This is a genomic window from Flavobacterium sp. HJSW_4 (assembly GCF_042436695.1).
Taxonomy (GTDB): Bacteria; Bacteroidota; Bacteroidia; order Flavobacteriales; family Flavobacteriaceae; genus Flavobacterium.
In genome coordinates, this window is sequence record NZ_JBHNPP010000028.1 from 1 (window position 1) to 57,671 (window position 57,671).

Consider the following 57,671-nt stretch of genomic DNA (forward strand, 5'->3'; position numbering starts at 1 on the left):
CCTTTCTTTTGAAAACCCCATCCAATACGGATGGGGTTTTCTGTTTTAAGGATGTTTTGGGAAATCAATGGATAAGATATCTAAAAACTCTTTTGCAATGAAAAGAAATAAAGAAAAATTATATCTCAAGTAATGAAAAAGGCTGTCTATAGACAGCCTTTGATAAGAATAAGAAATATTTGCTTGTACTTGTGAATGATGTTTTTAAAAGTTCTTATTTTGTAATAGCATTTTTATCTTATGATAAAAAATCTTTAAACCACAATCCAGAATTTTTGATGGTTCTTTTTTGTGTTTCAAAATCGACATGTATTAAGCCGAAGCGAGCATTGTAGCCTTCTGCCCATTCAAAATTATCTGTTAATGTCCAGACAAAATAGCCATGGACATTTAAACCGTCTTTTTTGGCTTTTAAAATCTGTTCTAAATGATCCTGAATGTAATGTGTGCGTTTTATGTCATGAACTTTTCCGTTTTTTATAGTATCAGGGAAAGCAGCGCCATTTTCAGTAATAATTATCTTTCGAATTCCATCGTATTGATTAAATTTTTTAAGAACATGATACAATGCTGGCGGGTAAACTTCCCATCCCATATCAGTTGAAATTACATTCCTTTTTTCAGCGCTCATCAATTCAGCGCCAATGTAAGGAGTAAGTATGGAGGATTTTACAACTTCTCTTGTATAGCATTGCAAGCCAATAAAATCGAAATCGAAATCAAGATTATTTAAATCGTCTTCTAAAATGTAATTGTTAAGTTTTTTAAGAACAGGAAGATCTTTTTGTGGATAACCCAATCCTAAAATTGGTTCTATAAAAGTTCTATTTAAAAGAGTATCAACACGTTTTGCAGCTTCGATATCTTTTGCGTTTTCTGTTGCAGGTTCAATATGCGTACATGAAAATGTTGTTCCGATATTGGCATTAGGAATCTGTTCTCTAATTATTTTGGCTCCAGCAGCAGTTGCGAGCGTAACATGATGCATCGCTTTTAGATAATTGGTGATTCCTTTTTTGCCTGGTGCGTGAATTCCTAAAAAATAACCTGCTCCAGTAAAAACAGAAGGCTCGTTGATTACCATCCAGTTCTTGACACGATCACCAAAGTACTTTATGCAGACTTCAACATAATCTTTGAACCAAGAAACAGATTCTCTGTTTGTCCAACCTCCTTTTACTTCGAGATCGTGCGGTAAATCCCAGTGATAAATTGTTATCCAAGGTTCTATTCCAGAAGCAAGTAGCGAGTCTATGATTTTATTGTAATAATCAATTCCTGCTTGGTTGATAGGATGAACTCCAGTTGGCATAATTCGTGGCCAGCTGATGGAAAATCTAAAATTAGGAATATTTAGCTCTTTAATTAAGTTAATATCGTCCTGATAGTAGTTGTAGAAATCGCAGGCAGTTATGGCATGATGGCCGTTTTTTATTTTTCCTTTTTGAGAAGTAAAAACATCCCATATAGAAGAACCTTTTCCATCAGAATCATGTGCGCCTTCAATTTGGAAAGCGGCGGTTGAAACACCCCACAAGAAATCTTCACCAAATTGGTTTTTATTCAGAAATGAGCTTTCGACTTTATTCATTCAATCGTATTTTCCTTTGTAATTAAGCTATTTATTAATGTAAAAAGGACGATTGCATTGCTCTTAAGAAAAGCCATTCTTTGAAAGATACTAGAAAATTTAGATTAAAGAATTTCATAACTATTAGTTTTATATCAAATTAAGAAAACTAATGTGAATTTATTGTAAAGTGATTATTATCAAATGTTTAAAAATTAAAATGGAAGGATTTTAGTCTTCCCATCCGCATAAAGTTAAACCATAACTTTGAGCTTCTTTGAGAGTTGTTTTTGTGATTCCATGACTGCATGAGCTTAAGCCTCGACAATTTTCATTATAATGATATTTCTTTGCTCCTCTTGGTCCGCAAATAAAAATGTTATTTTCTGGTGAACTAAAAGATGTACAGAAAACGAATACTACGAGTAAAGTATATTTCATTAGTTTATTTTTATTTGACAATTAGACTGTATTCGTTTCCTATTTTATCGGTAGCTTTTAGTTTTCCATAAGAAACCCATTCTGTATTGATTTCTAGTTCTGGAATACTATCTGTTATTAAAATTCCAGCACCATATTTTCCTTCTGTATTTATGTTTCCAAAAACAGAATCGCCTTTTATATTTACTCCTTTAACATGATAGTTGTACTTATAATGTCCGGGATGTCCTGTTCTGTATTCGTACTTATATGTTGAATTTACATGATATGTTTTAGCTTCTTCTGCCGTAATAGTTTTACGATCGTCTGGTGTGACGACACTTTTGTAAAACGAATTTACTTGTGATAGTGGCGGTGGAGCATCGGTTTTTTTGCAAGAAAATATAAAAAGTAATAAAAATAGAAGAGAGTAATTTTTTTGCATAGGCGTTTCGGTTTAGAGTTAAAAACTTTTAGAGTTTAATTGCGATAAATCTAATTAGAATTAAATTCTTTTGAATAAGTACTTATACTGGATTTAGTTCTGTTTAGTAAGGAGCTACGGTTTCTAATCGTTCTTTTTAAGATTGATAAATGCCATTAATACGAGTAATGGTAATTTTAACTTCGGTTTTATTGAAAATTCATAATGTTGGAGAATTTTAAAAAGAAGTTTTCTTAGAATTGGACTTTAATGGAAAAAAGAGGACAATGAAGTTCCTCTTTAATATGTAATATTTTTTAAATAAAGTCTTTAATGATTTTATCCATGTTAGAAGGGAGGTCAGCATTTTTAATTTCGAAATGTTTTACTTTCATTTCAGAAAGCCATTTAGTCCAATAAGCTTTTATAATTTTTTCTTCAAATGGATTGTTCTTGCTTGGATTTATTCCTAAAACTAAGACTTCAAGATTAGATAAATTGGCGTCAATTTTAATGAAACCAAAATTTTCTTTGTCAAATTTTTTCTGCCAATCATTCTTATTTAGGCCATTTTGTTTAATTAACTGTGGCGTTAAGTAACTGGATAAATTTCCATCTTTAATTTGTGTTCCATCATAAAACATATATCCATCAGTTAAAATAATTAAGATGTTTCTAAAACCCTTTTCAATACATTGATCTTGTACTTTACTGTCAAAGAAATTCCAAATATCTGAACCAATGTATTTATCATCTCTGATTGCAGACTCATAAATTGTTGCTGTATTTGAAGAATAAGTATTATTAATAGAATTAAGGAATTTTTTTGAAGCGTTGTTTTTATCTACAGAAATTTTCAATTGCTTTGAAATAGAATTAATTTCAGGATTTTCAGGTTCGGGATTAAAGAATAATTGCATTCTGTCATCAATTTGCCTCAGTCTTTTTGATTTTAAATGCTCTGTAAAAGCTTCAGAAACCGATTTTATATATCCTAAATCTCTTTGGTATATTTCCATAGTAGGATTTGGATTTTTTTGGAGGCTTATTCTATCTGATAAATCAACAAGAATGCTGATGTTATAATTTTCTGAAACCGAATTTTTAACAGCCGTTTCTTTTTCTTCATTCTTAGTTTCCTCTTTACAAGAAAAAAATAAAATTAGTAATAAAGAAAGTGAAATTTTGAGTAAAGTATTTTTCATAATGTTAGTTTTTAAAATACACTAGATGTTGAAAATCAGGATCAATTAAATTTAATCTTCCGAGATGTTCTTCAGATAAATTTTCGCAGTTTTCCAATAGTTCCACTTTCTCTTTATGAGGTAAGGCAATTTCTGTATTGATTGCCTGAAACCATCCTTCTTTGTATTGATGATGATAATGCAGATATTCTTTTACAGGAAAAACAAAGCCATCGATTTTCAGCTGAAGTTCAGATATTTTGCCATTTACAGTGACAATCTGCTCTTTAAAACCATTAATCTTGTTTATGTAATCAGCTTTAAGTTTTTCTAGGTTTAATAAATTTTCTTTCTTGCCTCTTATAAAAGCTCTGATTTTATCAATGTTTTCAAATTCTTTCATTACAAAATCAAATACAAGCCCCCATATAATATAAACAACAAAGCCTGCAAAAATAATCATCCAGAATTCTGGCTCCCCCAAAGCAATGTTTAGATTGTACGGAGATGATTCTGTTGTTTTATTAAACTCGTATATTTTTTTCTCAATGATATAAGCCAAAAGAGAATCAAATAAGAAAGTTATAGCAAAAAGAGCTGCGAGTCTGAAAATGTTTTTTATTCCTTTTCCTTTTTGAACCATGTGAATTACATAACCTAATCCCATAAAAACAAACGGAATCGTTACAACCAAAACTCCTTCAAGCCAACTTGCTTTAAAAGCATTTGTAAATGCGTCGGCATCGAAAATTGCTGCTGTTAAACTGTCATTTGAAAATTCCTTGAAAAAAGCAGAATAAGAAGCCGAAATGTAGAAAACCAAAACATATAATGTAATTGGAAGCAAAAGAATCAAACCAATGTAAAATTGAGCTTTAAGGCCTTTTCCTTCTTCAATTCCGTATTTATCAGGATTCCGTTTTACCTCGATAATTTCGTTTTTAATCTGATCGATATTTTCATTGATATCCTGCTCTTTTTTCTCAAAAATGCCAATTGCGGCTTCAGATTTTTTGAGCTCGGTTCTATTTTTTTCCTGTTCTTCGCGATACGGTTGTTTTAGCCTATCTTGTTCCATTTTTTGTTTTCGGCATTGATCTTCAAAACTCATATATAAATTTTGGAGACATGCTTTTAAAACAATCGGTTTTCCAGTAGCTTTAACCGATGCGGCAAAACCGCTTTGATAATACGTTATTCTAATTTGTTCTCTATCTTCTTCATTTTCTTCTAAAATTTTAAAAGAAGAATCTTCAGATTTTTTTAAACTAAATAATTGTGTTAGTGGTTTCATAACTTAAGCGTTTAGTTGACTAATAATTTCTTCTTTTCCAATGTTTTTCTTTACACAATCAATAAGATAGTCAGATAAATCATTGATATTTTCTTCGATAAAATCAAATTTTCTACAATACTTTCGTAGCATATTTAATTCGTCATCAGTAATTTTTCCATCTGCCCAAATAATTCTGGTAAGATCATACAGATATTCAATTTTTGTATTTAAGGCTTCTGGGGCTATAAATTCGGTATTGACAGGGTTTAGAAAAAGTTTATCAAGTTCTTCTTTTGGAATCCCTCTTTCATCTGCAAAATGATATAGCATTTGAAGCTCTAATACATTAAATTGATCATCAGATAATGCCATTTGATATAATCTCAAAAAGTGACTTTTTAGTTCTAGTGTTATCATGTTTAAAGGGTTATTTATTTTAAAGATTCACACGCTTTTCCATCTCCATCTGCATCTAGATTTTTGTAACAGCTTTTGTTGCTGTCAAAAGTTTTTTGAGCATCAGCTTGACTTTTAAAATCGGCGCAAGTTTTGGTAGGACAATTTGAGCTTGATCCTGAATTAGAACTAGAAGTTATTTCAGTTGAATCTCCTGAATCTGAACAAGAAATTATAATGCCTGTGAATGTTAATAATGAAATAGAAATTGCTATGATTTTTTTATGTTTCATGATTAGATTATTTTAAATGATAAATTAAAAATGCGAGAAGTCCTGTGAAGGCAAATAGAACAAGGCATCCGCTGTTTTGGTATCGCACTCCTGGAATACCTGTTTTAGTAGAATATCCATTTTTACTAAAAGTTCCTATTTTGGTTCTTAAACTTGGAGAAATTCCAGATTTGCTTACGTTTAATCCGAGTCCGCCTCCAAGTTTTATTCTTTTTTGAAATCGAAAGCCCATAATTTTTTAGGATTAGTTAATTAAAGATTTTCTTATTGTTGAAACTTCTATAGACATATCCTTAATTCTCACGTCAATCGAAGTTGAAAACAATTATTTTCTTTTTTTGTAGTGATTATTAGTGCTTGAGTTTTTGTATTTCCCACCTTTATGAGAACTACCTTTTCCACCTTTGTAATGACCACTTTGAGCTTCGATACTTCCTCCTAATACTAAGAAGAATAAGCTAAATAAAACAGCTAATTTTTTCATGTTTTTAATTTTAATTGATTAATAATCCAAAAGTAAAACCAATCAAAATCAATATTTTACGGAAATCCATAATCGCTAAGATTTAGATTTTAGAAATAAAAAAAGCTCCCGAAGGAGCTTTAAAAATGAAGTAATAAGAATTTAAATAATCCCCATATCTTTTGTTATAGAAACGAGATGAATCGTATTATTAGCCTTGAAAAAATCTTTTAGTTTTGCTAATCTTTTTTCCATGGCACTTTTACTATTTGGTTTTGTATCGCTGTTTTTAAAAATTTCAATAATTTCATCTTGAGATGTACCAGCAGACAAATATTTTAGAATTTTAATGTCAACATCATCTATTTCATAATTGCCTTTTTCCTGAAGTGCAGAAGCTACTTCTGGAGAAATAAAATTTTTATCAGAAGTCGAAATTAATGTAATGGCTTTTTTGAGGTCTTCTATACTGTTTCTGCCTTTTAAAACAAAAGCATTAATTTCAGAATTGTCAAAAAGTGATTTTATGCGAACATTTTTATCTTCAATAGAATAAGCAATAATTTTAATATCAGGCTGAAGTTCACGAACTTTCTGAATTAGCTCATCTCCACTGCCAATTTTTACTTCACGATGGTCTTTTTTAAAGGAAAGATCACTAATCAATAGATCATAAGGTTCATTATCCTGAATGGCTTTTCTTATTTTTAGAAAGGCATCATCACAATATTTTGCGTGTTGAAAATTGACAATGTCAAAATCATTTAAAGTTTGTTTTACGGCTAAATTGAATTCTTCGAAATCCTCGGCAATAATTACTTTTTTAAACATAGGCTTTTATTTAGGCATTGTTATTTTTACTTTAAAACCTTTATCAGGTTCAGTATCAAAAGTAATAGTTCCTTTTAAGGACAAAATACGGTTTTCCATATTTTGCAAACCATTTTTTATAATTTTTGATTTTTCACAGCCTTTACCAATATCGCTGTAATCAATAAATAGAAAATTTGAGTTTGAATTAAATTTTATTGATACTACAGAAGCGTCACTATGTTTTTTCATATTAACCATTAATTCATGTAAAACTCTTTGAATGGCAATTTTTTTCAAATCCTCAACTGAATCCCAATTTACTTTATCAACGCCATTAATGATAATGTTTGTTTGACTGCTATTATAAGTTGAAAGCATTTCTTTTAAATTACTCGGATAATTTACGCCAGTATCGATATCATTATTTTCTCGAGAAATTCCTCGAACTCGCGAATAAATATTATCTAATTTTTGAATTAAATTTTCTTTCGTGCTTTCATTTTCTAATGACTGAGTTTGTGTAAAAGTAATGGTATTGAAAACGTCATTTGCCAACTCATCATGAATGTCTTTGGCAATTCTGGTTTCAGTGTCATAAGCTGTTTTTAGTTTTTCAATTCGATTTCGGTTTTGATAGAACTTTCTCAAATAAAGCAATAATAGAAAAAGAGATACAAAACCAATTAGAAAAAAGATTTTTTGATATTGTGCTTTTTGAAGTGCAAGTAAATTTTCAGCTTTCTCTAAGCGAAGTTTCTGGTTTTCGTCTTTTTCTTTTTTAGAATCATATTTTATTTTGGCAAATTTATTTTTAAAATTGTTTCTAACTTTTATAATGCTGTCATTTAAAGAAACATACCTTTTTCCATATTTGACATCAGATCCATTAGAAATAAGAAACGATAATGCTCTCAAACGTTCATCAATACTATTAAGCTGGGTAGCAATTTCGTAAGCTTTTTTTGCTTTTTCATTTGATTTTTGAATATCAGTTTGAGAATAAAATTCTGCGAGATGAAGATAGCTTTCTATACTTCCATACACATCTTCATTTTTTTTTCTTAATTCCAGGCTCTCATTCATTAGTTGAAGCCCTTTTTCATTTGAGCCTTTTTTATAATAAGCAAATCCAAGATTGTCAATTACTCTTGCTTTACTTTTTATAAAATTATCGAATGCTTCTGTTTCTAAAATTCCTTCTAGAATTATAATAGCTTTATCATATTTTTTCTGTTTAATATAGACAACAGCAATATTATTGAGAGGAGATTGTTTATCGATCTTATTTGGTGTAACTTTTATAGCCTGATTGTAGTAAAAAATGGCATCATCATAAATGGAAAGTTCTTTATCGGCAATTCCAAAGGAATTGTCTATTGCAGACTTATAGCTATTGTTAATTTTTGAATAAGGGAGAGCTTCTGTTAAGGTTTCTTTACTCCCATAATAATCACCATTTATTTGTTGGATGTTTGCCATCCGAATTAAATTGTAGACAATATTTGTGCTGTCTTTAGAAAATTCAAAAGCAATTTTTGATTTATTAAAAAGGTAAAAAGCATTGTTGTAGTTGCTCTTCAAGAATTGATCTGTCGCTTTTTCTTGTAGAAGTTTTGCTTCTTTTTTTGTTTCATCACCTTTGATTAATACGTTTGTTTTCTCCTCACAGGAAATGAAAAGAAGAAAGATAAGAATATAAAAAAACGGGGATCGTAGCATAAATCGTACTTTCCCCGAATTTAGTAATTTATTGAAAGCAACAAATTTTATTTGTTACTTTTTTGGTGGAGTAATATTAGTTTGATCATCCCCAGGACCAGGATCAGGCTCGCTTGCTTGTCCTTCTGTAGGAACTTCTTTTTTTACTTCAGATTTTTGTTCCGCAGATTCTAATTCGTCAGCTGAGCAAGAGAATAAACTAATTGATAACAGCGCGCACGCTCCCCATAAATATAATGTTTTCATTTTTTTAAAATTTAAAAGTTAAACAGAGGGGTATTGCTGACTGGATTCTTTCCAGGTTGGTTAATGAATGGCAATACCAAATTTTGTTTGGGAAGTGAAGTGCGTAGAACAGTAAGATTTTCATCTATACTTCCCGGAATAAAATCCGTCTTACGGTTTTCCGCACTTGGTACATGAACTAGTTTTGTACATTTGCTTTTGACCTGCAGATCAAAGCGATAACTAATTTTGTTGAGGCAAAGTAACAACCGTTTTGAGCCTGTATTGACCAGAAAGTCAGGAAAGTCGAATGTTTTTTTTGAAAGTCAGAAGAAGTTTCAGAAAGTCACAAAAAGTTGAATAAAGTACTTTATAAAAAGTTTTAAAAAGTCAAAAGCCTATGCCAAACTATACTTTTGAAGATTATAAAAAAGCGATTAAAGCTAAATATGAAGAGGAGAAGAATGGGGAATATTCTAATAATTTGAATTCTCCAACATCCGCAAATCTTAGAAATTTGTGTATGAAAAGATTTGAAACAAATAATAGTAAAGATGACTTAATTACTTTTAAATCATTTTTTGATTTTCCATTTGATAGGGATAATAGAAATCTTTATGGAGAAATTGAGTTAAATAAATTAACAGCAGTTCGAAGATTTCTTTTGAATGTAACTGAAAGTCCTGCGGAAGATACTGTTCAATTAGCAGCAATATTAGTAGATCTTCAGCCTAGACCTTTTAAAGAGTTTCAAAAACAACTTGATCCAGAAGAAGTAAAATTAATAGATGAGTTAAGAGATACTGAACATCATAAGAGTGATTTTTTTTCTGATGCTTTAATTGACGAGGCAGTAAATGAAAACTTTCCTGATTTAAAAAATGAAGAATCTGAGAAAGATAAAAATGAGGAAGTAGATCAAGATGAAGCTGAAGAAATAGAACAAGATGAAAATCAGAGTTGGGAAACAATTCCGACAGGTATAGTAGATGTTTCACCTCCTGCTAAGGGAGGAGGAAATAATGTGGTAAAATCTGGATTTAAAAGATATTTAGTAATTGCGGCTTTTCTTGCAGCATTAAGTTTTATCATTTATTCAAACATTTCAAAAAAAGATTGCATGCAATGGACGAATGATCATTATGAAAAAATAAATAAATCTGATGAAGGCTATTGTGATACCTATTATGATGCTAGATATTTCAATTTGAAAAAGATCACAGTATGCGATACAACCAAATTTTTTGATGATAAAGGTGCAGCAAAAGTGTTCTATATTAAAATTGGAGATTCGATACAGTGTTATAATCAATTTGCTCCTTATCCAGAAAATACACAAAGATTCTTAAAGCCAATTACAAAATATATGATTGATACTTACTTATCAGATCTACCAAAATGTAAATAGTTATTAAAAACCAAAACGGGCTTAAAATGCGATTTATGTAAGATTATCCTAAAATCATGGAATTATTTGTAAGTATATACTTTTAATTTAGCATTATTAAATTAAATTAATAAAAAACAAATCAACATGAAAAATAAAAGCATATTATTCGTATTAGCCTTAAGCGCGGGAATGTTCGTAACCTCTTGTAGTAACGACGATAATGAAGGAGAAACAATAGTTCCAATCCAAGGGAAGTATAACTTAAGCCAAACTGGAACAATTGTTAATGGGCAGGAAGTATTAATTGATGCACCAGAAAATGCCGCAGGATGTAACAGAGACTATTTAGATTTAAGATTAAGTAATGCAGCAGTTATTGGTGACTACAGTGGTTCTGACTGTTCTTTGACAGAAACTACAGGTACTTACGTAAGATCTCATAACGATTTGACTATCACTGTTGGAAATATTAGTTCAACAAGTGACATCATGAACCTTACTAATAAAGAACTAAAAATTAAAGACAAAACAACTGGTGTAATTACTGTTTATACTAGATAAAAAAAATGTTTTGAGATAATTTCAAATTCGTTTTGAAATGGAAAACGGAAACTCCAATTAAGAAGTTTCCGTTTTTTTATTATTTCAAATTTGAAAATTTTTAATTTACAGGAATATAAATATCAAAAGAAGCTCCTTCGTTGTGAATGCCAGAAGCTGTAATGATTCCGTTATGATTTTCTACAATTTTCTTTACAATTGCCAATCCGATTCCGGTGCCGTTGTAGCGATCTCTGCCGTGGAGACGCTGAAAGACTTCAAATATTTTTTTGTTGTATTGTGCCTCAAAACCAATTCCGTTGTCTGAAACTTTGATGTGGCAATATTTTTTAGCTGGAATCAGTTTTTCTTCTGCTAAATTTTCGCCTAAAGCAATTTCGCTAGCAATTTTAATTACAATAGGAATTTCAGGATTTGAAAATTTTAATGAATTACTGATCAAATTGTATAGCAATTGCTTGAACTGAAACGGAATAATATCAACTTCAGAAGTCTGTCCGATTTCAATTACAGCACTTTTTTGTTCTAATTCTTCGGTTAAATCTTCTTTTACTTCTTTAATAATTTGGCTAAGATCTGTTTTTATAAAAATTCGTTCTTGACTATTCGTTCTCGAATACGCCAATAAATCATTTATTAAAGTCTGCATTCGCTGTGCAGCATTCTGCATTCGTTTAAATTTATCTTTTCCGTTTTCTGATAAACTTTCCGATTCTTTTTCGATAATCTGCGAAGCAAAAGTTTGTATTTTTCGAAGTGGTTCCTGCAAATCATGACTCGAAATATAAGCAAATGACTGAAGTTCCTTGTTCATTTCTTCGAGTTCATTATTTTTCTGCTCTAGTTCGAGTGCATTCATTTTTAATTTATCATCGGCTTTTTTTCTTTCAGTTAAATCGTGCGTTACTTTAGAAAAACCAATAATATCACCTTTTTTATTATGAACGGCCGTAATAACAACGCTTGCCCAAAACAAACTTCCGTTTTTACGCGAACGCCAACCTTCATGAATAACTTTTCCTTTTTCTCTTGCAAGCTCCAAAAGTTTTTCAGGCAATTTTGCTTTTTGATCTTCTTCGGTATAAAAAATAGCAAAATATTTTCCGATGATTTCTTCTGCTTTGTAACCTTTGATTTTTTCAGCTCCAACATTCCAATTCTCTACAATACCTTTTGAATTTAAGTAAAGAATGGAATATTCTTGAACTTCTTCGACCATTAAATGATAACGTTCTTCACTTTTTCGAAGCGATTCATTAATCTGAATTAATTCTCTAGTTCTGGCTGTAACTTGTTGTTCTAGTTCGTGCGTAAAGGCTTTTTCTGTATGAATATCGGTAAAGGCGCCAACCCATTTTATAATTTTATTGTCAAGTCCAAAAACAGGTTCGCCAATAACCGTGTGCCATCTATAAGAACCGTCTTTCCTATGCATTCTCACATCACAACGATACATTTCTCCTGTTTTAAGTGCGTGTTGCCAGACTTTTACATTTTCTTCAAAATCATCTGGATGAATCATTTTTTGCCATGAACCTTCAATTCCTGGTTCAACGCCAGTATATTCGAGCCATTTTCCTGAGGTGAAAAGTGAATTTCCTTCTGCATCAGTTTCCCAAATTAATTGCGGAATACTTTCTGTAAGTGAACGGAATCTTTTCTCGCTTTCTTCGATTTTTTTTCTCGCTTCGACTTTTTCTGTAACATCAATAAGCGTCATTCTGATTCCAGAAATCGAATTATCGCTTTCGCGGAGCGGTGCAAATTCAAAATCTACATAAAATTGATTGCCTAACTTTTCATTTTTAATGTAAAGCAAAGACTCAGATTCAGCATAGACATTTCCAGATTCGTAAACTTGTTTTAGCAAATGTCCATATTTCTGACTTTTGAGTTCTGGGAATATTTCTAATATTTTTTTTCCTTGAACTTCACTTTCTTCTTTTTTCCAAATATTACTTAAGAGCACAAAATTGGCCATTTCGATCACAAAATCATTTCCGCGCAAAATGGCTTTTGGAACAGGCGACTGCATGATAAGATTTCGCAGTTTCTTTTCGCTTTCTTCTATTTTTTGCTGATATTCTTTTTCTTCGGTAATGTCGCGAATCGTTCCAATTAGTTTTTCAGGTTGATTATTTTCATCATAGAAAACTTTTCCTTTTGCTTCAACCCAATGAATCGATTGGTCTTTCCAAATTACACGAACTTCATAATTTAGTAAGCCTGATTTTAGAGCTTCTTTAAAACCTTTATCTCTAGCATTTGCATCATCGGGATGAAGATGTGTTAATAATTCCTGATGAGTTAATGATTTATCATTGGTGTAACCGCGAATGATTTCCAAATATCTATCAGAATAGGTAAAATCTTTATTTTTAACATTCAATTCCCAAGTTCCTAATTCGCTGGCCTCGACCACAATTTTAAGACGATCTTCGTTGAGTTCGACTTTTTTTCTGGCTTCCACTTTTTCGCTTACTTCGGTAACTGTAACCAAAATTCCTGAGATTGTTCCATCTTCTTCTTTTAGAGGATGATAAAGAAAGTCGAAATAAGAAGTTTCGATTTTTCCATATCGATTTAAAGGAACAGGAACTTCAATTCCGTGAAAGGGAATTCCAGTATTTAAAACACTATCTAATAAAGCGCTAACGGTTTCTTTTACTTCCGGAAGAGAATCATACAATGGTCTTCCAACAAAATTTTCTTCTGTTCGGTCAACAAGTTTAAGATAAGCTTCATTGGCCATTTCTGCCACATATTCTGGACCGCGCAAAATTGTAATACCAACAGGGGCTTGCCTTACGGTATTACGGAAACGTTTATCGCTTTCTTCAATTTTTTGTTTGGCTAAATATAAATCGGTAATATCTACAGCTGTATTCATTACGCCGTAAATTTTGCCATTTAAATCAAACAAAGGCGTAAAACTGTAATTGAAATAAGATGTTTTTAAAACATTGTCTACAATAATATCGATTCTGGTATTTTTTGAATGGAAAGATTGTCCTGTTTCATAAACGGTTTCGACTTGTTTGAAAATAGGTTCGTTTTTTAATTCGGGAAGAATTTCTGTGTATGTTTTTCCAATTACATTGGGACCTTTTCCCCAAACTTTAATTATAGATTCATTTGCCAGTTCAATACGCATTTCTTTCCCCACATAAACCGCAATCGGAAAAGGAGCATTTTCAACCAGTTGTCTTATTTTTTGTTCACTTTCTTCGACTTTTGAACGAGCCAAAACTTGAGCGGTAACTTCTGTCGCGATTGCTGCAACGCCAGAAATAGTGCCGTCTTTTTCGCGTAAAGCTTCGTAAACAAAATTGATATAAGTATTTTCAGTTTGTCCATTTCGATTTAATTGGACAAAATGTTCATCTGTAGTAATTTTTTTTCCGTCTCTAAAAACGCTATTAAGAATTTCATCAAAACCTTGTTTTTTAAATCCTGGCAGAACTTCAAAAATAGGTTTGTTAATTATATTTTCGGCTTTTGTTTCCCAAAGTTGAAGCATTTGTTCGTTGGCGATTTCAACAACATGATTTTCGCCTCTAAAAATACACATTGCCACAGGCGCCTGCATAATGTTATTGACAAATCGTGCGTTACTTTCCTGTAAAGCGTCTGAAACAATTTTCTTTTCGGTAGTTTCAATAACGGTAACCAGAATTCCACCAATAGATCCGTTTTCTGTTTTTATTGGACTATAGGAAAAATCAAAAAAGCAATCTTCGGTATAACCATTTCGGTCGAGTTGAACTTTAAAATCAGGAAAACTTACGGCATTTCCTTTCATGACATCAGAAAACATAGGGCCAATAGTATCCCAGATTTCACTAAATGTCTCTCGAGAACTTATACCTAAAGCTTTTGGATGTTTAGAAGCGCCAAGAATAGGACGAAAAGCATCATTATACAATTGTGTATAATTTTCTCCCCAAGCAATGTACATTCCAAACGGATTGCCCAGCATCATTGCTGTCATTGTTTTTAAACTCTGAGGCCAATTTTTAGGATCACCAAGAGGTGTTTTGCTCCAATCTGCAGAACGAATTAAATTCCCCATTTCTCCTTCTTGGGAAAAAAAATAATGTTCCTCTTGTTTGCGGTTCATTGCCAAAGTAGATTAAGGTTGCAGTATGAAATGGGCTCTTTCGGGCTGTTTGAAATTATTTTCGGATGCAATGTTGAGTGCTTTTTCTATTACATTTTTGAGTTTAGAAAATTCACCAGGTTTTCTAATATAAAAAGAAGCGCCTTTTTGGTATAATTTATCTACTATTTCGCTGTCTAACGAAGTAGAGAAAATTATAATGGCCAGGTTTTTTAAGTTTTCGCTATCTTTTATTTCTGCTAGGCATTCCAGACCATTTTTTCTAGGCATGTTTAAATCCAAAAAAAGAACATCTGGAAGGTTTGAAATATTTGTTTTTAAATAATCCATCAATTGTACGCCGTCGTGTACCATTGATAATGTGGTGCTGATTGCGATTTCGTCGAGAGCTTCTTTAAAGAAAAGGCAGTCATCTTCGTCGTCATCAGCCAATAAAAGATAATAATGCTCTTTAGTCATTTTTTAGTCTCCTTAATTTAGAGTTTAAGTTTTGTTTCGATAAATTTAACTTTTTTAAGTAAGACTTCTAGTTTTTTTATGAAGAATGTTTTTTAAAAGAGGAAAAAAAGAATAAAATAGAATTGATTTTTTATCGAATACAATTTTAATTTAATAATTGCGTTTTATTAATTCTTGCAGCTTTTTGTTTTAAAAAGATTGCTCTTCGAGATTCCAATTTCTTTATCAAATAGAAGAAGAAAATTGTGTAAACCCTTCTAAAATCTCGCTTTTCCCATTCAAATTTTCACCATTTTAGTGTATACTGTTTCCTAAAAGTGTGAAATAATTACACACTCTTTTTTATCTCTGTTTTTCTAAATGGCTCTATACCAGTTTAAAACCGTATTGGCATGCCGCTTGTAAATTGTGTTAGTGTCAAAATCTCAGATGTGTCCGTTTTTTGAAAGGAAGAAGATTTTGCTAAAAGCCAAATTAAAGAAATTAAAAAAGGAGTATAAGCATGGAAAGCGAAACAATTATCTCAGACCAATTTTATGCGAACAGCAGTTCAGCAATCAGCAAAAAAACATTAAACGGTTCTTTTTTTAGAACCAATGAAAAATCAGAAAAAGTACATGTAGAAAGGCCAACAAGTCCTTTCGGATTAACAGTTCTTATTGCAACATTTTTATTATTAATTGCAAGTGTCGTTGTGGTATTTCAATTGCAAGACGATTTCGAACAATTTCATTTTGAAAGAATTGCTTCGTATTGGGGATTACCATTTTTGATCATCACAACAATTTTATTTTTCTATCAAACAGGAGTTTTCTTGTACAGCTCTTATTTGTATTTAACATATAAAGCAATTCCATCAGTATCAGACGATTTATTGCCAACTTGTACGATTATCGTTCCAGCATACAATGAAGGAAAACTAGTTTGGGATACTTTATTGAGTCTTGCAGAAAGCGATTATCCAGCAGAAAAATTACAGCTTCTAGCTATTGACGATGGAAGTAAAGATGATACTTGGTACTGGATGCAAGAAGCAAAAGCAAAATTAGGAGATCGTGTTACGATTTTTCAACAGCCTAAAAATCAAGGAAAACGTCAAGCTTTATACAGAGGTTTTAAATTAGGAACAGGAGAAATCTTTGTAACTGTAGATAGTGATTCTATTGTGAAAAAAGATACTTTAAGAAACTTGGTAAGCCCATTTGTTGTAAACAAAAAATGTGGTGCAGTTGCAGGAAATGTTCAGGTTTTGAACAACAAAAAAGCAATTTTACCAAAAATGCTTAATGTAAGTTTTGTAATGAGTTTCGAATTCCAACGTTCTGCAGAAAGCCAATTAGGTTCTGTATTGTGTACGCCAGGAGCTTTGGCAGCGTACAGAAGAGATGCAGTTTTTAACTGTCTTCCTGAATGGATCAACCAAACTTTTATGGGACAACCATCAGATATTGGAGAAGATCGTGCTCTTACAAATATGATTTTGAAACAAGGTTTTGAAGTGAAATTTCAAAGAAATGCAGTTGTATTAACCAATGTTCCAGAAGAATACAAAGGATTATACAAAATGTTCATTAGATGGGCGAGAAGTAACGTTCGTGAAAATCTGATGATGGCAAAATTTGTTTTCACTGATTTTAGAAAAGAATCAAAATTTGGACCTAGAATGCTGTTTTTAAATCAGTTTTTCAAAATTGCAATGACGTATCCGTTCTTATTGTTTATGTTCTACTTTATTGCAGTTCACCCAATATTATTCATTAGTTCAACATTGGCAGCGATCTTAATATTCTCAACATTTTCTATGTTGTTTTACGCAAAAAGATATACGCTTGCAGAATCATTCTGGGCATATTCTTACAGTGTTTTCTACACTTTCAGTTTATTCTGGATTACGCCTTATGCCATTGCAACTGCCAACAAAAAAGGCTGGTTGACTAGAGGACTATAAATTTAGTACACTATTCATTCTATTATATAAAACTCCGCCAAATGAAAACCCGCTGTTAGTGTCAGCGGGTTTTTCTTTTTATTTAGAATCCAAAGCAGCAATAATCTGCCTTTTCATCTTAGTATTGGTATAATCTAAAGCTTCGGCATAAGAAATAGAATATTTTCTTTCTATGTTTTGAAAATGTTCTGGAAAGGTGCTTAAAACTTTATCGTAATAAATATTGAGCTGTTTTTCTAAAGGCATTTCATATTTCAAACGAAGCTGAAATCTTCGCAATAAAGCGCTATCTATTATTTCATAATGATTCGTTGCGCAAATCAATAAACTGTCAGAAGGGAAATAATCAAAAAGCTGAATGATGGTATTTACTAAACGCCTCATTTCGCCAACATCTTTATCGTCACTGTCACGGCTTTTTCCGATTTGGTCAAATTCATCCAAAAATAAAACAGCTCTTTCGCGAATCGCTTTATCAAAAATTGCTTTTAAGTTTTTAGAAGTTTCGCCAATTCTAGAATCAACAACAGTACTTAGATTGACAATGATAATCTTTTTATTTAAAGTATTGGCAATCGCTTTTGCTGTTGTCGTTTTACCGCAGCCAGAGCTTCCGTGCAGTAAAATTTTATTGTCAACTTTAAGATTGTATTGCTTTAATTCTTCGATATATTGATGCTCTTTGATAATCTGAAGCAAAGCAGCTTTATTTTCATCACTAAAAAATAAATCGTCTAAAGCAATTTTTTCAGTATCAATTACGGTAAGATCATTCAGGTTCATCTGTTTTTAATTTGCTGTAAAATTAAGTTTTATTCTGCAATGTTTTCGTTCCAGATTTCTTTTCCTAAAAAACGATTTCCGAAGATTGAAGTGCCAATTCTCACCATATTAGAACCTTCTGCAATGGCAAGTTCTAAATCTTGAGACATTCCCATAGAAAGTTTTAAATCTTGTAAACCTTCAATTCCTTCCGAATAAATTTCATCTCGAATGGTTCTTAAAAGTCGTAGAGACGGAATCATTTTTTCTTTTTCAACATCTAAAAGTCCAATGCTCATTAAACCTTTAATATTTAAAGTGTCGTAAGTTTTTATTTTTTTGATGAATGATAAAACGTCTTCTGGCGCTAATCCAAATTTGCTTTCTTCGTAGGAAGTATTCACTTGAACAAAAACATCCAATTTTCTATTTTGGTTTTGAAGTTGTTTATGCAATTCATCAGCCAAATTAATTCGGTCTAAAGATTGAATGCAAGTCACATATTTCAAAACATCTTTGACTTTATTGGTTTGAAGATGTCCGATAAAATGCCGTTCAACAGGAAGATTTCTCAAAATATCATTTTTATCCCGCAATTCCTGCATTTTGTTTTCGCCCATTAAAGTCTCGCCAGCTTCTATTGCAATTTTAATTTGCTCTGCTGGAACAGTTTTAGTGGCCAATAAAAGCTGAACATCAGCAGGATTTCTGTCCGCAATCTTACAAGCATTTTCGATGCGTTGATGCACTTTAATTAAATTAAAAATAATATCGTTTTTCATATCGCAAAATTAAATCTAAACCACAAATTCATACTGGACCAGTATCTTTCAAAAAATGAAAAAACTGGATGATTTACAGCTTCCGAACTCAACATAAATTTGCAGAGTAAAATGAAGTTTTTAAGTTTCTGAGATTCTAAAAAAGAAAAACTTAGAATCTCAGCATCTTAGCAACTTAGAACCTTAGAAAAAAATGAAAATAGCAGTTTGGGATACCTACGTAACCCGCAAAGACGGAAAAATTATGCACTTTGATATTTTGGTTGATGAAAATGTTAACGATGCAGAACAAGTTTATGAATACGGAAAATTATATCTGAAAAGCGTAGATCAGGAAGGACAAGCTTTATCTTCTAAAGAATGTCGTTTCTGCCACATTGATAAAGCGCCAATTGAAGTAGAGAATCAAGTTCGGGAGAATGGTTTTTCTATTATTGAAATGGAAAATTGCAATTAATTTATTTAAACACATAGAGACATAGTTTTTAGAGAGTTAAAAAGGCCTTTCACTTTCATAAATACACATAGCTATGTGTAATGACGAGTCATTCTATTTTTATCTTTTCAATAAATATAAAATCTATGTTTCTATGTGTTAGAAAAGAGGTTTTGGTTTCGCTCAGCCAGACAAACTTTGTGTCACCCTGAGCGAAGTCGAAAGGTTTTTTAGAGCAATTTAGAAAGCGCTTTTACACCTTCTTCCAATTGTTTTTCTGAAAGGGAAGCATAACCCAAACGGAAACCTTTTATCGTTTCATCAAAACTAAATCGATCTGGACTCATGATTTGAATTCCTTGAGATTTTAGTTTTTCGAAAATTTCTAAAACATTAATTTCTGTTTTTGGAACAATCCAAAAGGCAAGTCCGCCTTCGGGTTTTGTGAATGTGATTTTGTCTTGAAGATATTGATTTAACAAGCTTTCAAAAAAATCTCGTTTGCTTCTATAAACTAGATTGGCTTTTTTAAGATGACGCTTTATTTTGCCTTCATTAATAAGATTTAAAATCGCTTCTTCCATAATATTATCGCCTTGAACATCAATGATTTTTCTATGATTTCCTATCTTCTGAATGTTCTCGTGCGAACTAGCTAAATATCCAATACGGAGAGCTGGAGCAACAATTTTGCTGAAAGTGCCAATATAAATATAGTTTTTAAGACCCGAATAACTCGAAATCGGAAGAATTGGTCGTTGCCCAAAATGAAATTCATTATCGTAATCATCTTCAATAATCGTAAAATGATATTGATTGGAAAGTTCAATAAGTTTCAAACGCTTTTTTAAAGACAAAGGAACCGTTGTTGGAAACTGATGATGTGGCGTAAGATAAATCGCTTTTATATTTTTATGATGCAGATATTTTTCGACTTGATCGATATCCAATCCGTCCGATTCTACATTTACAGGAAGTAGAGTTGCGCCAGCATTTTCAAAAGCTTCCCAAGCAGGTTTGTAGCCAGGATTTTCGACCAAAACAAAATCGCCCGATTTTAAAATGCAATGTGAAGCTAGATACATTGCCATTTGACTTCCGCGCGTAATGCAGATTTGATCGTGAGAAATGCTCATGCCACGTTTAAAATTCAGCATTTGAGCGATCGATTTTCTAAATTCTAAATTTCCCAATTCGCTGCTGTAACCCATAATTTGCCAGCGCGATTTTCGGCTGAATAATTCGCGATATGCTCTTGCCAAATCGTTCATTGGAGCAAGGCGGCTGTCAGGAAGTCCGTCATCAAAAACTAAAAAACTTTTAGGCTCTTCAATTACAATATTTTGCTCTTTTTTATTTTCTGACGAATGATTGATTTTCGGAAGAGAATCGGTTACAAAAGTTCCTTTTCTATCAATTGTAACGAGCCAGCCTTCTGCAATCAAAACATCTAGAGCTTCTACAACGGTATTTCGGTTTACTTTCAGTAATTCAGCCAATTGCCTGCTTCCTGGAAGTGCATTTCCGCTGACTAATTTTCCTATTTTTATAGCATCAATTACGGCATCTGCAATTTGCAAGTAAATGGCTTTGTCTGATTTTTTATCTATTTGAATTTCTAATGGCCAAGGTCGAAGCATCTGGACTGTTTTTGTTTTGTAATTAAAAATAATCTGCTAGTCCAAAAATACAATAATTATAAATTGAAAATACTTAGAAAATATATTTAAAGAAAAAACTAACTCAAATTCAATACTTTAAAAGGGTTTTGTTATTTTTAAAATGAAAACCTTCAATCATTATTATGAACAATCTGCTTAGAAAATTTTTAGAACAATTCAACAGATTTAAACCTGCTGATATTGATTTAATTATAGAAAACACCACAATCGAAATTTTTAAAAGAGGAGATTTTGTCGTGCTAGAAGGGCAGGTGAGCGATAAATGTTATCTAGTTTTGAAAGGCTGTTTGAGGCAATTTAAAATGATTGACGGCGCAGAGAAAACGTCTGGTTTTTTTATCGAAGAAATGCCTTTGGTAATTTATTCGAGCTATCTTGACGGAAAACCTTCTGAATTTACGGTTCAATGTCTTGAAGATACGATTTTGGTAAGCGGCACTCGAGAAAAAGAATTAGAAATGCAGTTAAAAAGTCCGATTTTGGAGCATATTACTTCATTAATTATGGTTTCAGATTACAGAAAAGCAGAACGTTATATTGCTTTGTTAAACAATTATAATCCTGAAGAACGTTATCTGAAATTCATGAAATCGAATCCTAATTTTTTAAACCGAATACCGCTCGTTCATATTGCCAGTTATTTGAGCATTACACCAGAATCGCTAAGCAGAATTAGAAAAAGAGTTGTTCAGAAATAATTTTATTCTTTGTTTTTGAAATAAAAAAGGGAACAAATAATTCCGATTGCAATTTCTGAAATTGCAGCGTTTAGAATTGTTTGACTTGGCATTCCATCAATAATTATGGAATACAAACGAGAAAATCCATAAGCAAAATAGAGTAAAATTGCCGTTTGCAAGGAAGTTTTAGTCATTGAAGATTTGAATGCGCCTAGAATAATTACAGTTCCAAAAGCAATCAAAGTTCCTCCAGAAGCACGAATTTCACTTAATAAACTAAAATCATTTTTATTGAGATGAATATTAGCGGAAGCTTCAAAAGCAATCGGAAAAAATAAAAGGGCAATTCCGATGGAAAAACCAATGAGTCCGACAACAAAAAGTAAAATTTTAAGAGAGATTGATGATTTCATAAAAATTAAATTTGAGTTTATAATGTTCAAATGTAATGGCTATGAAAACCTTATGACCTTGACTTAAGATAAGAAATCGAGGTTTGTTTTGGTAGAATATTTTGAAGTGATTTTCTATTTTATATATTTATGCCAGAATATTTTAGCCAAAAACAAACCACAATCTATGAAACAAAAATTAACCATTTTATTTTTTATCCTCGTGACCGCAGGATACGCCCAAGAATTGAAATACGGAACAGGAGGAACAGTTTATGATTCTAATGGAAAAAAAGTAAACTCGACAAATGTTCGAATCTTAATGTCTGACAATCCTGAAGCTTTGCACAAATATAATGTCGGAAGAACTAAAAAATCTTTTGGAAACGGTCTTTTCTATGGAGGATTAGCCATGATTACTACGAATGTTTTGGTGGCAATGAATACAGATGATATCAATTCTACTGGATCATCGCAATATCCTCAAGTTTCTTCAGATCGCTCGAACATGACTTTGGCGGTTTTGGGCGGAATTTTGGTTGCGGCTTCGATTCCGATAAAGATTGGTTATCCAAGAAAAATTCGCGAAGCTATCGGGAGATACAATAGTGCGCTGCCTCCAACTTATAGCGAAAATAATGATATCCAAACTGCTATTGTAGCTTCTAACAATCAATTAGGACTCAGAATTACATTTTAAAAATTTATAAAAAGTATAAAAAATCTGCTGTAGAAATTTCTAAAGCAGACTTTTTTATTTAATAATTGTTGAGTTAAAAAAAGAAGGGTAAGAAATTTTAATTCAGATTTAAAGAAATTGGCTACGTCATTTTTTTGAAATTTAATAAAAATACAATTTTAACTTAACCAGAATTTGAGTTTGAGATTTTGAAAAATTCATTTTATTTTAAATCTGAATCTTACTAATGTTTAAAAAAGAGGCTTGTTTTAGCTGTGAAATTAGACTTTTTTTAAAGTTAATCTGCTGTTAAAATTAAGATTTATTGCGGAATCAAGTCGCTGTTGTGAAGAACAAATTAGGATAATTAACGAAATTTATTAAGTTTGTTGCGAATTATTCAATTCCTTTAATCAACCATCATTGCTAACTTCCACATTAAATCAGGATCAAATTTTAATTGATCGTCTTCGTGACGGCGATGAGTCTGCGTTGACAGAATTGTATAATAAATTTTGGCAGGCGCTTTTTATGTCTGCTTACAATGTGATTAAAGACAAAGAATTGTGCGAAGATATTATTCAGGATATTTTCATGAACATTTGGCACAATCGAGAAAAAATCGAAATTCATATTTCGCTAAAAGGTTATATGTATGCTTGCGCGAGATATCAGGTTTTTAATCATTTGAGAAAAAACAAAGACAAAGTTCATGTCGAACTTTTTGATGATTTAGAAAAACGTTTCTTATCGACTACTCCAGAAACACAGTTGATGCACGACGAATTAGTGCAACAATTGAATGTAATTATCGAATCGCTTCCCGAAAAATGCCAAGCTGTTTATAAACTAAGCCGCGAGGAACAGCTAAGCCACAAAGAAATTGCCGAACGACTTAATATTTCTACAAAAACAGTCGAAAACCATATCACGAAAGCACTCCATACCATCCGATCTTCTATGGGTGAAAGTATGAGTATGGCGATGATTTTATGGCTCACAAAAAATATCTTTTAGCAAAATAAAATGCAGTGATTGGGTTGATGAGGTGTGAGTTTTCTTCTTTTTTAAGTCTTTTTCAAAAAAAAATCAAAAAAAATACCATTTGGACTAGGGGGTACATTCCTTTTTGGTTACTTATCTCATATACTCCCGAAATAATACAATAAAAAATGAAAAAAGAGGATTTCTTACTGTTACTAAATAGATATCTTTCCGGTGATACCAATCTCGAGGAGAATAATAAATTATTAAATTATTACGAAAGTTTTCAAACAGAAAATGATTGGGACGAAGCCTTGGGTTCTAAAGATGAACTAGAATCTAAAATGAGAACTCGTCTTCAAAATGCCATTCAATCTGAAGAGGATCAGGTACTACGAATTCAACCATTTTATACTAAAACGGCTTTGAAACTCACTGCAATGGCAGCTTCGTTGTTGCTTCTGATTTCGATTTCATTAATTGTAAATAAAACAAATCCGCTTAAGATTGAAACGCCGCACGTGGCACACAAAGAAATTTTGATTGGAAGCGATAAAGCCACTTTGACTTTAGAAGACGGTTCTGTAATTGCTTTAGAAAAAGGAAAATCATATAGTGAAGGAAATGCGTCGAGCAACGGAGAAAAATTAGTTTATAATTCTAACGGAGAAACGGCAGCAATTGCCAATAATCTTTTAACGATTCCGAGAGGAGGACAATTTTTTGTTCAATTGGCAGACAGCACAAAAGTATGGCTGAATTCGGAATCGCAATTAAGATATCCGGTTGCTTTTGTTGATGGCGAAACCAGACAAGTAGAATTGGTTTACGGAGAAGCTTATTTTGAAGTATCGCCAAGCACCAAACATAAAGGTTCGAGATTTAAAGTAAAAACCCAAGAGCAGAATGTTGAGGTTATCGGAACGGAGTTTAACATTAAAGCTTACCGAGACGAACCTGCAATTTATACCACTTTGGTAAAAGGAGTTGTGGCGGTTAGCAATACGGCGAAAAAACAAGTCTTAACTCCAAACCAGCAATCTAAAATAACAGAGTACAACGGAAATATTGCAGTTGCAGAAGTTGATGTTTACAATGAAATTTCTTGGCGAAAAGGATTGTTTGTTTTCAAAGGAATGCCTCTAAAAGATATTGCAAGAGTGTTGTCAAGATGGTATGATGTTGATATCGTGTTTGCAGATCCAGCGCTTGGCAATGTTAAGTTTAATGGGGTTTTAAATAAAAATCAGAAACTAGAAGATATATTAACCACGATCAAGAATATTAATTTTATTAATGCCTATGAGAAAAAAGACAATAAGATTATAATAAAATAATAAAAAGAAAAGGGATTAAAGTTTAGACCTCTCACCGTACTGCGCTTTATCCCTTTCTGTGTATTAATCCATTAATCAGTTTTAACAACCAACCAACCAATTAACATGTAAATTTATGAAATTTAAATTAACCAGTGCCTATTTCTATTTTAGAAAGCGGCTAATTATTAACATTATGAGAACTTTTATCTTCTTGTTTTGTACTACAATTTTTGGTTTTTCTCCCGTAAATCTATTTTCACAAAACACGAAAGTTGTAATTGCAGCTGATAAAACAGTATCTGTTGACGAAGTTTTCGACATCATTACAAAACAGACCAACTATACTTTCATTTATCAGGAAGATTTATTTAAAAAATTGCCTAAAGTACATTTAAAAAAGGGAACAATTAAAGTAAATGATTTATTAGCAACCAGTTTTTCTAATAAAGATTTTGAGTTTAGTTTTTCTAATGGAAATACGATTATTGTAAAAGAAAAAGCGGCTGAAAAAGTAGTCGTTCAGTCTAAAATAATCGAAATTAAAGGAACGGTTACCAATGAAGCCAAAGAACCATTGCCTGGAGTTAATATAAAGGTAAGAAGTACAAACGCAGCCGTGCAAACCGATTTTGACGGAAAATATACAATTAGTGCACCAGAAGACGGGCAAATTTTATTTACGTATATCGGGCATAAAGCGCAGGTTGTTGAGGTAAATAAAAGAAAAGTAATAAATATTACACTAGGACAAGAAACAAAAGAACTTGTTGGAGTTGTTGTAAATACAGGAGTTACGGTTCGTAAGAAAGAATTAATTACGGGTGCGGTTACTGTTTTTAGAGGTGAGGAATTAAGACAGGTTTCTACGCAAAATGCGGTTCAGGCTTTAAAATCATTGGATCCGTCTTTTATTGTTGTGAATAATAATATTGCGGGTTCAAACCCAAATATTCTGCCAACAATCGAGGTGAGAGGGCAGACGAGTTTAACGGCAAATCAGGTTGATAGTCAGTTTAGAGACGATCCGAATCAGCCTTTGTTTATTTTGGACGGATTTCCAACTACTTTACAGCAAGTTGTTGATTTAGATATTAATAGAATTGCGAGCATCACTTTATTAAAAGATGCTGCTTCGACTGCATTGTACGGTTCTCGTTCTGCAAATGGTGTTGTGGTTATTGAAACCAACAAACCTTTACCAGGAAAATTGCAGTTTAATTATGTTTATAATTCATCTTACGAATTAGCAGATTTAAGTGTTTATCATTTAATGAATGCCGCACAAAAATTAGAATTCGAAAGACTTTCTGGCGCTTTCATTGTGAAAGATGGTAGTACCGAAACAACGCCATTAACTTGGGATAAAGAATACAACAGACGTTTGGCAGCTGTACGTAGCGGTGTAAATACGTATTGGCTAAACGAACCGATTCAAATGGGAATTACATCTGGACACAGTTTGAATTTTGGTGGAGGTTCTGAAGAATTTAGATTCAACGTTGCCGGAAATTACAAAACGCTTACCGGAACAATGAAAGGTTCAGAGCACGATACTTGGGGCTACAATACAACTTTAACTTACAGAAAAAACAAATTAAGCCTTAACAACCAGTTTTTTGTTTCTGGAGGAACAAATCAAGAATCTCCTTACGGGTCATTTGAAATTTGGGCAAAAGCAAGTCCGTATTATCCAAAATATAACGAGAACGGAATCATAACGCGTTATATGGACGGAAGTTCATTGCCTTTAACTAGTTTGCAAACCATTGTAAACCATCCTGCAAATCCGCTTTACAATGTCTTTTTAGGAAGTTATGATAAAGGGAAAGATTTTAATTTCACGAACAACTTCGCTATTAATTACGATGTAAACTCACATATTAAAGCAACTGGAGCTTTATCTGTTTCAAGATTAGATAACCACAATACGGTTTTTGTTTCTCCAGACGATACGCGTTTTGTAAATAATATTTCAACAGAAAAAGGAACTTACACCAGTTATGAAGCCATAACAGATAAGTGGAATGCAAATCTTGGAGCAACTTATTCTAATGTTTTTAAAAATGTTCATTCATTTAATTATACGATTAGAGCATCGGCTTTAGAAACAAAAAATAATTCTTATAAAACAGCTTTAAGAGGATTTCCTCTTGGTGTTGGCGGAAATCCTGCATTTGCTTTTGGATATGAACCAAACGGCAAACCAGAAATTTATACCGAATTAATAAGAAGTGTCGATTTAACCAATCAGATTAACTATGCTTACGATCGCAGATTCTTATTCGATTTTACTCAGACTATTTCTGGAGCAACAAACTTCGGAACAAACAAAAAATATTCGCCGTATTGGGGAATTGGTTTTGGATGGAACTTGAACCACGAGTTTAAAATGAACGAAGATATTGTCAATATTTTTAAAATACGTGCCAATATTGGTCAGACCGGAAACCAGAATTTAGTTGGCTTTGCTTCTTATGATGTATATGCTTATAACGCAAATACAAACGTTTTTGGCGCTGGATTGGGAGTTTCTCAAATTGCAAATCCAAATTTAGAACCGCAAAGAACCAAAGATTTGTCTTTAGGATTGGATCTGGCTATGTTTAGAAACAGATTAACCATGACTTTGGGGGCTTACAAACGTAAAACATCTCCACAAATTGTAGCAATCGATCTTGCGGCTTCAACAGGACTTAATGGCTATCCTTTAAATGTAGGTTATTTAACAACACAAGGATTTGAGTTAAAAATGAACTACAATTTCATCTACGATTTGAGTCGCAATTTTGTTTGGGGAATTGGATTAATGGGAACTACTGGCGACAATGAATTGGGAGGTTTTGGTAATGCATTAGCTTCTCTAAATTCTGAAGCGCAAAAAACAACCAGCTTAACAAGATATTATGACGGAGCAAGCAGCAATGATCTTTGGGCTGTTCCTTCATTGGGAATTGATCCTGCAACGGGTAGAGAAATTTTCTTGAAGAAAAACGGCCAGACTACTTTTGATTTAGATAAAAAAGATGAAGTTGTAATGGGGAACTCTAGAGAAACGGCGACAGGAGTAGTTTCTACAAATTTAAATTACAAAGGATTTAGCTTTGGATTATTTGTGCGTTACAGTTTTGGAGCAGAGAGATTTAACTCTGCCTTGTACAACAAAGTAGAAAATATTTCGAGAGATAATATTTTTGATAATCAAGATGTCAGAGCTTTTACAGACCGTTGGACAACTCCAGGTCAAATGGCGCAATTTAAAGCGATTGGCTTAACCAATAATACACCGATTTCATCGCGTTTTATCCAAAAAGACGATTACATCTCAGGAGAATCTATTCGTTTAGGTTACCGTTTTACAGATAGAGCTTGGTTAAAAAGAGCAGGTTTAACTGCATTAGGATTTAATGCTTTCGCAAACGAATTCTTCCGTGTTTCAACTATTAAAGCAGAACGTGGTATTGATTATCCTTTCTCAAGAATATATTCTTTGAGTCTTAATTTATCATTTTAATAAAGAGATTATGAACAAGTATTTATATAAAATTACATTCCTTTTGCTTGCATCTTTTACTGTAGCAAGCTGCAGTGATTTTTTGGATGTTGTGCCGCAAGATAAAATTTTAGAAGATCAGGCTTACAGCTCAGAGGCTGGTGTGCAGAATGTGCATAACGGACTTTATCTTCAATTGGCTGCAAATGGTCTTTACGGTAGACAGCTGACTATGGATGCAGTTGAGATTTTAGGACAGCAATATAATATGTCTGGATCTCATGTTAAAAATAAAATATCGACTTATTCGTATGAAGAGACACTTTGTAAAAATACTTTTGCTGGAATTTGGCAAAGTGCTTTTACAACAGTTTTGTCTGCAAATAAATTTTTAGAAAGCATTGAGGAACATGCTGAGGTTGTTTCGGCGGAAAAGGCAGATCTTTTAAAAGGAGAAGCAATTGCCATTCGTGCAATGATACATTTTGATATGCTAAGATTGTACGGGCCAATTTACAAAGTAGCGCCGGCAGATCCGTCGATACCTTATTATGATGCTGCGGTAACAGTAAATAAACCGCTTTTACCAGCTCAAGAGGTTATTGCAAAAATCATAGCCGATTTGGATGCTGCAATAACGCTTTTGGCAAACGATCCAATAGTGACTAATGGAAGATATACAGCTTCGACAGCATTTGATTCTAATCCGTATTATTCTGCAAACCGTGGACAAAGAATGAATTTATTGGCAGTAAAATGTTTAAAAGCTAGAGTTCTTTTATATGCAGGAGATAAAACTGGTGCTTATGCTGCAGCAACTGAAGTTATCAATTTTGTAAAAGCGCAGCCTGTTATTTTTTGGACTCCATTCTTAGATGCTACAAACACTTCTAATCCAGATCGTATTTTTTCTTCAGAAAACTTTTTCGCGCTTAGCGATCAAACTTTATATCTCGAGCAAAAAGCACTTTTTGATTCTAGTTTAGACGACTTTAATATTTATGCTCCAATGTTGAGTAGAATAAATGCTGTTTTCGAATCTAATGACAACGATTACAGAAGTTTGCCAAGCTGGAAAATTCCAATTTCGGGAGGAAAAACGCAGAAGACATTTTTTAAATATGAGGATGTAACAGACAAAACTAAACTTTTCCGTTTTCAGATTCCGATGTTTAAACTTTCAGAACTGTATCTTATTGCTGCAGAAACAGCGCCAGTTCCAGCTGATGGTATTGCATTTTTAAACACGCTTCGATTTAATAGAGGTCTGACTAATTTGGCTGCTACTGCAGTATTAGCAACAGAACTTACAAAAGAGTATAAAAAAGAATTTATTGGCGAAGGGCAATTGTTCTTCTACTACAAAAGAACCAATTCTACAGCAATTCCAAATGGTTCTGCATCTTCAGGAAATGTTACCATGAATGCAGTAAAATACGTGGTGCCATTACCAGACAGTGAAGTTAATTTTCAAAACTAAAAAAAGTAATCATGAAAAAAATATTGATTTTAGGTATCACTTTGCTATCGCTGTTAGGATTGACATCATGTGATAAAGAAGAAATTGAAACGTATTCAGATACAGATAACATTTATTTCTCACGCGCGATGTTTCCAGAATATAAAAATGGACCACTTATAGACAGTACCGGATTTAGTTTTGGTTTGGATCAAGCGACCATTACAGAAAGAATTTATCCTCTTGTAATACAAGTGCAGGGAAAAGTAAGTGATCTTGATCGTAAAGTGAAACTTACGGTTGATCCAACAAGTACAGCCGTTTTAGGAACTCATTTTATTTTTCCTGACAATATTGTAATGCGTGCAGGAAAAGAAATAGACACTGTTTTTATAAAAGTGCTAAGAACTCCCGATATGAAAAATGGAAACCTGACAATGGTATTAAATCTGGAAGAAAATGAATTTTTCAGCACTAAAATGCAATCAAAGGTGACAAATGTTTTGACGGGAAAAACTAGAAGCTATGTTCATTTTAAATTATCATTCAATGACAAATTATCGACACCAATATCTTGGCAACCTGGCTTTTTTGGCGTGTTTACGGCTAAAAAATTCTTTTTGATGTGCGATCTTATGGATCTGAAACCAGAAATGTTCAATCAGCCGCAAGGTTCTACAGGACTTTCAATTCCTGAAATGCAGTATTATGCAAGCTTTATGAGACGTTATCTAGCCGATCAGAAAGCTAATGGCAATACTATTTATGAGGAAGACGGAAAAGAAATGCTATTTCCATAAACCATTCTTAATTAAAAAATATAAAGCGATGTTTAAAAATATAAAAATACAGATAGCTGTAATAGCACTTCTCTTTTTAGCATACGGTTGTGTAAGTGATGAAGGAAATTACAATTATGAGGCTATAAATGAGTTTAATGTAACAGGAATAGAAAAAGAATATACGGTTTACACGGGTGATTATTTTAAGATTGCCCCAGAATTAAATCCGACTTTAGATGATGGAGCAGATGCTGACCGATATGAATATAAATGGGTTGCATTAAATCCTGCAAAATTGCCAATTGATGCAAGAACAACTATTGCTACAACAAAAAACTTGGATGGTATTTTAAAATTACCGCCAGCAAAATATGACTTGTATTATTTCATCAAAGATAAAGTAACCGGAATTAATTGGCAGCAGCCTATTATTACCTTAAATGTAGTTTCTTCTATTTATGAAGGCTGGTTGGTTATTGGTGATGTGGATGGCAAAGCTCGATTGGATATGGTTTCTGTAATTCCGGGTATTCCACAACCACGTATTATCAACGATGTTTTAGATGCGGCTGGATCAGCGCTGAAATTAAGCGGAAAAGCGGTAGATGTTGAATGTTTTAGTACGCCTTTGCCAGGAGCTGTTATTTACGGAGTGTATGTTACTGCTTCAGAATCTGGAACAGCAAGATTGGAACCTGATTCTTTTGAATGGAATCAGACTATGAATTTGGCATATGAAACAGTTGGAGGTTCTTTTCCAACAAATTTTGGAGTAGATTTTATGAAAACTCCTTCTGCAGGGGAGAATTTCCTTTATAAAGATGGTGATATCTTTTATTTTAATAGAACGATGCAAATTAGATATGGATTGCCGCAAAATAAAGTAGATCTTGAAACTAAAACTTTCTACGCCGCACCGTTTATTGCAGAATATGGTACAACAGGAACACCAGTCTTTTTTGATATTGAAAAGCATCGTTTTCTGCGTTACAGTTATTCAAAAGGAAATTGTTCGGCAATGCCTCCAGTTGCGGCTTCACCAACAACATTAGATTGGAATAATACCAATTGCGATCTGGTTTACATGACCGCTTCAAATTTCAATTTGACTGAAAGTTTTGCAGTGTTAAAAAATCTTTCAACAGGTAAATTCTATTTGCTTCGTTTTAATAGTACTGCTGTACAAACCTATTATAAAGAAATGCTGAATGCTCCAGATTTAGACAAAGCAACAAAATTTGCTGTAAGTCCAGATGCAGGATATGTATTTTATACAGTTGGGAACAAAGTCTATGAATATGATAGCGGAACACAATCTGCGAAATTAATGCTAGATAAAGGAAATGAAGAAATTACGTATCTAGGTTTTAGCAAGAGAGGAAAAAAAGAAATTACAAGCAAATTAATTGTCGGTTCGTATAGTACAACAGGAAAGTTAGAATTGTACACAGTGCCACCTGTAAACGGAGATTTAGTTTTGGAAAGCAGTTATTCAGGCTTATGCAAAATTGTTGACGTTTCTTATCGAGTGAGATAATTAAAGATCATTAAAACTTAAAAACTAAAATACCGAATGAAGGATAATCTCATTCTTCATTCGGTTTCTAAAAACCACATTTTATGAAACGTTTTTTTAAAATCGCAAGTGCAGTTTTGCTGCTTGCCTGTCCTTCTATTGCCTTAAAAGCACAGACTCAATCTACCGAAGAAAGCTGGGAACAAGCTAAAAAACAGGCTCAAACGGAGAAAAAATTAATTTTTGTCGATTTGTATTTTACAGGCTGCGCTCCGTGTGCACAAATGGACAAAGAAGTATTTCCAGACCCGAAAGTAGCCACTGTTTTAAACGCTGACTTTGTCACTTTCAAGTCGGATATTTTGAAAGAAGAAATTGGTAAAAAGTTATGCATGAAATACGGAGTTACCGGATTTCCGACTTTTTTATTCCTGAATGCTGAAGGTAAAGTAATTGATATTGCAGCTGGTTTTCAGAGTGTAGAGCAGTTTACAGCTTTGCTTCAAAACGCGAAAGAAGCGGCCAAAAAAGGAAAATTTAAAAAGTACAGCACAACGATTAACGAAAAAGATTATCCAGATTTTTATGTGCAGGCTTATATGGCTGGCAAAAGAAATGTGCCTTTTGATGTGATCGATACGTATTTGAAATCTAAAGAAGTTACCGATGAGATTCCTTTTGTAATTATTACTGGCTTAAGAGTGGGCAAACAATACGATGATGCATTTCTTTTTTCAAGTAAAAAACTGGCTCAGGATTATGGAAGAGCAAGCGTTACAGGTCATGTATTTACCATTTTGCAACGCAGGAAAAAAGAATTCGAAAAAACGAATGATTTAAAAGGATTCAAAGAATTGCTGAATGATTCTAAAGAATTCTACACGCCAGAAGAATACACAAAATACGAAGGGATTTTATTAAAAGATTTTGGAGTAGAAAAAGTGGTTACCAAAAATTCAAACGCTGAAAAAGTAGTAAAATGAAAAAATTAATGATCTTGTCACTGCTATTTTTTATCTGTTTCGTAAAGGGACAGAAAAAAAATACAACGCAGACAATCAAAGCATTTGAAAAAGCTTTTCAGCAAAAAGATTACAAAAGTATAAAAGATCTTTTAGCGCAAGATTTTACAGTTGGAGTAGGAGATTCTTCTTCAAATGAATTTTACTTGAATGGAATTTTCAAAGCGTTTCCAGCTTTAGATTCTATTCAAATTGGGAAGTCTGTTACGATTAAAAATGAAACTTTTACGCTGGTAGATTTTTATTTTCAAGGAAAAGAAAAAAAGCCATCACAGATTGTTTTTAATGCAGCAAATGAAATTGTATACGTAACCTTTTTTGATGGTTTGTATAAAGTAGATCGAAATGCTGAGGTTAAAAAAGTAGCTAGTATTCCGTTTGAAATTGTAGAAAACGGAATCGCCATTAAAATAAAACTCAACAAAGCTGATCGTGTATTTTTAATGCTTTTTGATACAGGCGCAGACGGGATGGCTTTAAATCCAGACAGCGCTTACAAAGCGGGAGTTGTGGTAACGAAAAGCAAATCAGCTTCGGTGGTTGGCGGAAGTCAGCAAGTGCAGTATTCGGCAGATAATACCATTTATATTGGAAATCAGGTTTTGCAACATCAAGGTTTGGTTATTTTTCCAAAACATGGAGTTTATGACGGATTGTTTGGCGCTAATCTGCTTCGCAATTTTATCACTTCGGTCAATTTTGATACGATGACAATTGATTTGTACAATTTCGGAGATTTCAATTATTGGGGAAAAGCAAAACCATTTGTTTTCGATTATAAATCGGGACTTCCGGTAGTAAAAATGAATCTGACTTTTGAAGATAAAAAAACAGTTGAAGGCAATTTTACTTTTGATACAGGAGCTGGTTACGATCTTATCGCTTACGGGCCTTTCAACCATAAAAATAATTTAGAAGCCAGTTTAAAAACCGAATACACTTCTGTCAATTTCAGTTTAGGAAAACAGACTAAAATTGTTGGAGGAGCAATTCCAAACATTGGTATTAACGGAAATAATTTTTCAAACGTACCCATCGCTTTGCAGGAATATGACGAAGCGAATAAAAGTTGGGCTTTCGCCGATGGATCTCTCGGAATCGACTTGATTAAACGTTTCAATTTTACGATTGATCTTTTGCACAAAACAGTGTATTTAGAACCCAATAAAAATTTCAAAAAAATGTCTTCTTTCTATTTAAGCGGACTCGAATTGGATTTTGACGAAAACCAGAATCTTTTAGTCAAAAAAATAGTTGATCAACAAAATGAAGATTTGAAGAAGGTGAAAATCGGAGCGAAAGTCACTCAAATTAATGATTTTGAAGCCAAAGATTTATTGAAGTCCGAAAATCTAAAACAGCTAAAAGAAACAAAAGAAAGCAAAGATATCATCATCGAACAAGGCGATCAATCTATGCGAATTTCAATTTAAAATTATCAACAAAAAACAAAATAACATGAAAAAACACATTTTAAATTTCATTTTGATCTGCTTTACGGTTCAAATGAGTTTTGCTGCCAATCTTTCTGAATATGCAGTAATTAAAGGAACAATTTCAATCCCTGATCTGAAAGCTAAAGAAATAACGCTTTATAATGTTGAAGAAGGAAAACCAGCGGTAGCTGCTACTGCAAAAATCAATACATCTGGGGAGTTTGGTTTTATGATTCCGGTTTCAGCAGCTGGTTTTTATTACGTTGATTACGGTCAGATGAAAAGCCGAAATCAATTAATTCGTTTGTATTTAGAGCCAAAATTAGATCTTTCGCTTGCGATCAATAAAGAAAATTATGTTTTGAGCGGAAAGAATGTTGGGCAAAACGCTTTGGTTCAAAAAGCAAATGAAATTTACAATGAGTTTGCGCCATATTCTAGATTGGGCGGCGATCAGACTTATGTTGATTTTTATCCGTGGTTGGACAAAGGTGTCGCAAAAGCAGACGAATTTTCGAAATCAATTAAAACGAAAGATGCGGCATTCAATAAATTATTAAAATTAGCCGTTGCAACAGACGTTGAAGAATTGACGTATACGTTTTTTAGAATGCCGAGAACAGTGCATCCAGATAAAGACGTTCGTCCAGCGGTAATTAAAACTTGGCAGACAGACAAAAAGTTTACAGATCCAGATTTATTAAAAGTAACAAATGGATTATCTTTAATGTCAAATTATTTCTTTTATGTAAGCATCAATAGCGGTGATAAGCCAAAACGTTTGGACTTGACAGAAGCCATTACGCATATTACAGATCCAGCTTTAATCGATGTTTATCTTCGTGACGCTGTGGCAACTTCTAGAATGAAAATTGAAGAATATGAAAAAATCGCTCCGAGCATTAAACCGTATATGATTTCTGATGCAAGCAAAGCATTTTTACTGGAGTACGAAAAAGTATTGCACAAAAGTGTTGGACAAAAAGGTTTAGATTTTACGTATAAAGATATTAACGATAAACCGGTTTCTTTTTCAGATTTTAAAGGGAAATTTGTGTACATCGATTTGTGGGCAACTTGGTGCGGGCCTTGTAAAGCGGAAATTCCACACATGAAAAAAATTGAAGAAGATTATCACGGAAAAAACATTGTTTTTGTTAGTCTTTCGTTAGATAAACCAAAAGACGCACAAAAATGGAAAGATTACGTTACTAAAGAACAATTAAAAGGAATTCAGTTAATGGCAGATAAAGATTTTGGCTCTGATGTGGCTAAAAACTATGAAGTAAATGCGATTCCGAGATTTTTATTGTTTGACACAAAAGGAAATATTATCAATGCAGATGCGCTTCGCCCTTCAAATCCGGAGTTGAGAGCGCAGCTGGATAAATTATTGAAGAGTTAATAATTAGCTTTATGAAATACAGCAAAAAAATATCAATTTTATTATTCGTTGTCGGATGTTTATCATTCGCGCAAGCACAAAACTTTAAAGCAACTGACCCAATTGCGGTCAACCAAAAAATAAAAAAAGGAGTTCTGCCAAACGGAATGACGTATTATATTTATCCAACTGAGGTTAATAAAAATACAGCTAGTTATTACATTATTCAGAATGTTGGATCGATTTTAGAAAACGATCAGCAGAAAGGTTTGGCGCATTTTCTAGAACACATGGCTTTTAACGGAACCAAAAATTTTGAAGGAAAAGGTATTTTGAATACGCTTCAAAAACAAGGTGCAGTTTTTGGAAGAAACATCAACGCTTATACCAGTACAGACGAAACGGTTTACAACTTAGATAACATTCCGTCGAAAGATGGAGGAGTGGTCGACACTTGTTTATTGGTTTTGCACGACTGGTCTAATTTTTTATCTCTAACGAATGAAGAAATCGACGCAGAAAGAGGTGTAATTACAGAAGAATGGCGCACGAGACAAAACGCTCGTGCCAGAATTTACAATCAGTTGGCGCCTTTTTATTACAACAATTCGCTTTACGCAGACCGCATGCCGATCGGTGATATGGATATTGTGAAAAACTTCAAATATCAAGTCTTAAAAGATTTTTATAAAGATTGGTATCGTCCAGATTTGCAAGCAATCGCAATTGTTGGAGATATTAATGTTGATGAAATTGAAGCAAAAATCAAAAAACTTTTTGCTGATATTCCGACGCCTCAAAATCCTAAAAAACGTTTTGAAATTGCGATTCCAGAAAGAGTAGAACCAACTTTTAAATTGGCTTTAGACAAAGAAATTTCGGCTTCCAATATTAGTTTTATGATTCGTCATACCGCTGAAAAAGCAACGAATGACTATGCAGAATTAGAAAAATCTACTCAAAGAGGCATTGCTTTTTCTATTTTAAATAATCGTTTGGCAGAACTGGCACAGAAACAAGAATGTCCATTTAAAAGTGCATCAGTTGGATATCAAAACTATACGCGTCTAAATGATATTTGGATTTTGAGTGTTTCTCCAAAACCAGAAAAACAAGCAGAAGCTTTTGTAATGGTAATGAACGAATGGGTTCGCGCTTATAAATTTGGTTTCTCAAAAGGTGAAATCGAAAGAGCGGTTACGGAAAACATTTCGGGTTATGAAAATTATTTAGACAAACTAAATGAGATTCCGCACAAACAAGTAATCGGAATGGTAAAAGACGATTATTTGAACCACGAAGTAATTGCAGATCCAAAAGCAGAATTTGAAATGATAAAAAGCATTTTAAGCAAGTTGGATTCTAAAATTCTTCAAGAGCAAATTAGCAAATTATATATTGCTCAAAACCGAGTTGTTGCGGTAACAGGTGTTGAAAACGAAGAAAATCTAACGCAGGAAAAAGCTTTTGAGATTATTAAAAAAGCAGAAAATGATGCTTCGTTGCAACCTTACGTTGATACTTTTGAAGGAAAAACTCTTTTAGGAAATCTAAAAATTGTTTCAGGAAAAATTGTTTCTGAGAAAAAAGAAACAGCAATTGATGCCACAACTTTTGTATTGAGCAATGGTGTAAAAGTGCATTATAAATTTGCAGATAAAAATAAAAAAGAAGTAGAGCTTAAAGCGGAAAGTTTTGGCGGAACTTCTTTATATGAACCACAAGATCTTCCATCAATTGGTCGTGCGACAACTTTAGCGATGATGTCTGGAGTTGGAGAACTTTCAAATGTAGATTTAGAAAAAGTTTTAAAAGGGAAAATTGCCAATTCTTCAGTAAGTGTCAGTTCTCTTAAAGAAACGGTTTCGGGTGCTGCAAATGTAAAAGATATCGAAACCATGATGCAGTTGGTGCATTTACGTTTTGTTCAGCCAAGGTTTGACAATCAAATGTATGCGCTTTTGAAACAGCGATTAGAAAACGCGTTGAAAAATAGAGCCAATGACATTAATGCCAAAATGGAAGATAGTTTATCAGCAGTAGTTTATGGCAAAAACAATCCGAGAATTAGAGAATTCAACCAAAAATATATTGACGATTTATCTTTTGATAAGATGAAAGCTTTCTATCAAGATCGTTTTGCAGACGTTTCAAATTTTGAATTTTATATTGTTGGAGATGTTACGCCAGAAGTTTTAAAGCCTTTACTAGAAAAATATATTGCCAGTATAAACGGAATCAAACGCAAAGAGAAATTTAAAACCGATATTCCAAAATGGGTTTCAAATAAAATTGATCGAGATGTTTTCATTAAAATGGAAACGCCAAAAAGTTCCGTTCGCATTACATTTTTACAAGATTATGCTTATAGTCAAAAAAACAGAATTTTGGCTTCGTATTTAGGCGATATTTTGACTTTGCGCTATACAGAAAGTCTTCGTGAAAAAGAAGGCGGAACTTATGGTGCTGGTGTAAAAGCAAGTATTGACAAACTTCCAATTTCTAAAGCAAATCTTCAAATTACTTTTGATTGTGATGCTGATAAAGTAGAACATTTGTTGCCAATTGTGTATCAGGAAATTGATAAAATCAAAAAAGGAGAAATTGGTTCTGAAGATATTGAGAAAACGAGAACTAATTATTTGAAATCGAGAGAAGACAGCAAAAACTTCAACAGTTATAGTATGAACTTGATTTATAATTATTTTGAAAATGGCTACAATATGAATGATTCTAAAAACTATGTTGATATTGTCAAAAGCATTACTGCAAAAGACATTCAGGAATTTGCTAATTCATTTTTGAACAAAGCCGATTCTATGGAAGTTGTTTTCAAACCACAAAAATAATCTGACCCCTTTATTTACTAGAGTTTAATTTATATTTCCCTATCAAATAGTATTTTGAATTAGTAAGCAATTTAGTTTGTATAGCGGATTTTTTAGAGGGTTGTTTTTTGCTATTCAACCCTCTTTCTAAAGTTTTTACCCATGAAAAAGAATATTTTTTTACTGGGCTTTTTCCTGCTGTTTTCCATATTCGTAAAGGCTCAGATATATAATCCCATAAAATGGAAAACCAGTATCGAGAAAATTTCTGATACTGAATATGAATTGCAGGCAAAAGCCATTATAGAATCGGGCTGGCATTTATACAGTCAGGAAGTTTCAGACGGAGGCCCGATTCCAACTCATTTTAATTTTATAAAAGGCGCAGATTTTCAATTAATTGATGCTGTAAAAGAAGAAAAAGGAAAAACGATTAGTGATCCTGTTTTCAAAATGCAGATTAAGTTTTTTGAGAAAGAAACCACTTTTAGACAACGCATTAAAATACTTTCATCAAAACCTTTTAAAATCAATGCTGAGGTTGAATTTATGGTTTGTAATGATGAAAATTGTTTGCCGCCAAGTTCAGACGAATTGGAGTTTTCTGTTACGCCTTCCGCGAAAGCGAAAAGTTTAATTGAAGCTGCTGTAAAAGAAGAAACGAAAATTGTAGAAATTGATTCTGTTGTTTCTGAAGCAAAAGTAAAACCAGCAGAAATCATTCCTGCTGAGGTTGTAAAAGTGTCTAAAAAAGAACTGAAGGAAGAAAAACCGAAAGCCGAATTTAGAAACTTATGGTCGATTTTTTTATTGTCGTTTTTCTCAGGATTTGCAGCTTTGCTAACGCCTTGCGTTTTTCCAATGATCCCAATGACGGTGAGTTTTTTTACCAAGCAAAGCAAAACAAAATCACAAGGAATTAGAAAAGCAGTTTTTTATGGAATCGCGATTATTGCCATTTATATCTTTTTGGGAGCTGTTGTAACTTGGGCTTTTGGAGCAGATTCTCTAAACGCACTTTCGACAAACGTTTGGTTTAATCTGATCTTTTTTGTGCTTTTAATGATTTTTGCTTTTTCATTTTTGGGAGCATTCGAAATTATGCTTCCAAATGCATGGGCAAACAAAGTTGATTCGCAAGCAGACAAAGGCGGAATCGTCGGAATATTGTTTATGGCTTTGGCTCTCGCAATTGTTTCTTTTTCTTGCACGGGACCAATTGTTGGAACATTATTAGTAGAAGCGGCTTCTCGTGGTGGAATCGCTCCGTTTGTCGGAATGTTTGGTTTTTCTCTGGCTTTGGCTTTGCCGTTTACTTTATTTGCCGCTTTTCCAGGCTGGTTGAATTCGCTTCCAAAATCCGGAGGTTGGCTGAATTCGGTTAAAGTGTTTTTAGGATTTTTAGAAATGGCTTTGGCTTTTAAATTTTTGTCGAATGCCGATTTGGTTTTGCAATTGCATTGGTTAGAAAGAGAAACATTCCTAGCAATTTGGATAGCAATTTTCGGAACGTTGACTTTTTATTTATTTGGAAAAATTCAGTTGCCGCATGATAGTCCGATTTCAAATTTAAGCGTTCCAAGATTAGGATTGGGCGTTTTGGTTTTGGCTTTTACGATTTATTTGATTCCCGGAATTTGGGGCGCGCCTCTTAAAATGATTAGCGGTTTTCCGCCTCCAATGCATTACAGCGAAATTCCGAATGGTTTGAATAATTCTTCTTCGAAAGAAATAACACAAAATCTGCCAGAAGGAGCAGAGCTTGGACCGCACAATATCATGGCTTTCACCGATTATGATCTAGGAATGAAATATGCCAAGAAAATCGGAAAACCGGTTATGATCGATTTTACTGGTCACGCCTGTGTAAACTGCCGTAAAATGGAAGACAATGTTTGGTCTGACGAAAAAGTTCAGAAAATCTTAAAAGGCGATTTGGTTCTGATTTCGCTTTATGTTGACGATAAAAGAGAATTACATCCTAACGAGCAGGTTACTTCTCAGATAACAGGAAAAAAGTTAAAATATATTGGACAGAAATGGAGCGAATTCCAAACGCTTACTTACAAAACCAATGCACAGCCGTTTTATGTTTTGGTGGATCATAATGGCGAAACCCTCAATGAAACTTCAGCTTATAATCCAAATATTCAGGAATATTTGAACTGGCTTAAAAAAGGAGTTTCAAATTTTGAGAAAAGCTAGAATTTAATATTTGTACTTTAATTATAATTATGTTGTTAATGAAAAAGGGAATAGTTTTAAAGCTATTCCCTTTTTTCGTCCTAAGAATATCAAGAAAGTAGTACTGTGTCTGGCAACACAGCAGTTTTTTGAGTAAAATTTAAAGTAAGCTGATCCAAATGTCCGTAGAAAAAAGTGTCCAAAACCTCCTGAAAAACAGGATGCGCATTTTCTACCTGAACAAATAAACTCATAGAAGAATGCAGTTTTCTTGCACCAAGTTCTCCTAAGATTCCTTCAGCAGATTTCTTTTTCAACGTTAGCAGCAATTTAGAAATCTCAATTAAATGTTTCGATAAAATGGGATGATTTAAAAATTCACTAGCTTCTTTAAGATCAGCAACAGCATAATAATCAGAAAGAGCACTTTTTCCAAGTCCTTTTATCTGAGGAAAAATAAACCACATCCAATGTGTTTCTTTTTTACCTTTTTTTATTTCAGATAATGCCGTCAGATAAAGTTTGTTTTGCGCATCTAAAAATCTAGTCAAATCATTCTTTGCGTAAGTCATCTCTTGATTCTGTATTAAATGGTTCGTAAATCTAATTTGTTTAATCGGTAACACTGTAATATATTTTTAATGAACTATGGCTAATTTTCGAATACCAAAAGTAGATTTGATATCTGTCATTTAGTTATAAAATTATGGCTTGGGTTTTATATAATTCAGACAAGGAGAAATGCTGTAAGATTGTCTTGTTAATTTCTTTGTAAAGTTTTGAATGATTCTAAATTCTAATGTTATTTTAATGTTCTGCAAAAAAAATGGCTCTAACTTGCGCGCTCATAAAAATTAAAATAAACGCCTTAAATTACTGAGGTTTTGAATCAAAATGATTTGATTTAATTAAACTTTCAGCCTTTTTTTTAGACTATGTTGAACAAAATTAAAAATAGCTTTTTCTGTAAATGCCTTCAGGTGTTGCTTGTCGGCTATTTTCTAATTAGCAGTTTGAACATTTCTAATAGCGTGGCTAGAGTTTTAAGCGATAATGCTGAAACTTATACTGTAAAAGGGATTACTTGTAATTTTTTGAAAAAAATCTTCAAATGCGACGGAATTCCAGAAGAACTGGATGACTATAAAACAAAAGATACCAAAACGGCCAAATTAGCAAAAGGAATTCCTTTAATGGAATATTTGATTTCTTCAGAATCATTGATGCCTAATCTTTATTTTTTAAAAGAATCAGAAGGAAAAAAATATATTGATAATACAATCTTCTCGTTTGGTTTTCATGGTAAAATAGATATACCGCCTCCTCGGCTGAATTCATAAATACTTGCTCTTTAAGGATTAGGATGAAAATCTTGATCCATGAATGCGGTTTTTGCCGTATATTTATTCTATGTAATAATCTTGTATTTATACTTAAATTCATGACACCATTTAAACGTTTTTATAACTTATTGCAGCTCGATAAGCGCGATGTGTATCAAATTATCTTCTATGCTGCTTTTGCAGGGTTAGTAAATCTTTCTCTGCCTTTGGGAATCCAAGCTATTATTAATTTTATTCAAAGCGGACAGCTAAGCGTCTCTTGGATCGTTCTCGTAATTTTGGTTACGGTTGGAGTTGGTTTTGGAGGTGTTCTAACGATTTTGCAATTGCGAATTGTAGAAAACTTACAGCAGCGAATTTTTGTGCGTTCTTCTTTCGAATTTGCGTACAGAATGCCTTTGATAAAATTTAAAGAAATGTACTCGGAGTACGCTCCTGAAAAAGCAAATCGTTTTTTCGATACTTTAATGGTACAGAAAGGCACGGCAAAACTATTGCTTGATTTCTGCACCGCATTCCTTCAGGTTGGTCTAGGGATTATTTTATTGGTTCTTTACCATTCTTTCTTCATGGTAATCGGACTTTTATTTATTGTGATTTTATGGGTAATTTTTAAATTTTCGTACAAAGACGGATTAGAAACGAGTCTTAACGAATCAAAATTTAAATATAAAGTTGCAGCATGGCTTCAGGAAATTGCTAGAAATAGAGAAAGTTTCCGCAGAAAAGGAGCTTTTGAATATGCTTTGGGAAGAAATGACAAATACGCAACCAACTATATCAATTACCGTGAAAAGCACTTTCAGGTAATGAAGAAACAATATATTCAGCTTACTATTTTTAAAGTAATTGTTACTGCTGCCTTATTATCGATCGGTGGTTTTCTGGTAATTCACCACCAAATGAACATAGGGCAGTTCGTAGCAGCTGAAATTGTAATTGTATTATTGATCAATTCAGTAGAAAAAATCATCTTCGGATTGGAGTCTTTCTACGATGTTTTGACTTCTGTTGAAAAAATCGGTCAGGTAACTGATATGGAGATTTCTTGCATTCCTCAAACTTCTGATAAAACAGAAAAAGGGATCAATATTGAGACAGAAAGCATCAATTACCATTATCCAGATCACAACAAAAAATCGCTTAAGAATATCAATTTGAAAATTTCTCAAGGAGAAAAAATTATTCTTACGGGAACAAATGGTGCAGGAAAAAGTACTTTGCTGCGATTGCTTTCAGGAGTTTTAGAACCAGAAAGCGGTGCCATGTATGTGACAGATAATTATATGAATCGTCTTAACGAAGATACGTACAGAGCGCAAGCAGGAACGTTCTTGCAAGGAGACACTTTATTTGCGGGAACAATTCGTGAGAATATTGTTTTTGGAAATGAAGAATTAAATAGCGATGATTTAAAATGGGCTTTAGATAATGTTGGCCTTACGCCGTACATTAAAACTTTCGAAAACGGGTTGGAGAATCAAATTCATCCTGGAGGTCGTGAACTTTCTGCTTCTGATGTTCAAAAAATTCTTTTGGCAAGAAGTATTGTGGGTAAACCGAATATCTTATTCTTAGAAGATCCAGTGGACAAAATGGACGATTTGACTTCAAGTAAAATTGTTGATTTTTTACTTTCTGAAGAAAACGACTGGACTGTTATTGTAACTTCTAAAAATGATATTTGGAAAAGCAAATGCAGTCGTATGATTACGATTGATGACGGAAAAATTATTAACGACATAAAGCTTTAATCATGCTCAACATATCTAAAGACAATAACGTACTTATAACGCCGGGCACCTATAAATCGATTACAAGCGTTGCCCGCAGACCACATTACAGAATTTTAAACAAAGTCATAATCGGATTTCTAATATTCTGTGTATGCTGCCTTTTTCTGCCTTGGACGCAGAATATTTCAGGAAGTGGTTCTGTTACAACTTTAAAACCAGATCAAAGACCGCAAACGGTTCATAATGCTATTGCAGGACGTATTGAAAAATGGTTTGTAAAAGAAGGTGATTATGTAAAAAAAGGAGATACGATCGTTTACATTTCGGAGATCAAAGAAGATTACCTAGATCCTAATTTGGTTAATAATACCAAACAGCAGGTCGATGCTAAAAAAATGGCTGTAGAATCGTACGGCGATAAAGTAAACTCTCTTGATGTTCAGGCACAGTCTCTTAACACAGAAAGACAATTGAAATTGCAGCAAGCGCAAAACAAAATTCGTCAGTCAAAACTGAAAATAAAAAGTGACAGTATGGATCTTGTAGCGGTAAAAACGCAACTTCGAATTGCACAAACACAATTTGATCGTTCGACCGCTTTAAACAAAGAAGGTTTAAAACCGCTTACTGATGTCGAGCAGAAAAGATTAAAACTGCAAGAATCAGAAGCTTATGTGATTACGCAAGAAAATAAATTGCTAAGCAGTAAAAACGAATTGATAAACGCAAAAGTAGAAATCAATAGAATTACTGCTGAATATGCTGAAAAGATTTCGAAATCTAGAAGTGATAAATTTACTGCTTTAAGTACACAATATGATACTGAAGCTCAGGTAAATAAACTAGAAAATCAATATACGAATTACAGACTTAGAAATGGTTTGTACTACATTACAGCGCCACAAAGCGGGTATGTAAACCGTGCTTTATTGGCAGGTCTTGGAGAAACGATTAAAGAAGGAACTCCTGTGGTGAGCATTATGCCTTCTAATTATGATATTGCAGTAGAAACGTACGTAGATCCAATCGATTTACCGCTTGTGCATCGTGGTGCAAAAGTTCGTGTTTGGTTCGATGGATGGCCTAGAATCGTATTTTCTGGATGGCCTGGATTGTCTTATGGAACTTACGGGGGTAAAGTTGTAGCGATAGAGAATTTCATTAGTCCAAACGGAAAATACAGAATTCTGGTTTCACCAGATGGAGAAGATCGTCACTGGCCAAAAGAATTAAGTATTGGTGCTGGTGCGCAAAGTATTGCATTGTTAGAAACCGTTTCGGTATGGTACGAGATTTGGCGAAACTTGAATGGTTTCCCACCAAACTATTATAACTCAGGAGAAAAAGAAGATAAAGGAAAGGAGAAAAAGTAAAATGAGAAATTTAGTAAAACTATTTTCTTTCTTAATACTATTTTGTTTTTCTACGCTGCACAGTCAGAATTTTAATCAAGAGGAACTTACTTTTATCGAGTTTCTTGGGTATGTAAAAAAATACCATCCGTTGGTAAAACAAGCCAATCTTGAAGTAACAAATGCTCAGGCAAAACTGATGATGGCACGAGGCGGATTTGATCCAAAATTGGAAGTAGATTACAATAAGAAAGAATTTAAAGGCACAGAATATTATTCGTTATTAAACAGCAGTTTCAAAATTCCAACTTGGTATGGAGTAGAGATTAAAGCTGGTTTTGACGATACAAGCGGTGAATATTATAACCCGCAGAACAAAACGCCAGAAGCAGGTTTAACTTCGCTTGGCATTAATGTTGCTTTGGGACAAGGAATGTTCATTAACCAAAGAATGGCCGATGTTCGTGAAGGAAAACTTCAGGTAAAACTAAGTGATGCACAGCGAAAACTAAGAGCTATAGAAGTTTTATATCAGGCAAGTGAAGCTTATTTTGAATGGAGAAAAAGCTATAACGAAGCAGAATTGTATAAAAATTATTTAGGTTTTGCGAGCACTCGTTTTGAAGGAGTTATCAAATTAATCAAAGCGGGAGATGCGCCAGCAATTGATAGTATTGAAGCTAAAATTACAGTTAGAAACCGTGAACTGAATGTTGAAAACGGAAACTTAAAATTAGCAAAAGCTAAATTGAAATTGGCTAATTTTTTATGGATTGAAAATGTTCCGGTTGAACTTGGAGATGTAGTAAAACCAGAACAAAATCTAATTCAGACGATCGAGGAAACGCTAAGAACTGATGCAATGATGGTGGAAGTTCAATCATTAGATTCACACCCAAAAATTCAATCTTTAGAAACTAAAATGGATATTTTGGAAGTCAATCGCCAGCTGAAAGCGAATTCATTGCTTCCGAAAATAAATGTGGGTTACAATTATATTTCAGAACCCAATTATTGGAATAATTTCAATGCTGACGATTACAAGTTTAATGTCGATTTCAGTTTTCCAATTTTCTTAAGAAAAGAAAGAGGAAGTTTAAAAATGGCAAAACTGAAGATTCAGGATATGCAGTATGATATTGGTCAGCAGCGATTGGAACTTAAAAATAAAATCAAAGCGCAGCAAACTGAAATTGCTTCGCTAAGAAAACAGAAAATTGTAATCGACAATCTGGTAAAAGATTATATGACGATGTTGAACTCAGAAGAGAAATTATTTTCGTTTGGAGAAAGTTCAATTTTCTTAATCAATTCGAGAGAAAACAATTTGGTAAGTGCTAAGCTTTCGCAGATTAGTTTAGAAAACCAATTTTATATTTCGAATGCCGAACTGTATAAAATATTGGCAAACCCAGATTAATTAAAAAAAATATGCAGTCCGTACCTGTCTGCATAATACTTAGGTTTTAGATTTAAAATTGAAAAAGCTTCAGAAATTTTCTGAGGCTTTTTTTTATTTAGGAATTAAATCAAACTTCTTTAAATTTGAAACAAAGAAATTAATTAAACATGAAGCAAGCGATTGTCAATGCTGTTGTGCATACGGGCGAAGAAATAATAGAAAATGGAGTTGTAATTGTAGAAAATGGAACTATTATTTCAGTGCAGAAAGAAATTCCAAACGACATTCAAACAATCGATTTAGAAGGAAAACATCTTGCGGCGGGATTCATCGATATTCAAATTAATGGAGGAGAAAAGTACTATTTCAGCCAGACTCCAAACGAAGAAACCATTCAGGATATTTACGATGCGAGCATGAAATACGGTACAACACATGTTTTACCCTGTTTGATTTCTTCTTCTCGAGAAACCATTTTGCAAGGAATTGAAGCCGTTCGAGAATACATGAAAAAACACAACAACGGCGTAATCGGAATGCATTTGGAAGGCCCATTTTTGAATCCGCAAAGACGTGGCGCACACAGTATCGATCAGGTTAGAAAACCAACTAATGAAGAACTTCAAGAAATTATCAGCAAAGGGAAAGACGTTATAAAACTCATTACAATTGCTCCAGAATGTTTCACAGAAGAACAATTGCAAATGTTGATTGAGAGCGGCATCACAATCTCAATCGGACATTCGACGATAACACATAAAGAAGCGCAATCTTATTTTTCTAAAGGAATAAATCTGGTAACGCATTTATTTAATGCCATGACACAATTCGGACATCGCGAACCAGGTTTGGTTGGAGCTGTTTTTGAAAATGAAGACGTTTACGCACCATTAATTTTAGACGGTGTTCATTGCGATTATGCTGCCGCTAAAATCGCTTACAAATTGAAACAAGAGAAATTCTTTTTAATTAGCGATGCCACTTTTTTAGGACGAAAAGTAGCCAATTTTAAATGGGATAATTTTGATGCCCATTTAGTAGACGGTTTCTACAGAAATGAAGATGGCAATCTAGCAGGAGCTTCAATCTCGATGGAAGAAGCGGTTCAAAATGCTTATAACCACCTTAATGTTTCAGCAGATGAAGCTATAAAAATGGCAACGACAAGAGTGGCATCTGCAATTGGCATGAAGGATAAATTAGGAAAAATTAAAGCTGGTTTTCCTGCGAGTTTTGTTCAATTCAATGCCGATTTATCAACAATCAAAACTTTAGATTTAACAAAATAGTTACTTTACAATCTGACTTTTAAGTATAGTAGGTTTTTATAAAATTTACTTTTCAGTATATTTTATATTCATATTTTTCTTGCAATAGACTTGTTTATAACAAGCATATTTATAGTTTTGCAGGATATTTAACCCCAAACCTACTTTACTTACTGATGAGAAAAAACACTCACTTTTTTGTATTTGCCTTATTGGCAAGTATTATTTTTGGTTGTAGTGATGATGGCGAAAACTATAAGCCAAATTACCTTCCAAGTATCGATGCTTCGGCTTTACCAGCAGAAAACAAACCGATGACAATGTTTGAAGATGACGAAAATCCTTCAAAAATGTATGATAAAACAGATCGTTGGTTTCGTGTAAACGAACCGTTTCAAGTTATTCAAAAAGGAAAAGATTCTGTACAAATTTCACTTTATTCTCCGGTTGGATTGACAGATGTGAAAGTGTACGCAAAACTGCCGAATTACAATAAGAAATTTTTACTTTTTAGTTTTTCAAAAGTTCCTGCTTTTCACCGTTCATTTCATAAAATTCCTTTGACAGAACAGAAAAACGATTATTTGTTAGAAACAGGAAATACCGTAACGATCGATAAAATCGAAGGATTTTCTTCTGGAGCAATTGAATTTTCTGTAGAATCGGAAGATCCTTTATTTCAGAAATTCAAAAAAATAAAATCAAATCATTTAGTTCAGTTTCATGATGGATACCACATTAACGAATTGGGTAAATTTCTTCCGATGAATCCGGTTTTGGCAAAAGAAGCCATTACGATGATTATCAATTATTCGTATGCATTGAGCCATCCTATGTATTACAGCACTTTTACCAATTTCGATAAATACAAGCAAGAGCAGGCAGCTGCAGTAGGAACAGGCATAAACGGAGCTCTAAACTGGCACGGAAATGCTGATGATGTTGATGGAGTTTACGATTATTATTCTAAAGAAGAAATCGAAAAAATATACTGGAATTATCTAGACAAAAGAACTGTTTGGATGGCTATGGTAGGAGGAGATTCTGCTTGGGGCGGAGGAAATCTGGCATCGCAATGGGAATCGGGTTATGTAACTGGACATTGGGTAGGAGAAATGTCGGTTTGGTCTCACGAATATTCACATCACATTGGTTTTAACCACAGTAGTAATTTAGCAAACAGTGGAGAAGGCGGAGGCCAGCAAGAAATGCTAACCGATTTTTATAAATACTTGATTCACTTAAATGATCTTCCGTTTACAGATCCAGATGTTTTAAAAACGTACACCAAAACGGCTTACGTAAAAGGAACTTATAAAAAACCAGTATTTAAAATCGATCCTAAAAATCCATTTTTAGTGAAATATAAAGGAGAAGGAAAATGGAACTAAAAAATAAATTACACATGAAACATATCCTGCCTCTAATTTTAGCACTTTGTTTGTTTGCAAGCTGCAGTAAAGACGAAGTTGCATCTAAAGATTATACTTATTATTATCCGACTGATGAAGCTTCTATTACAAACGAAAATATTCCAGGAAGCACAGAAGCGTTTGACCCAAAAGGGATTGCAGTTGCAAACGAGAAATTATATGTGATTAACGGAAATGTTCTAGAGATTTTTAATGCTCTGACATTGGCACACCTTAAAACAATAAAAGAATACACAAAAGGAGCTACAACTATTCCGTTGACTAGTTTAACATCGGTTTCTGTTGATAATGGCCGAATTTATGTAGGTAGCACAGAATCGAGATTATTTGTTTTTGATGAGACTACGAATGCCGGAATCAGTACGGTTGGAAACGGTCAGTGGTGGCAGACTTTTGTACACGTTTTTGGTGTTGTGGCAAAAGACGGATTGGTTTTCGTAAAAGAAAAAGAAAAAAGCATAAAAGTGCTTGACGCTTCTCAAATTACAGAAACAAGCGATTGGAATTTAAAGCCTATTGCTAAATTGAATACTTTAAACGGATTTACAGAAGTGTATTCGTTAGATGTTTCTGATGGAAATCTGGTTGTAGCAGGAAGAGATGCAAAAAGTTATTTGTATTATAACATTGCCAACATTAAAGCAAATGCAGCTGCTTCACTAACAACTCCTATTGAACCGCAAAAAGTTCCATTTGTAGATGTAAAACCTATTGCAGTATCATTCAGTAAAGATTGGGCAGTTACTTCAGAAAATGTAGGAAGTGCGTCTTATTTAAAATTATACACTAAATCAGAATTCGTTAAAATGAATTACAACACTGTTTTGAGCGTTTCTGATATTTTAGGGCAAAATCCTTTCGGAACAATTGTCGGTACAGCTCAGCTTGACGACCGTATTTTCTTATCGGATAATACCAATAAAAAAATTAGAGTAATAAAAATCAATAAATCTGTAATTGCAGAACAAAATAATTAAGATTTAAACTCAAATATTTTAAATTCCAAATTCCAAACTTTAAATTGGAGTTTGGAATTTTTTTTGAATTGAAAATAAAACATAAAAAATGAAATATGAAAAACCTACTAAATTGATAGGTTAATAAAAGTTTTAAAAATTTATGCGTAAAAATTGAAAATAACTATTTAAATTTGCACTCGCTATGAAGAAACAGAACCAGAAAATGAATAATTATTATCGTCGCAGCATGATGTGTTGTGTTGCTGTAATGGCATTTATTGAACTGGCTTATATATAAAATGATAAAATTTATTTCAAAAAGGCCTTTCAACTAATTTATGGAAGGCTTTTTTGTTTTTAAAACTCAAAAAATGATTGAATTAAAAAATGTAACCAAAACTTTTTATCAGAAAGACAAAATCGTTTCGGCTTTGTCTGATGTCTCTCTGACAGTCCCTGAAGGGAAAATTTTTGGTGTAATTGGAACTTCTGGAGCAGGAAAAAGTACGCTGATTCGCTGCGTCAATTTGTTGGAAAGACCAACTTCTGGCGAAATTATAGTTGATGGTAAAGCTTTAATGCAATTATCAAATGCAGAATTGGCAATCGAAAGAAGACAAATCGGAATGATTTTTCAGCATTTCAATCTGCTTTCTTCAAGAACCGTTTTTGACAATGTTGCTTTTCCATTAGAATTAACAGGAACTTCAAAAAGCGAAATCAAAACGCGTGTTTTAGAATTGTTGCAATTGGTTGGTTTAGCTGAAAAAGCAAATGATTATCCGGCAAGTCTTTCGGGCGGACAAAAACAGAGAGTAGCAATTGCAAGAACTTTGGCTAATAATCCGAAAGTACTTTTGTCTGATGAAGCTACAAGCGCATTAGATCCTGCAACAACAAGATCGATTTTAAATTTATTGAAAGACATTAACAAACGTCTGAATATTACCGTTTTGTTGATTACGCATCAAATGGAAGTGGTAAAATCTATTTGTGATGAAGTGGCGGTTATTAGTCACGGAAAATTAATAGAGCAGGGAAGTGTTGGCGAAATCTTCGCAGATCCGAAACATGAATTGACAAAAGAGTTTATTGCTTCGTCTTTACATATCGATGTTCCAGCGGTTTATCAAGAGAAATTGCAAAAAGAAGATAATGGAAACTTAAATCCATTACTGAAATTAGAAATGACAGGAAAATCGGTTAACGAACCTGTTATCTCAGAAGTTTCAAGACTTTTTGATACCGATTTCAAAATTGTAAGCGCACAAATGGATCAAGCTGGTGAAGTGAATTTTGGTGTAATGCTGATTGAACTTTCAGGAAAACGCGAAAACTACGATGCTGCGATTCAATATTTTAATTCAAAACACATTAAAACAGAAATTATAGGTTATGTCTGATTCTCTTATAGATTTATTATTAAAAGGTACATGGGAAACCATTGTTATGACTTTTGTATCGGGCTTTTTCGGTTTTTTATTAGGACTTCCAACAGGAATTTTGCTTTTCTTGACTCGTAAAAATCAGATTCTGGATCAACCCGTTTTAAATAGAACATTATCCGTTGTTGTAAATGTTTTTCGTTCCATTCCATTCATTATTTTAATCGTTTGGATGATTCCGTTTACACGTGCAATCGTTGGAACTTCAATTGGTGTGAGCGCGGCTTTGGTTCCTTTAAGCATTGGTGCTGCGCCGTTTATTGCTCGTTTGGTAGAAAACAGTTTGCTAAGTCTTCCGTCAGGATTAATTGAAGCAGCGAGAGCTTTAGGAGCAACGCCATTTCAAATCGTTTACAAAGTATTATTGCCAGAAGCGTTGCCGTCTTTAATTAACGCGGCTTCCATTACTTTAATCACTCTTGTCGGATATTCTGCAATGGGTGGAGCTGTTGGAGCTGGAGGTTTAGGACAAGTCGGTTATCAATACGGATATATTGGTTATGATGCCGTAACAATGAACTCTGTTCTGGCTTTATTGGTAATCTTAGTCTTTATAATTCAGTTTGCTGGAGACAAATTATCAAAACGATTTGATCACAGATAATCATCAATTAATAATTAACATTTTACAATTAAAAATATATGAAACTTAATATTTTAAAAACAGCTGGAGTTTTGGCTTTGGCATTAGTTTTATCAAACTGCGGAAGCGATAAAAAGAATGATCCACATTTTATTAAAGTTGGAGTTGCTTCTGGACCAGAATTAAAAGTTGCTGAAGCTGCAAAAAAAGTAGCCAAAGAAAAATACGGATTGGAAGTGGAATTGGTTTCTTTCAACGATTACGTAATTCCAAACGAAGCTTTAAGCCAAGGAGATATTGATGCAAACGCTTTTCAGCACAAACCATATTTAGACGAGCAATCAAAACAAAGAGGTTACAAATTGGCTATCATCGGAAAAACATTTGTTTATCCAATTGCAGCCTATTCTAAAAAGATAAAAAGCCTTTCTGAATTGACAAATGAAAGTACGATTATTATCCCAAATGATCCAACAAACGGAGGGCGTTCGTTATTGCTTTTACAGAAAAACGGATTATTAAAATTAAAAGACGGCGTTGGTTTATTGCCAAAAGTAACAGACATTGTGAGTAATCCTAAAAACTTAAAAATTTTAGAATTAGAAGCGCCTCAATTGCCTCGTGCTTTAGACGATCAAAATGTTTCTATCGCAATCATCAACAATACCTTTGCTGCTGCTGCAGGTTTAGTTCCGGCGCGCGATGCATTGTTTGTTGAAGATAAAGAATCTCCTTATGTGAATTTGGTTGTAAGCCGTGAAGACAATAAAAACGAAGAAAAAGTAAAACAGTTTTTACAAGCTTTTCAATCGCCAGAAGTTGAAAAAGTTGCTCTAGAGCAATTCAAAGGCGGAGCTGTAAAAGGCTGGTAATTTTTTTTTTTAGTTATGAGTTATGAGTTATGAGTTATGAGTTATGAGTTATGAATTATGAGTTATGAGTTTCGATAAAACAACTTATAACTCATAATTCATAACTCATAATTTTATAAAGTAATGTTTTGATTTTGTAAGGCTTACGTTTTTTGCTTGAACTAAATTTAATGTTCAATTTTAAAGCAAAAGCCATGAGATCAATTTGGACAGGTTCGGTAAGTTTTGGATTAATTAATATTCCGATAAAAATGTTTTCGGCGGTGCAAGAAAGCAGTTTAGATATGGATATGCTTGACGCGAAAGATCATGCGAATATCAAATTTAAACGTGTTAATGAAGGCACAGGAAAAGAAGTTGATTTTGCGAATATCGTGAAAGGCTACAAACTCGATGATAAATATGTCATTTTAGAAGATTCCGATTTTGAAGCCGCAGATGCCATTAAAACCAAAACAATTGATATTGAAAGTTTTGCTTTCGAAAAAGAAATCCAAAGTATTTATTACGAACAGCCTTATTATCTTGAGCCAGACAAAGGCGCAATGAATGCCTACGGATTGCTTCGTGATGCGCTTGAAGCTTCCGGAAAAGTTGGAGTTACGAGATTTGTTTTGCGAAATAAAGAAAGTCTGGCAATTTTAAAACCATATAAAAATGTCATTGTTTTAAACCGAATCAGATTTGAACAAGAAATTCGAAGCACATCAGAATTAAAACTTCCGCCAATGTCCAAAAAGTCTACAAAAGAAATGGATATGGCTGAAAAACTAATTGATCAATTAACAGAGAAATTTGATATTTCTGGTTTTAAAGATGAATACACCGCCAAGCTTTTAGATATCATTAAAAAGAAAGCTAAAGGAAAACCGCAAAAAGCAGCTCCAAAACTAAAAGTCGTACACAAACAAAGCGACGATCTAATGGAAATGCTAAAGGCAAGTTTAGAAAACAAAAAGAAAAAATCTTCTTAAGCATTTTGACTCGCTTCTAGTTTGTGAATAATCTTTTTAATATTAGCTCCTTTCGATAAAACAGGTTTCCACAAATCGCCTTTTTTCTCAAAACGTTTCAAAACATTCTTGATCGTGAATTGCGACGGATGTAATTTCTCATTTACTTCACTCCATTCCAAAGGCGTTGAAACGGTCGCTCCAGGTTTTGGACGAACAGAATAAGGCGCAGCTAAAGTTTGCCCGCGTCTATTTTGCAGAAAATCTACGTATAATTTATTTTTTCTCTTTTTAATGCTTCTGTCAATCGAAGTAATTTCAGGAATTCTAGAATGAACTTCTTTCGCAATTAATTCGGCTAAAATTTTAATCGAATCATAATCGTATTGCGCGCCAAGCGGAATGTAAATGTGAAGTCCAGAAGCGCCCGAAGTTTTGCACAAACATTCGGTTTCCAATTCGTCTAAAACTTCTTTTACAACCAATGCAACTTGTACAACTTGTTTAAAATCGTCTTTTGCAGGATCTAAATCAATCACCAGCCAATCTGGATTGTGAATATGTTTAATCGTCGAATTCCACGGATTCATTTCAATACAGCCTAAATTGGCCATATAAAGCAACGTTTCTTTATTATTACAAATAAGATAATCAATATCAGCATTATTCGATTCTGAGAAGATTTTTTTGGTTTTCAGCCATTTTGGAATTTTATCTACATCAACATCTTTCTGATAAAAACTTGGCGAGTCAATTCCGTTTGGAAAACGATTCATCGATTCTGGACGATCTTTTAAATACGGAAGAATCAATTCTGAAACTTCATCATAATATTGAATAATTTCTCCTTTTGTAATTTTATCTTTTGGAAAATAAATTTTGTTCTGATTCGTAAGATGCAAAATCGTTTTTCCGACTTTCAAATCAAAATCATTCTCGGTCTGAATCTGCGTTTTCTTTTTTGTAGCGGTCATTTCTTTTGAGTTTAGTTGTGTTGCAGTATCGTTTTTAAAAGACAAAAGAACCTCTTCCGCTTTTTTATCCATTCGAATTCCGAGATAAACGGGATGGCGTAAATGTTGGTCTTGCGTCCATTCTGAAAATTTAACCTGACAGACGACTTTTGGTTTTACCCATTGAATTTTGTCATGTATCGGAATTTTTTCGTCAAGCGGAGATTTTTCAATAAAATAGGATTCAAGTTTCGAGTACAAATCTTTTAAAACAGATTCTGTAAAACCAGTTCCGCATTTTCCAATGTATTTTAATTTCTTGCCATCGTATTGACCAAGCAAAATTGCGCCAAAATATTTTCTCGAATTTTTAGGTTCAGTAATTCCAATAATAATCGATTCTTCTTCATTTGCCGTTTTTATTTTGAGCCAATTTGTACTTCTTCGATTTACAGCATAAGTGCTGTCAGCTCTTTTAGCAATTATGCCTTCTGTTTTATTTTTAACGGCTTTTTCAAATTGTTTAATTCCATCGCCAACAGTGTGTTCAGAATAAAAAACATTCGAAAAAGGATATTTATTAAATAGAATTTTAAGGAGTTCTTTTCGTTCTAAAAGCGATAATTCGGTAATGAGATTTCCATCCAAATTCAATAAATCAAAAACATAATATTTCAGATTTCCGATTCCTGTTTTCATATAGTTTTGAAGGAGTTGAAAGTCAGCTTTTCCAGCGTCATTTTCTACTACAATCTCACCATCCAAAACCACAGTGTGATCGATTTGTTTTAATTCGTCTGCAATAGGTTTAAAATTAGCATTAAAAGAAAGTTCGTTTCGACTAAATAAATCAACTTGTTGCGCATTAATAACCACAATCGTTCTGTAGCCATCGTATTTGTTTTCGAAAACCCATTCGTCATCATCAAAAGGTTTTTCGCGGACAGTTGCGAGCATTGGTTTAAGAAATTCTGCTATTTCAACTTTTGGATTGGACTTTTTTTTTTACCGCTTTTTTCTCCGTTGTTTTTTCTTCTGTTTTAGAAGTCAGTTTTTTAGATTTTTCTTCCAATTGTTCCAAACTTCTTTTAGAAATAACCGATTTATTTTTTTCTAAAATATCTTCATCAGAAGCATATTTGTCATTTTTCTTGATTAAAAGCCAAGCGTTTTCCTGTTTTCCGTGAAGTTTTACTAATGAAAATTCTCCTTTCAGTTTTTTGCCTTTTAGAATAAAACTTAAACGCCCTTTTGCGAGATCACTCAATAATTGTTTTTCGTCAGAAGCAGTTTTTTCGTCAGAAGTATAAGTTCCGTTATCCCAAACAATCACATTTCCAGCCCCATAATTTCCTTCGGAAATCGTGCCTTCAAAATCTTTATAACTGTACGGATGATCTTCGACCATCATGGCCAAACGTTTTATTTCTGGATCCATCGACGGACCTTTTGGCACTGCCCAGCTTTTTAAAACACCGTCCATTTCTAACCTAAAATCATAATGAAGATGCGATGCAGCATGTTTTTGCACAACAAAAATCAGTTCGTTTGCCGATTTTTCGATCTTTCCTTTCGGTTCACGAGTTTGTTTAAAATCTCTTTTCTGATTGTATTTAGACAGTGACATAAGCTTTTGCAGTATTAAAAGAGTAGCGTAATAGAGTAGAGCGCTGTTGCCGCAACAGCAAAAATAATATGGGCAAAGAACAACTGGATGTAATAACCTTTAAAGTCAATTGGGGGTTGATAATCGGTCATTTTAAATATAATTATCCAGCTGAGTATGCCAATTACACCACTGATAACTCCTAGTAGGAGAGCATTGAGTGGAGAAACTGGTAATATGTTCTTTACCCATACTATGTAATATCCCATAACAAATAGAAAACCAATAATGTAATGTATCAGCCATGCCCAAGTTCTTTGAGATTTCTTAGAAAGTCTGATGTGTGTTTTTTTTAGAGCAAAACTCAATAAAACAGGTTCTTTATACAATTCTCTAAAACTTTCCGACATAGCATAACTAAACCAAGTCATAGCCGATGTCGCCCCAATAGAAACTAAGATTGATTCTATAATAATGTAAATGTTCATTGGCCGTTTTTTGAATTAAAACTCTATTTCAAAGTTAGTTTCAAAAAGTTTTTTTCTGTTATAGGATTAAAAAATGGAATTATATAATTATCAGTAAAGTGTTGATTGTCAAATTGTATTGTGGTTCGAATGTTATAATCCTGAACTTTAATTGTATAATTTTTAAGTTCAAAAGCGGTCTAACTTTGTTATCCTATTTT

The 57,671-nt window shown here is 33.2% G+C and carries 49 protein-coding genes; 28 read left to right on the forward strand and 21 right to left on the reverse strand.

Going from position 1 to position 57,671, the window contains the following annotated elements:
* Positions 1-238: 238 nt before the first annotated feature.
* The 11 genes from ACE01P_RS20030 to ACE01P_RS20080 form a co-directional block, all read right to left on the reverse strand.
* The gene (locus ACE01P_RS20030) at positions 239-1,591 is read right to left on the reverse strand and encodes a GH1 family beta-glucosidase (RefSeq protein ID WP_379700805.1); all 1,353 of its coding nucleotides are present in this window, start codon (positions 1,589-1,591) and stop codon (positions 239-241) included.
* Positions 1,592-2,021: 430 nt separating this feature from the next.
* Positions 2,022-2,435, reverse strand: coding sequence for a hypothetical protein (locus ACE01P_RS20035; protein ID WP_379700806.1), 414 nt, complete (start codon positions 2,433-2,435; stop codon positions 2,022-2,024).
* Between the two features lie 296 nt (positions 2,436-2,731).
* Positions 2,732-3,619 carry a hypothetical protein gene (locus ACE01P_RS20040; protein WP_379700807.1) on the reverse strand — a complete coding sequence of 296 codons (888 nt, stop codon included), beginning with the start codon at positions 3,617-3,619 and terminating at the stop codon, positions 2,732-2,734.
* Positions 3,620-3,623: 4 nt separating this feature from the next.
* A complete protein-coding gene (locus ACE01P_RS20045; RefSeq protein WP_379700808.1) occupies positions 3,624-4,892 on the reverse strand; it encodes an ABC transporter permease in 1,269 nt (422 codons plus the stop codon).
* 3 nt (positions 4,893-4,895) lie between these two features.
* The gene (locus ACE01P_RS20050) at positions 4,896-5,291 is read right to left on the reverse strand and encodes a hypothetical protein (RefSeq protein ID WP_379700809.1); all 396 of its coding nucleotides are present in this window, start codon (positions 5,289-5,291) and stop codon (positions 4,896-4,898) included.
* Between the two features lie 14 nt (positions 5,292-5,305).
* A complete protein-coding gene (locus ACE01P_RS20055) occupies positions 5,306-5,563 on the reverse strand; it encodes an excalibur calcium-binding domain-containing protein (protein ID WP_379700810.1) in 258 nt (85 codons plus the stop codon).
* 7 nt (positions 5,564-5,570) lie between these two features.
* Positions 5,571-5,795: a DUF4236 domain-containing protein gene (locus ACE01P_RS20060; protein WP_379700811.1), complete on the reverse strand. Its 225-nt coding sequence runs from the start codon at positions 5,793-5,795 to the stop codon at positions 5,571-5,573.
* 93 nt (positions 5,796-5,888) lie between these two features.
* Positions 5,889-6,047, reverse strand: a complete 159-nt coding sequence (locus ACE01P_RS20065) for a hypothetical protein (protein ID WP_379700812.1) — start codon at positions 6,045-6,047, stop codon at positions 5,889-5,891.
* A gap of 141 nt (positions 6,048-6,188) precedes the next feature.
* Entirely contained in the window at positions 6,189-6,857 is a 669-nt protein-coding gene (locus ACE01P_RS20070; RefSeq protein ID WP_379700813.1) for a response regulator, read from the reverse strand.
* 6 nt (positions 6,858-6,863) lie between these two features.
* A complete protein-coding gene (locus tag ACE01P_RS20075) occupies positions 6,864-8,558 on the reverse strand; it encodes an ATP-binding protein (protein WP_379700814.1) in 1,695 nt (564 codons plus the stop codon).
* A 54-nt stretch (positions 8,559-8,612) separates the two neighbouring features.
* Positions 8,613-8,804, reverse strand: coding sequence for a hypothetical protein (locus ACE01P_RS20080; RefSeq protein WP_379700815.1), 192 nt, complete (start codon positions 8,802-8,804; stop codon positions 8,613-8,615).
* Positions 8,805-9,183: 379 nt separating this feature from the next.
* Here ACE01P_RS20080 and ACE01P_RS20085 point away from each other — a divergent pair, with 379 nt between their 5' ends.
* The gene (locus tag ACE01P_RS20085) at positions 9,184-10,191 is read left to right on the forward strand and encodes a hypothetical protein (protein ID WP_379700816.1); all 1,008 of its coding nucleotides are present in this window, start codon (positions 9,184-9,186) and stop codon (positions 10,189-10,191) included.
* 126 nt (positions 10,192-10,317) lie between these two features.
* Positions 10,318-10,734: a lipocalin family protein gene (locus ACE01P_RS20090; RefSeq protein ID WP_379700817.1), complete on the forward strand. Its 417-nt coding sequence runs from the start codon at positions 10,318-10,320 to the stop codon at positions 10,732-10,734.
* A 100-nt stretch (positions 10,735-10,834) separates the two neighbouring features.
* Here ACE01P_RS20090 and ACE01P_RS20095 read toward each other — a convergent pair whose 3' ends face one another.
* Both ACE01P_RS20095 and ACE01P_RS20100 read right to left on the reverse strand, forming a co-directional pair.
* Complete coding sequence (locus ACE01P_RS20095; protein ID WP_379700818.1) at positions 10,835-14,854, reverse strand: PAS domain S-box protein; 4,020 nt, start codon at positions 14,852-14,854, stop codon at positions 10,835-10,837.
* Positions 14,855-14,866: 12 nt separating this feature from the next.
* A complete protein-coding gene (locus tag ACE01P_RS20100) occupies positions 14,867-15,313 on the reverse strand; it encodes a response regulator (RefSeq protein WP_379700819.1) in 447 nt (148 codons plus the stop codon).
* Positions 15,314-15,815: 502 nt separating this feature from the next.
* Here ACE01P_RS20100 and ACE01P_RS20105 point away from each other — a divergent pair.
* On the forward strand, positions 15,816-17,261 hold the full coding sequence (locus tag ACE01P_RS20105; RefSeq protein ID WP_379700820.1) for a glycosyltransferase: 1,446 nt from the start codon (positions 15,816-15,818) through the stop codon (positions 17,259-17,261).
* A 78-nt stretch (positions 17,262-17,339) separates the two neighbouring features.
* Here the strand turns inward: ACE01P_RS20105 and ACE01P_RS20110 are convergent, their stop codons facing one another.
* Both ACE01P_RS20110 and ACE01P_RS20115 read right to left on the reverse strand, forming a co-directional pair.
* Positions 17,340-18,044: an AAA family ATPase gene (locus ACE01P_RS20110; RefSeq protein ID WP_379700821.1), complete on the reverse strand. Its 705-nt coding sequence runs from the start codon at positions 18,042-18,044 to the stop codon at positions 17,340-17,342.
* Positions 18,045-18,073: 29 nt separating this feature from the next.
* On the reverse strand, positions 18,074-18,805 hold the full coding sequence (locus ACE01P_RS20115; protein WP_379700822.1) for a YggS family pyridoxal phosphate-dependent enzyme: 732 nt from the start codon (positions 18,803-18,805) through the stop codon (positions 18,074-18,076).
* Positions 18,806-18,998: 193 nt separating this feature from the next.
* On the opposite strand from ACE01P_RS20115, the gene ACE01P_RS20120 reads away from it, so the two are divergent.
* Complete coding sequence (locus tag ACE01P_RS20120; RefSeq protein ID WP_379700823.1) at positions 18,999-19,262, forward strand: DUF2024 family protein; 264 nt, start codon at positions 18,999-19,001, stop codon at positions 19,260-19,262.
* A 209-nt stretch (positions 19,263-19,471) separates the two neighbouring features.
* Here ACE01P_RS20120 and ACE01P_RS20125 read toward each other — a convergent pair whose 3' ends face one another.
* Complete coding sequence (locus ACE01P_RS20125) at positions 19,472-20,881, reverse strand: PLP-dependent aminotransferase family protein (protein ID WP_379700824.1); 1,410 nt, start codon at positions 20,879-20,881, stop codon at positions 19,472-19,474.
* A 164-nt stretch (positions 20,882-21,045) separates the two neighbouring features.
* On the opposite strand from ACE01P_RS20125, the gene ACE01P_RS20130 reads away from it, so the two are divergent.
* A complete protein-coding gene (locus ACE01P_RS20130; RefSeq protein WP_379700825.1) occupies positions 21,046-21,621 on the forward strand; it encodes a Crp/Fnr family transcriptional regulator in 576 nt (191 codons plus the stop codon).
* A 2-nt stretch (positions 21,622-21,623) separates the two neighbouring features.
* On the opposite strand, the gene ACE01P_RS20135 is transcribed toward ACE01P_RS20130, so the two are convergent.
* The gene (locus tag ACE01P_RS20135) at positions 21,624-22,016 is read right to left on the reverse strand and encodes a DUF4345 domain-containing protein (protein WP_379700826.1); all 393 of its coding nucleotides are present in this window, start codon (positions 22,014-22,016) and stop codon (positions 21,624-21,626) included.
* A 166-nt stretch (positions 22,017-22,182) separates the two neighbouring features.
* Here ACE01P_RS20135 and ACE01P_RS20140 point away from each other — a divergent pair, with 166 nt between their 5' ends.
* From ACE01P_RS20140 to ACE01P_RS20195, 12 genes are all read left to right on the forward strand, one after another.
* Positions 22,183-22,695, forward strand: a complete 513-nt coding sequence (locus tag ACE01P_RS20140; RefSeq protein WP_379700827.1) for a hypothetical protein — start codon at positions 22,183-22,185, stop codon at positions 22,693-22,695.
* A 402-nt stretch (positions 22,696-23,097) separates the two neighbouring features.
* Complete coding sequence (locus ACE01P_RS20145; RefSeq protein WP_379700828.1) at positions 23,098-23,691, forward strand: RNA polymerase sigma factor; 594 nt, start codon at positions 23,098-23,100, stop codon at positions 23,689-23,691.
* A 155-nt stretch (positions 23,692-23,846) separates the two neighbouring features.
* Positions 23,847-24,995, forward strand: coding sequence for a FecR family protein (locus ACE01P_RS20150; protein WP_379700829.1), 1,149 nt, complete (start codon positions 23,847-23,849; stop codon positions 24,993-24,995).
* A 175-nt stretch (positions 24,996-25,170) separates the two neighbouring features.
* On the forward strand, positions 25,171-28,488 hold the full coding sequence (locus ACE01P_RS20155; RefSeq protein ID WP_379700830.1) for a SusC/RagA family TonB-linked outer membrane protein: 3,318 nt from the start codon (positions 25,171-25,173) through the stop codon (positions 28,486-28,488).
* Positions 28,489-28,498: 10 nt separating this feature from the next.
* Positions 28,499-29,947 (forward strand): RagB/SusD family nutrient uptake outer membrane protein, encoded by a 1,449-nt coding sequence (locus tag ACE01P_RS20160; RefSeq protein WP_379700831.1) that lies wholly within the window; start codon positions 28,499-28,501, stop codon positions 29,945-29,947.
* Positions 29,948-29,958: 11 nt separating this feature from the next.
* The gene (locus ACE01P_RS20165; RefSeq protein WP_379700832.1) at positions 29,959-30,726 is read left to right on the forward strand and encodes a DUF4843 domain-containing protein; all 768 of its coding nucleotides are present in this window, start codon (positions 29,959-29,961) and stop codon (positions 30,724-30,726) included.
* A gap of 28 nt (positions 30,727-30,754) precedes the next feature.
* Positions 30,755-32,245, forward strand: a complete 1,491-nt coding sequence (locus tag ACE01P_RS20170; RefSeq protein WP_379700833.1) for a PKD-like family lipoprotein — start codon at positions 30,755-30,757, stop codon at positions 32,243-32,245.
* A gap of 83 nt (positions 32,246-32,328) precedes the next feature.
* The gene (locus tag ACE01P_RS20175; RefSeq protein ID WP_379700834.1) at positions 32,329-33,207 is read left to right on the forward strand and encodes a thioredoxin family protein; all 879 of its coding nucleotides are present in this window, start codon (positions 32,329-32,331) and stop codon (positions 33,205-33,207) included.
* Positions 33,204-34,679 carry a retropepsin-like aspartic protease gene (locus tag ACE01P_RS20180; protein ID WP_379700835.1) on the forward strand — a complete coding sequence of 492 codons (1,476 nt, stop codon included), beginning with the start codon at positions 33,204-33,206 and terminating at the stop codon, positions 34,677-34,679. The genes ACE01P_RS20175 and ACE01P_RS20180 overlap by 4 nt, the downstream gene beginning before the upstream one ends.
* Before the next feature lie 25 nt (positions 34,680-34,704).
* On the forward strand, positions 34,705-36,087 hold the full coding sequence (locus ACE01P_RS20185) for a TlpA family protein disulfide reductase (protein ID WP_379700836.1): 1,383 nt from the start codon (positions 34,705-34,707) through the stop codon (positions 36,085-36,087).
* A gap of 11 nt (positions 36,088-36,098) precedes the next feature.
* Positions 36,099-38,915 (forward strand): M16 family metallopeptidase, encoded by a 2,817-nt coding sequence (locus ACE01P_RS20190; RefSeq protein WP_379700837.1) that lies wholly within the window; start codon positions 36,099-36,101, stop codon positions 38,913-38,915.
* 141 nt (positions 38,916-39,056) lie between these two features.
* Complete coding sequence (locus ACE01P_RS20195; protein ID WP_379700838.1) at positions 39,057-41,099, forward strand: cytochrome c biogenesis protein CcdA; 2,043 nt, start codon at positions 39,057-39,059, stop codon at positions 41,097-41,099.
* Positions 41,100-41,188: 89 nt separating this feature from the next.
* Here the strand turns inward: ACE01P_RS20195 and ACE01P_RS20200 are convergent, their stop codons facing one another.
* Positions 41,189-41,650, reverse strand: coding sequence for a DUF1810 domain-containing protein (locus ACE01P_RS20200; protein WP_379700839.1), 462 nt, complete (start codon positions 41,648-41,650; stop codon positions 41,189-41,191).
* 441 nt (positions 41,651-42,091) lie between these two features.
* Here ACE01P_RS20200 and ACE01P_RS20205 point away from each other — a divergent pair, with 441 nt between their 5' ends.
* From ACE01P_RS20205 to ACE01P_RS20255, 11 genes are all read left to right on the forward strand, one after another.
* Positions 42,092-42,418, forward strand: a complete 327-nt coding sequence (locus ACE01P_RS20205; RefSeq protein WP_379700840.1) for a hypothetical protein — start codon at positions 42,092-42,094, stop codon at positions 42,416-42,418.
* A gap of 101 nt (positions 42,419-42,519) precedes the next feature.
* On the forward strand, positions 42,520-44,175 hold the full coding sequence (locus ACE01P_RS20210; RefSeq protein WP_379700841.1) for a peptidase domain-containing ABC transporter: 1,656 nt from the start codon (positions 42,520-42,522) through the stop codon (positions 44,173-44,175).
* Positions 44,176-44,177: 2 nt separating this feature from the next.
* Complete coding sequence (locus ACE01P_RS20215) at positions 44,178-45,530, forward strand: HlyD family secretion protein (RefSeq protein ID WP_379700842.1); 1,353 nt, start codon at positions 44,178-44,180, stop codon at positions 45,528-45,530.
* A gap of 1 nt (position 45,531) precedes the next feature.
* Entirely contained in the window at positions 45,532-46,929 is a 1,398-nt protein-coding gene (locus ACE01P_RS20220) for a TolC family protein (RefSeq protein ID WP_379700843.1), read from the forward strand.
* A 149-nt stretch (positions 46,930-47,078) separates the two neighbouring features.
* Entirely contained in the window at positions 47,079-48,200 is a 1,122-nt protein-coding gene (gene nagA, locus ACE01P_RS20225; RefSeq protein WP_379700844.1) for an N-acetylglucosamine-6-phosphate deacetylase, read from the forward strand.
* Positions 48,201-48,355: 155 nt separating this feature from the next.
* On the forward strand, positions 48,356-49,570 hold the full coding sequence (locus ACE01P_RS20230) for a hypothetical protein (RefSeq protein ID WP_379700845.1): 1,215 nt from the start codon (positions 48,356-48,358) through the stop codon (positions 49,568-49,570).
* Positions 49,571-49,584: 14 nt separating this feature from the next.
* Complete coding sequence (locus tag ACE01P_RS20235; RefSeq protein ID WP_379700847.1) at positions 49,585-50,589, forward strand: hypothetical protein; 1,005 nt, start codon at positions 49,585-49,587, stop codon at positions 50,587-50,589.
* A 353-nt stretch (positions 50,590-50,942) separates the two neighbouring features.
* Positions 50,943-51,974: a methionine ABC transporter ATP-binding protein MetN gene (gene metN / locus ACE01P_RS20240; protein ID WP_379700848.1), complete on the forward strand. Its 1,032-nt coding sequence runs from the start codon at positions 50,943-50,945 to the stop codon at positions 51,972-51,974.
* Entirely contained in the window at positions 51,967-52,620 is a 654-nt protein-coding gene (locus ACE01P_RS20245) for a methionine ABC transporter permease MetI (RefSeq protein ID WP_379700849.1), read from the forward strand. Before metN ends, ACE01P_RS20245 begins: the two co-directional genes overlap by 8 nt.
* A 38-nt stretch (positions 52,621-52,658) precedes the next feature.
* On the forward strand, positions 52,659-53,471 hold the full coding sequence (gene metQ, locus ACE01P_RS20250) for a methionine ABC transporter substrate-binding lipoprotein MetQ (RefSeq protein ID WP_379700850.1): 813 nt from the start codon (positions 52,659-52,661) through the stop codon (positions 53,469-53,471).
* Between the two features lie 194 nt (positions 53,472-53,665).
* Positions 53,666-54,445, forward strand: coding sequence for a Ku protein (locus tag ACE01P_RS20255; RefSeq protein ID WP_379700851.1), 780 nt, complete (start codon positions 53,666-53,668; stop codon positions 54,443-54,445).
* Here ACE01P_RS20255 and ligD read toward each other — a convergent pair.
* From ligD to ACE01P_RS20270, 3 genes are read right to left on the reverse strand one after another with little or no spacing between them, the layout of a single operon-like run.
* A complete protein-coding gene (gene ligD / locus ACE01P_RS20260) occupies positions 54,442-56,334 on the reverse strand; it encodes a DNA ligase D (protein WP_379700852.1) in 1,893 nt (630 codons plus the stop codon). The genes ACE01P_RS20255 and ligD overlap by 4 nt on opposite strands.
* 22 nt (positions 56,335-56,356) lie before the next feature.
* Positions 56,357-57,004, reverse strand: a complete 648-nt coding sequence (locus tag ACE01P_RS20265) for a DNA polymerase ligase N-terminal domain-containing protein (RefSeq protein WP_379700853.1) — start codon at positions 57,002-57,004, stop codon at positions 56,357-56,359.
* A 14-nt stretch (positions 57,005-57,018) separates the two neighbouring features.
* The gene (locus ACE01P_RS20270) at positions 57,019-57,471 is read right to left on the reverse strand and encodes a hypothetical protein (protein WP_379700854.1); all 453 of its coding nucleotides are present in this window, start codon (positions 57,469-57,471) and stop codon (positions 57,019-57,021) included.
* Between the last annotated feature and the right edge of the window lie 200 nt (positions 57,472-57,671).

What these genes read in the sequence shown, in the direction of transcription:
- ACE01P_RS20030 (WP_379700805.1), bottom strand. Translation starts at nt 1,591, where the DNA reads ATGAATAAAGTCGAAAGCTCATTTCTGAATAAAAACCAATTTGGTGAA.
- ACE01P_RS20035 (WP_379700806.1), bottom strand. Translation starts at nt 2,435, where the DNA reads ATGCAAAAAAATTACTCTCTTCTATTTTTATTACTTTTTATATTTTCT.
- ACE01P_RS20040 (WP_379700807.1), bottom strand. Translation starts at nt 3,619, where the DNA reads ATGAAAAATACTTTACTCAAAATTTCACTTTCTTTATTACTAATTTTA.
- ACE01P_RS20045 (WP_379700808.1), bottom strand. Translation starts at nt 4,892, where the DNA reads ATGAAACCACTAACACAATTATTTAGTTTAAAAAAATCTGAAGATTCT.
- ACE01P_RS20050 (WP_379700809.1), bottom strand. Translation starts at nt 5,291, where the DNA reads ATGATAACACTAGAACTAAAAAGTCACTTTTTGAGATTATATCAAATG.
- ACE01P_RS20055 (WP_379700810.1), bottom strand. Translation starts at nt 5,563, where the DNA reads ATGAAACATAAAAAAATCATAGCAATTTCTATTTCATTATTAACATTC.
- ACE01P_RS20060 (WP_379700811.1), bottom strand. Translation starts at nt 5,795, where the DNA reads ATGGGCTTTCGATTTCAAAAAAGAATAAAACTTGGAGGCGGACTCGGA.
- ACE01P_RS20065 (WP_379700812.1), bottom strand. Translation starts at nt 6,047, where the DNA reads ATGAAAAAATTAGCTGTTTTATTTAGCTTATTCTTCTTAGTATTAGGA.
- ACE01P_RS20070 (WP_379700813.1), bottom strand. Translation starts at nt 6,857, where the DNA reads ATGTTTAAAAAAGTAATTATTGCCGAGGATTTCGAAGAATTCAATTTA.
- ACE01P_RS20075 (WP_379700814.1), bottom strand. Translation starts at nt 8,558, where the DNA reads ATGCTACGATCCCCGTTTTTTTATATTCTTATCTTTCTTCTTTTCATT.
- ACE01P_RS20080 (WP_379700815.1), bottom strand. Translation starts at nt 8,804, where the DNA reads ATGAAAACATTATATTTATGGGGAGCGTGCGCGCTGTTATCAATTAGT.
- ACE01P_RS20085 (WP_379700816.1), top strand. Translation starts at nt 9,184, where the DNA reads ATGCCAAACTATACTTTTGAAGATTATAAAAAAGCGATTAAAGCTAAA.
- ACE01P_RS20090 (WP_379700817.1), top strand. Translation starts at nt 10,318, where the DNA reads ATGAAAAATAAAAGCATATTATTCGTATTAGCCTTAAGCGCGGGAATG.
- ACE01P_RS20095 (WP_379700818.1), bottom strand. Translation starts at nt 14,854, where the DNA reads ATGAACCGCAAACAAGAGGAACATTATTTTTTTTCCCAAGAAGGAGAA.
- ACE01P_RS20100 (WP_379700819.1), bottom strand. Translation starts at nt 15,313, where the DNA reads ATGACTAAAGAGCATTATTATCTTTTATTGGCTGATGACGACGAAGAT.
- ACE01P_RS20105 (WP_379700820.1), top strand. Translation starts at nt 15,816, where the DNA reads ATGGAAAGCGAAACAATTATCTCAGACCAATTTTATGCGAACAGCAGT.
- ACE01P_RS20110 (WP_379700821.1), bottom strand. Translation starts at nt 18,044, where the DNA reads ATGAACCTGAATGATCTTACCGTAATTGATACTGAAAAAATTGCTTTA.
- ACE01P_RS20115 (WP_379700822.1), bottom strand. Translation starts at nt 18,805, where the DNA reads ATGAAAAACGATATTATTTTTAATTTAATTAAAGTGCATCAACGCATC.
- ACE01P_RS20120 (WP_379700823.1), top strand. Translation starts at nt 18,999, where the DNA reads ATGAAAATAGCAGTTTGGGATACCTACGTAACCCGCAAAGACGGAAAA.
- ACE01P_RS20125 (WP_379700824.1), bottom strand. Translation starts at nt 20,881, where the DNA reads ATGCTTCGACCTTGGCCATTAGAAATTCAAATAGATAAAAAATCAGAC.
- ACE01P_RS20130 (WP_379700825.1), top strand. Translation starts at nt 21,046, where the DNA reads ATGAACAATCTGCTTAGAAAATTTTTAGAACAATTCAACAGATTTAAA.
- ACE01P_RS20135 (WP_379700826.1), bottom strand. Translation starts at nt 22,016, where the DNA reads ATGAAATCATCAATCTCTCTTAAAATTTTACTTTTTGTTGTCGGACTC.
- ACE01P_RS20140 (WP_379700827.1), top strand. Translation starts at nt 22,183, where the DNA reads ATGAAACAAAAATTAACCATTTTATTTTTTATCCTCGTGACCGCAGGA.
- ACE01P_RS20150 (WP_379700829.1), top strand. Translation starts at nt 23,847, where the DNA reads ATGAAAAAAGAGGATTTCTTACTGTTACTAAATAGATATCTTTCCGGT.
- ACE01P_RS20155 (WP_379700830.1), top strand. Translation starts at nt 25,171, where the DNA reads ATGAGAACTTTTATCTTCTTGTTTTGTACTACAATTTTTGGTTTTTCT.
- ACE01P_RS20160 (WP_379700831.1), top strand. Translation starts at nt 28,499, where the DNA reads ATGAACAAGTATTTATATAAAATTACATTCCTTTTGCTTGCATCTTTT.
- ACE01P_RS20165 (WP_379700832.1), top strand. Translation starts at nt 29,959, where the DNA reads ATGAAAAAAATATTGATTTTAGGTATCACTTTGCTATCGCTGTTAGGA.
- ACE01P_RS20170 (WP_379700833.1), top strand. Translation starts at nt 30,755, where the DNA reads ATGTTTAAAAATATAAAAATACAGATAGCTGTAATAGCACTTCTCTTT.
- ACE01P_RS20175 (WP_379700834.1), top strand. Translation starts at nt 32,329, where the DNA reads ATGAAACGTTTTTTTAAAATCGCAAGTGCAGTTTTGCTGCTTGCCTGT.
- ACE01P_RS20180 (WP_379700835.1), top strand. Translation starts at nt 33,204, where the DNA reads ATGAAAAAATTAATGATCTTGTCACTGCTATTTTTTATCTGTTTCGTA.
- ACE01P_RS20185 (WP_379700836.1), top strand. Translation starts at nt 34,705, where the DNA reads ATGAAAAAACACATTTTAAATTTCATTTTGATCTGCTTTACGGTTCAA.
- ACE01P_RS20190 (WP_379700837.1), top strand. Translation starts at nt 36,099, where the DNA reads ATGAAATACAGCAAAAAAATATCAATTTTATTATTCGTTGTCGGATGT.
- ACE01P_RS20195 (WP_379700838.1), top strand. Translation starts at nt 39,057, where the DNA reads ATGAAAAAGAATATTTTTTTACTGGGCTTTTTCCTGCTGTTTTCCATA.
- ACE01P_RS20200 (WP_379700839.1), bottom strand. Translation starts at nt 41,650, where the DNA reads ATGACTTACGCAAAGAATGATTTGACTAGATTTTTAGATGCGCAAAAC.
- ACE01P_RS20210 (WP_379700841.1), top strand. Translation starts at nt 42,520, where the DNA reads ATGACACCATTTAAACGTTTTTATAACTTATTGCAGCTCGATAAGCGC.
- ACE01P_RS20215 (WP_379700842.1), top strand. Translation starts at nt 44,178, where the DNA reads ATGCTCAACATATCTAAAGACAATAACGTACTTATAACGCCGGGCACC.
- ACE01P_RS20220 (WP_379700843.1), top strand. Translation starts at nt 45,532, where the DNA reads ATGAGAAATTTAGTAAAACTATTTTCTTTCTTAATACTATTTTGTTTT.
- nagA (WP_379700844.1), top strand. Translation starts at nt 47,079, where the DNA reads ATGAAGCAAGCGATTGTCAATGCTGTTGTGCATACGGGCGAAGAAATA.
- ACE01P_RS20230 (WP_379700845.1), top strand. Translation starts at nt 48,356, where the DNA reads ATGAGAAAAAACACTCACTTTTTTGTATTTGCCTTATTGGCAAGTATT.
- ACE01P_RS20235 (WP_379700847.1), top strand. Translation starts at nt 49,585, where the DNA reads ATGAAACATATCCTGCCTCTAATTTTAGCACTTTGTTTGTTTGCAAGC.
- metN (WP_379700848.1), top strand. Translation starts at nt 50,943, where the DNA reads ATGATTGAATTAAAAAATGTAACCAAAACTTTTTATCAGAAAGACAAA.
- ACE01P_RS20245 (WP_379700849.1), top strand. Translation starts at nt 51,967, where the DNA reads ATGTCTGATTCTCTTATAGATTTATTATTAAAAGGTACATGGGAAACC.
- metQ (WP_379700850.1), top strand. Translation starts at nt 52,659, where the DNA reads ATGAAACTTAATATTTTAAAAACAGCTGGAGTTTTGGCTTTGGCATTA.
- ACE01P_RS20255 (WP_379700851.1), top strand. Translation starts at nt 53,666, where the DNA reads ATGAGATCAATTTGGACAGGTTCGGTAAGTTTTGGATTAATTAATATT.
- ligD (WP_379700852.1), bottom strand. Translation starts at nt 56,334, where the DNA reads ATGCTCGCAACTGTCCGCGAAAAACCTTTTGATGATGACGAATGGGTT.
- ACE01P_RS20265 (WP_379700853.1), bottom strand. Translation starts at nt 57,004, where the DNA reads ATGTCACTGTCTAAATACAATCAGAAAAGAGATTTTAAACAAACTCGT.
- ACE01P_RS20270 (WP_379700854.1), bottom strand. Translation starts at nt 57,471, where the DNA reads ATGAACATTTACATTATTATAGAATCAATCTTAGTTTCTATTGGGGCG.